The 55,125-nt window shown below is 64.0% G+C and carries 55 protein-coding genes, 1 tRNA gene and 4 pseudogenes (2 of these 60 cut by a window edge); 51 read left to right on the top strand and 9 right to left on the bottom strand.

What is annotated here, in order from left to right; genetic code table 11:
* Together ACSKB9_RS07145 and ACSKB9_RS07140 are read left to right on the top strand one after the other, a co-directional pair.
* Nucleotides 1-921, top strand: the 3' portion of a protein-coding gene (locus tag ACSKB9_RS07145) for a phosphotransferase family protein (protein ID WP_253639617.1). Its footprint begins 138 nt before the window's first position; only the last 921 of its 1,059 coding nucleotides appear in the window; its start codon lies off the left edge, out of view; it ends in the stop codon at nt 919-921.
* A 268-nt stretch (nt 922-1,189) separates the two neighbouring features.
* Nucleotides 1,190-2,104: a DMT family transporter gene (locus tag ACSKB9_RS07140; protein ID WP_141342957.1), complete on the top strand. Its 915-nt coding sequence runs from the start codon at nt 1,190-1,192 to the stop codon at nt 2,102-2,104.
* Nucleotides 2,105-2,249: 145 nt separating this feature from the next.
* On the opposite strand, the pseudogene argE reads toward ACSKB9_RS07140, so the two are convergent.
* Nucleotides 2,250-3,420: pseudogene (gene argE / locus ACSKB9_RS07135) on the bottom strand (acetylornithine deacetylase).
* Between the two features lie 789 nt (nt 3,421-4,209).
* A complete protein-coding gene (locus ACSKB9_RS07130; protein WP_304495821.1) occupies nt 4,210-4,995 on the bottom strand; it encodes an SDR family NAD(P)-dependent oxidoreductase in 786 nt (261 codons plus the stop codon).
* Between the two features lie 152 nt (nt 4,996-5,147).
* Here ACSKB9_RS07130 and ACSKB9_RS07125 point away from each other — a divergent pair, with 152 nt between their 5' ends.
* Together ACSKB9_RS07125 and ACSKB9_RS07120 are read left to right on the top strand one after the other, a co-directional pair.
* Nucleotides 5,148-5,855 (top strand): histidine phosphatase family protein, encoded by a 708-nt coding sequence (locus ACSKB9_RS07125; RefSeq protein ID WP_438072212.1) that lies wholly within the window; start codon nt 5,148-5,150, stop codon nt 5,853-5,855.
* A gap of 117 nt (nt 5,856-5,972) precedes the next feature.
* The gene (locus tag ACSKB9_RS07120) at nt 5,973-6,740 is read left to right on the top strand and encodes an SDR family NAD(P)-dependent oxidoreductase (protein WP_026192903.1); all 768 of its coding nucleotides are present in this window, start codon (nt 5,973-5,975) and stop codon (nt 6,738-6,740) included.
* A gap of 178 nt (nt 6,741-6,918) precedes the next feature.
* Here ACSKB9_RS07120 and ACSKB9_RS07115 read toward each other — a convergent pair whose 3' ends face one another.
* Nucleotides 6,919-8,142: a serine hydrolase domain-containing protein gene (locus ACSKB9_RS07115; RefSeq protein WP_438072210.1), complete on the bottom strand. Its 1,224-nt coding sequence runs from the start codon at nt 8,140-8,142 to the stop codon at nt 6,919-6,921.
* Between the two features lie 180 nt (nt 8,143-8,322).
* Between ACSKB9_RS07115 and ACSKB9_RS07110 the strand changes: the two genes are divergently transcribed.
* Nucleotides 8,323-8,398 (top strand) — tRNA-Trp (locus ACSKB9_RS07110).
* 64 nt (nt 8,399-8,462) lie between these two features.
* On the opposite strand, the gene ACSKB9_RS07105 is transcribed toward ACSKB9_RS07110, so the two are convergent.
* The gene (locus ACSKB9_RS07105) at nt 8,463-9,668 is read right to left on the bottom strand and encodes an ABC transporter substrate-binding protein (protein WP_438072208.1); all 1,206 of its coding nucleotides are present in this window, start codon (nt 9,666-9,668) and stop codon (nt 8,463-8,465) included.
* Between the two features lie 184 nt (nt 9,669-9,852).
* Here ACSKB9_RS07105 and ACSKB9_RS07100 point away from each other — a divergent pair, with 184 nt between their 5' ends.
* Together ACSKB9_RS07100 and ACSKB9_RS07095 are read left to right on the top strand one after the other, a co-directional pair.
* Nucleotides 9,853-10,617, top strand: coding sequence for a FadR/GntR family transcriptional regulator (locus tag ACSKB9_RS07100; RefSeq protein ID WP_018272155.1), 765 nt, complete (start codon nt 9,853-9,855; stop codon nt 10,615-10,617).
* A 61-nt stretch (nt 10,618-10,678) separates the two neighbouring features.
* Nucleotides 10,679-12,292, top strand: a complete 1,614-nt coding sequence (locus ACSKB9_RS07095; protein WP_438072206.1) for an acyl-CoA synthetase — start codon at nt 10,679-10,681, stop codon at nt 12,290-12,292.
* A 5-nt stretch (nt 12,293-12,297) separates the two neighbouring features.
* Here ACSKB9_RS07095 and ACSKB9_RS07090 read toward each other — a convergent pair whose 3' ends face one another.
* Entirely contained in the window at nt 12,298-13,131 is an 834-nt protein-coding gene (locus ACSKB9_RS07090; RefSeq protein ID WP_438072205.1) for a DUF3313 domain-containing protein, read from the bottom strand.
* 204 nt (nt 13,132-13,335) lie between these two features.
* Between ACSKB9_RS07090 and ACSKB9_RS07085 the strand changes: the two genes are divergently transcribed.
* The 8 genes from ACSKB9_RS07085 (at nt 13,336) to ACSKB9_RS07050 (ending at nt 18,865) form a co-directional block, all read left to right on the top strand.
* Nucleotides 13,336-14,082, top strand: a complete 747-nt coding sequence (locus ACSKB9_RS07085) for a response regulator (RefSeq protein ID WP_438072203.1) — start codon at nt 13,336-13,338, stop codon at nt 14,080-14,082.
* Nucleotides 14,079-14,591, top strand: coding sequence for a hypothetical protein (locus ACSKB9_RS07080; RefSeq protein WP_438072202.1), 513 nt, complete (start codon nt 14,079-14,081; stop codon nt 14,589-14,591). The genes ACSKB9_RS07085 and ACSKB9_RS07080 overlap by 4 nt, the downstream gene beginning before the upstream one ends.
* Before the next feature lie 5 nt (nt 14,592-14,596).
* Nucleotides 14,597-15,415, top strand: a complete 819-nt coding sequence (locus ACSKB9_RS07075; protein ID WP_438072200.1) for an ATP-binding protein — start codon at nt 14,597-14,599, stop codon at nt 15,413-15,415.
* A gap of 335 nt (nt 15,416-15,750) precedes the next feature.
* The gene (gene secE, locus ACSKB9_RS07070) at nt 15,751-15,942 is read left to right on the top strand and encodes a preprotein translocase subunit SecE (protein WP_028335448.1); all 192 of its coding nucleotides are present in this window, start codon (nt 15,751-15,753) and stop codon (nt 15,940-15,942) included.
* A 20-nt stretch (nt 15,943-15,962) separates the two neighbouring features.
* Complete coding sequence (gene nusG / locus ACSKB9_RS07065) at nt 15,963-16,496, top strand: transcription termination/antitermination protein NusG (RefSeq protein ID WP_021081670.1); 534 nt, start codon at nt 15,963-15,965, stop codon at nt 16,494-16,496.
* A gap of 130 nt (nt 16,497-16,626) precedes the next feature.
* Nucleotides 16,627-17,055 carry a 50S ribosomal protein L11 gene (gene rplK, locus ACSKB9_RS07060; RefSeq protein ID WP_016840552.1) on the top strand — a complete coding sequence of 143 codons (429 nt, stop codon included), beginning with the start codon at nt 16,627-16,629 and terminating at the stop codon, nt 17,053-17,055.
* A gap of 6 nt (nt 17,056-17,061) precedes the next feature.
* Nucleotides 17,062-17,754: a 50S ribosomal protein L1 gene (gene rplA / locus ACSKB9_RS07055; RefSeq protein ID WP_018272150.1), complete on the top strand. Its 693-nt coding sequence runs from the start codon at nt 17,062-17,064 to the stop codon at nt 17,752-17,754.
* A 154-nt stretch (nt 17,755-17,908) separates the two neighbouring features.
* Entirely contained in the window at nt 17,909-18,865 is a 957-nt protein-coding gene (locus ACSKB9_RS07050) for a 2-hydroxyacid dehydrogenase (protein ID WP_438072198.1), read from the top strand.
* A gap of 8 nt (nt 18,866-18,873) precedes the next feature.
* Here ACSKB9_RS07050 and sigJ read toward each other — a convergent pair whose 3' ends face one another.
* Genes sigJ through ACSKB9_RS07035 form a run of 3 tightly spaced genes read right to left on the bottom strand, consistent with a single transcriptional unit; the run spans nt 18,874 to nt 20,684 of the window.
* Entirely contained in the window at nt 18,874-19,758 is an 885-nt protein-coding gene (sigJ, locus tag ACSKB9_RS07045) for an RNA polymerase sigma factor SigJ (RefSeq protein ID WP_438072196.1), read from the bottom strand.
* Nucleotides 19,736-20,281, bottom strand: a complete 546-nt coding sequence (locus tag ACSKB9_RS07040; RefSeq protein WP_438072195.1) for a hypothetical protein — start codon at nt 20,279-20,281, stop codon at nt 19,736-19,738. Before ACSKB9_RS07040 ends, sigJ begins: the two co-directional genes overlap by 23 nt.
* Complete coding sequence (locus ACSKB9_RS07035; RefSeq protein ID WP_438072193.1) at nt 20,274-20,684, bottom strand: hypothetical protein; 411 nt, start codon at nt 20,682-20,684, stop codon at nt 20,274-20,276. The genes ACSKB9_RS07040 and ACSKB9_RS07035 overlap by 8 nt, the downstream gene beginning before the upstream one ends.
* Nucleotides 20,685-21,269: 585 nt before the next feature.
* On the opposite strand from ACSKB9_RS07035, the pseudogene rplJ reads away from it, so the two are divergent.
* The 6 genes and pseudogenes from rplJ (at nt 21,270) to ACSKB9_RS07005 (ending at nt 35,630) form a co-directional block, all read left to right on the top strand.
* Nucleotides 21,270-21,789 (top strand): annotated as a pseudogene (gene rplJ, locus ACSKB9_RS07030) (50S ribosomal protein L10).
* 52 nt (nt 21,790-21,841) lie between these two features.
* On the top strand, nt 21,842-22,222 hold the full coding sequence (gene rplL / locus ACSKB9_RS07025; RefSeq protein ID WP_028335453.1) for a 50S ribosomal protein L7/L12: 381 nt from the start codon (nt 21,842-21,844) through the stop codon (nt 22,220-22,222).
* 440 nt (nt 22,223-22,662) lie between these two features.
* A pseudogene (gene rpoB / locus ACSKB9_RS07020) lies at nt 22,663-26,782 on the top strand (DNA-directed RNA polymerase subunit beta).
* A 127-nt stretch (nt 26,783-26,909) separates the two neighbouring features.
* Nucleotides 26,910-31,112 (top strand): DNA-directed RNA polymerase subunit beta', encoded by a 4,203-nt coding sequence (gene rpoC / locus ACSKB9_RS07015; RefSeq protein ID WP_057019552.1) that lies wholly within the window; start codon nt 26,910-26,912, stop codon nt 31,110-31,112.
* 180 nt (nt 31,113-31,292) lie between these two features.
* The gene (locus ACSKB9_RS07010) at nt 31,293-33,353 is read left to right on the top strand and encodes an FAD-dependent oxidoreductase (RefSeq protein ID WP_438072190.1); all 2,061 of its coding nucleotides are present in this window, start codon (nt 31,293-31,295) and stop codon (nt 33,351-33,353) included.
* Between the two features lie 219 nt (nt 33,354-33,572).
* Entirely contained in the window at nt 33,573-35,630 is a 2,058-nt protein-coding gene (locus ACSKB9_RS07005; RefSeq protein ID WP_438072188.1) for an ABC transporter ATP-binding protein, read from the top strand.
* Nucleotides 35,631-35,670: 40 nt separating this feature from the next.
* On the opposite strand, the gene ACSKB9_RS07000 is transcribed toward ACSKB9_RS07005, so the two are convergent.
* On the bottom strand, nt 35,671-36,882 hold the full coding sequence (locus ACSKB9_RS07000) for an FAD-dependent monooxygenase (RefSeq protein WP_438072186.1): 1,212 nt from the start codon (nt 36,880-36,882) through the stop codon (nt 35,671-35,673).
* A 699-nt stretch (nt 36,883-37,581) separates the two neighbouring features.
* On the opposite strand from ACSKB9_RS07000, the gene rpsL reads away from it, so the two are divergent.
* The 30 genes and pseudogenes from rpsL to ACSKB9_RS06850 form a co-directional block, all read left to right on the top strand.
* Nucleotides 37,582-37,953, top strand: coding sequence for a 30S ribosomal protein S12 (gene rpsL / locus ACSKB9_RS06995; RefSeq protein WP_006611834.1), 372 nt, complete (start codon nt 37,582-37,584; stop codon nt 37,951-37,953).
* A gap of 15 nt (nt 37,954-37,968) precedes the next feature.
* The gene (gene rpsG / locus ACSKB9_RS06990) at nt 37,969-38,439 is read left to right on the top strand and encodes a 30S ribosomal protein S7 (protein ID WP_021081660.1); all 471 of its coding nucleotides are present in this window, start codon (nt 37,969-37,971) and stop codon (nt 38,437-38,439) included.
* Between the two features lie 29 nt (nt 38,440-38,468).
* The gene (gene fusA / locus ACSKB9_RS06985; RefSeq protein ID WP_438072184.1) at nt 38,469-40,541 is read left to right on the top strand and encodes an elongation factor G; all 2,073 of its coding nucleotides are present in this window, start codon (nt 38,469-38,471) and stop codon (nt 40,539-40,541) included.
* Between the two features lie 39 nt (nt 40,542-40,580).
* Nucleotides 40,581-41,771, top strand: a complete 1,191-nt coding sequence (tuf, locus tag ACSKB9_RS06980) for an elongation factor Tu (protein ID WP_018272140.1) — start codon at nt 40,581-40,583, stop codon at nt 41,769-41,771.
* A gap of 86 nt (nt 41,772-41,857) precedes the next feature.
* The gene (gene rpsJ / locus ACSKB9_RS06975) at nt 41,858-42,166 is read left to right on the top strand and encodes a 30S ribosomal protein S10 (protein WP_002712302.1); all 309 of its coding nucleotides are present in this window, start codon (nt 41,858-41,860) and stop codon (nt 42,164-42,166) included.
* 54 nt (nt 42,167-42,220) lie between these two features.
* Nucleotides 42,221-42,940: a 50S ribosomal protein L3 gene (gene rplC, locus ACSKB9_RS06970; protein ID WP_057019547.1), complete on the top strand. Its 720-nt coding sequence runs from the start codon at nt 42,221-42,223 to the stop codon at nt 42,938-42,940.
* Nucleotide 42,941: 1 nt separating this feature from the next.
* Nucleotides 42,942-43,562, top strand: a complete 621-nt coding sequence (gene rplD / locus ACSKB9_RS06965; RefSeq protein WP_438072175.1) for a 50S ribosomal protein L4 — start codon at nt 42,942-42,944, stop codon at nt 43,560-43,562.
* Nucleotides 43,559-43,858, top strand: a complete 300-nt coding sequence (locus tag ACSKB9_RS06960) for a 50S ribosomal protein L23 (RefSeq protein ID WP_028339313.1) — start codon at nt 43,559-43,561, stop codon at nt 43,856-43,858. Before rplD ends, ACSKB9_RS06960 begins: the two co-directional genes overlap by 4 nt.
* Before the next feature lie 12 nt (nt 43,859-43,870).
* Nucleotides 43,871-44,704: a 50S ribosomal protein L2 gene (gene rplB, locus ACSKB9_RS06955; protein ID WP_021081655.1), complete on the top strand. Its 834-nt coding sequence runs from the start codon at nt 43,871-43,873 to the stop codon at nt 44,702-44,704.
* A 12-nt stretch (nt 44,705-44,716) separates the two neighbouring features.
* A complete protein-coding gene (gene rpsS, locus ACSKB9_RS06950) occupies nt 44,717-44,995 on the top strand; it encodes a 30S ribosomal protein S19 (protein WP_028335459.1) in 279 nt (92 codons plus the stop codon).
* 10 nt (nt 44,996-45,005) lie between these two features.
* Nucleotides 45,006-45,392, top strand: coding sequence for a 50S ribosomal protein L22 (rplV, locus tag ACSKB9_RS06945; protein ID WP_016843750.1), 387 nt, complete (start codon nt 45,006-45,008; stop codon nt 45,390-45,392).
* 20 nt (nt 45,393-45,412) lie between these two features.
* Nucleotides 45,413-46,114, top strand: coding sequence for a 30S ribosomal protein S3 (gene rpsC / locus ACSKB9_RS06940; protein WP_016843751.1), 702 nt, complete (start codon nt 45,413-45,415; stop codon nt 46,112-46,114).
* Between the two features lie 30 nt (nt 46,115-46,144).
* Nucleotides 46,145-46,558 (top strand): 50S ribosomal protein L16, encoded by a 414-nt coding sequence (rplP, locus tag ACSKB9_RS06935; RefSeq protein WP_016843752.1) that lies wholly within the window; start codon nt 46,145-46,147, stop codon nt 46,556-46,558.
* Between the two features lie 5 nt (nt 46,559-46,563).
* Nucleotides 46,564-46,770, top strand: coding sequence for a 50S ribosomal protein L29 (gene rpmC / locus ACSKB9_RS06930; RefSeq protein WP_016843753.1), 207 nt, complete (start codon nt 46,564-46,566; stop codon nt 46,768-46,770).
* A gap of 10 nt (nt 46,771-46,780) precedes the next feature.
* Nucleotides 46,781-47,029: a 30S ribosomal protein S17 gene (gene rpsQ, locus ACSKB9_RS06925; protein ID WP_438072172.1), complete on the top strand. Its 249-nt coding sequence runs from the start codon at nt 46,781-46,783 to the stop codon at nt 47,027-47,029.
* A gap of 75 nt (nt 47,030-47,104) precedes the next feature.
* Complete coding sequence (rplN, locus tag ACSKB9_RS06920) at nt 47,105-47,473, top strand: 50S ribosomal protein L14 (RefSeq protein ID WP_011473865.1); 369 nt, start codon at nt 47,105-47,107, stop codon at nt 47,471-47,473.
* Nucleotides 47,473-47,786, top strand: a pseudogene (gene rplX, locus ACSKB9_RS06915) (50S ribosomal protein L24). Before rplN ends, rplX begins: the two are co-directional and overlap by 1 nt.
* Nucleotides 47,779-48,336: a 50S ribosomal protein L5 gene (gene rplE, locus ACSKB9_RS06910; protein WP_016843756.1), complete on the top strand. Its 558-nt coding sequence runs from the start codon at nt 47,779-47,781 to the stop codon at nt 48,334-48,336. Before rplX ends, rplE begins: the two are co-directional and overlap by 8 nt.
* Nucleotides 48,337-48,382: 46 nt before the next feature.
* On the top strand, nt 48,383-48,688 hold the full coding sequence (rpsN, locus tag ACSKB9_RS06905; protein WP_016843757.1) for a 30S ribosomal protein S14: 306 nt from the start codon (nt 48,383-48,385) through the stop codon (nt 48,686-48,688).
* Between the two features lie 15 nt (nt 48,689-48,703).
* Nucleotides 48,704-49,102 carry a 30S ribosomal protein S8 gene (rpsH, locus tag ACSKB9_RS06900; protein WP_018272133.1) on the top strand — a complete coding sequence of 133 codons (399 nt, stop codon included), beginning with the start codon at nt 48,704-48,706 and terminating at the stop codon, nt 49,100-49,102.
* A 14-nt stretch (nt 49,103-49,116) separates the two neighbouring features.
* Complete coding sequence (rplF, locus tag ACSKB9_RS06895) at nt 49,117-49,650, top strand: 50S ribosomal protein L6 (RefSeq protein WP_024578581.1); 534 nt, start codon at nt 49,117-49,119, stop codon at nt 49,648-49,650.
* Between the two features lie 11 nt (nt 49,651-49,661).
* A complete protein-coding gene (rplR, locus tag ACSKB9_RS06890; RefSeq protein WP_016843760.1) occupies nt 49,662-50,021 on the top strand; it encodes a 50S ribosomal protein L18 in 360 nt (119 codons plus the stop codon).
* Between the two features lie 58 nt (nt 50,022-50,079).
* Complete coding sequence (rpsE, locus tag ACSKB9_RS06885; protein WP_016843761.1) at nt 50,080-50,655, top strand: 30S ribosomal protein S5; 576 nt, start codon at nt 50,080-50,082, stop codon at nt 50,653-50,655.
* A 39-nt stretch (nt 50,656-50,694) separates the two neighbouring features.
* Nucleotides 50,695-50,886 carry a 50S ribosomal protein L30 gene (rpmD, locus tag ACSKB9_RS06880; RefSeq protein WP_028335461.1) on the top strand — a complete coding sequence of 64 codons (192 nt, stop codon included), beginning with the start codon at nt 50,695-50,697 and terminating at the stop codon, nt 50,884-50,886.
* Between the two features lie 21 nt (nt 50,887-50,907).
* Nucleotides 50,908-51,393 (top strand): 50S ribosomal protein L15, encoded by a 486-nt coding sequence (gene rplO, locus ACSKB9_RS06875; protein ID WP_092082428.1) that lies wholly within the window; start codon nt 50,908-50,910, stop codon nt 51,391-51,393.
* Between the two features lie 156 nt (nt 51,394-51,549).
* On the top strand, nt 51,550-52,884 hold the full coding sequence (gene secY / locus ACSKB9_RS06870) for a preprotein translocase subunit SecY (RefSeq protein ID WP_438072166.1): 1,335 nt from the start codon (nt 51,550-51,552) through the stop codon (nt 52,882-52,884).
* Between the two features lie 71 nt (nt 52,885-52,955).
* On the top strand, nt 52,956-53,840 hold the full coding sequence (locus tag ACSKB9_RS06865) for an adenylate kinase (protein ID WP_438072164.1): 885 nt from the start codon (nt 52,956-52,958) through the stop codon (nt 53,838-53,840).
* A gap of 189 nt (nt 53,841-54,029) precedes the next feature.
* On the top strand, nt 54,030-54,398 hold the full coding sequence (gene rpsM, locus ACSKB9_RS06860) for a 30S ribosomal protein S13 (RefSeq protein ID WP_057019544.1): 369 nt from the start codon (nt 54,030-54,032) through the stop codon (nt 54,396-54,398).
* Between the two features lie 114 nt (nt 54,399-54,512).
* A complete protein-coding gene (gene rpsK, locus ACSKB9_RS06855; protein ID WP_006021048.1) occupies nt 54,513-54,902 on the top strand; it encodes a 30S ribosomal protein S11 in 390 nt (129 codons plus the stop codon).
* 119 nt (nt 54,903-55,021) lie between these two features.
* Nucleotides 55,022-55,125, top strand: partial view of a DNA-directed RNA polymerase subunit alpha gene (locus ACSKB9_RS06850; protein ID WP_035631062.1) — the beginning only. It continues 928 nt past the right edge of the window; only the first 104 of its 1,032 coding nucleotides appear in the window; its start codon is at nt 55,022-55,024; its stop codon lies off the right edge, out of view.

Here is a 55,125-nt window from a genome sequence, read left to right as displayed (position 1 = left end):
CAGTTCAAGGGTGGCCAGTCCAACCCGACCTACAAGCTCGAGACCCCCGGCCGCAACTATGTGATGCGGCGCAAGCCGTTCGGTAAATTGTTGCCGTCGGCGCATGCGGTCGATCGCGAGTTCCGCGTGATCGCGGCGCTTGGCAAGCAAAATTTCCCGGTCGCGAAAGCCTACGCCCTGTGCACCGACGACGCCGTGATCGGCTCGGCCTTCTACATCATGTCGATGGAGGAGGGGCGGGTGTTCTGGGATCCGACGCTGCCGAGCCAGGAGCCCGATGCGCGCCGCAAGATCTTCGCCAGCAAGATCGAGACGCTGGCCAAGCTTCATCTGTTCAATCCCGAGACGATCGGCCTCGGCGACTTCGGCAAGCCCGGCAATTATTTTGCGCGGCAGGTCGATCGCTGGACCAAGCAGTACCGCGCCTCCGAAACCCAGCACATTCCCGAATTCGAGAAGCTCGCCGAGTGGCTGCCGAAAACCGTTCCGGAGCAGAAGCGCGTCTCGATCGTCCATGGCGACTATCGCCTCGACAACATGATCTTCCACGCCACCGAGCCGCGGGTGCAGGCGGTGCTCGACTGGGAATTGTCGACGCTCGGCGATCCCATGGCCGACTTCACCTACCTCCTGATGCAGTGGACCATGCCGGGCCTCGTCAATGCCGACCTCAAGGCATTGAACATTCCGAGCCAGGACGAGGCGGCGCAGATCTATTGCGACGTGACCGGCATCCCGGTGCCGGACCTGAACTGGTATTTCTCCTACAATCTGTTCCGTCTTGCCGGCATCACGCAGGGCATCGCGGGCCGGGTTCGCGACGGCACCGCGGCGAATGCCAAGGCCCTCGAGTCGGCCAAGCGCACCGTGCCGCTGTCGCAGGCGTCATGGGAATACGCGCAGAAGGCCGGCGCAACCTGATCCAGGAAAGCGGCGCGATCCCGCAGGGTTCGCGCCGCCTTGCGTCCGCTTCACCTCGCCCCGCCTGCGGGGAGAGGTAGGATCGCATCGCCAGATGCGATCCGCGTGAGGGGAGTCTCCGCAAACACATTTGTCGTTGATGCGGCGCCGCCGCTGCAAGGTGCGGCATGTTTCCGCATTGTAGCCATCTGTGACTTGAGTTCGCGCTGCCGCTTTGGCAAGTCAGTCCGGTCAACGCCCGCCCTGGTCCTGATCGGACATCTTCATTTTGACCCTTTCCTCCAATCTTCGCGGCAGCCTGTTCATGGCTGCGGCCATGGCCAGCTTCACGGTCAACGACACCATCACCAAGGCGGTGTCGGCGGAGCTCAACATCGGCGAGATCCTGCTGGTGCGCGGCCTGGTCGCGATGGTGCTGGTCGCGGCGCTCGCCTGGTACCGCGACGCGCTGCGCAGTTTCAGCGTCCTGCTGATCTGGCCGGTCGGGCTGCGGGTTCTTGGCGAGATCGGCGGCACGCTGACCTATCTCTCGGCGATCGCGCAGATTCCGCTCGCCAACGCCTCGGCGATCTTCCAGGCGCTGCCGCTGGTGATCACGCTCGGCGCGGCGCTGGTGTTCGGCGAGCCGGTCGGCTGGCGGCGATGGCTCGCGATCGCCGCCGGCTTCATCGGCGTCCTCGTCATCGTTCGGCCCGGTGCGGAAGGCTTTAGCCAGGCTGCGCTCTTGGCGCTGGCGTCGGTCGGCTTCTGCGCGGTGCGCGATCTCGCCACCCGCCGTATCCCGAAAGAGCTGCCGACCGTGTTCATCACGCTGCTCACCACCGTGACCGTGACGACAGCGGGTGCTGTCGTCCTTGTCCCGCTCGGCGGCTGGCGGCCGCCGTCCGGCACCGCGCTCGGCCTGCTCATATTGGCCGCGGTCCTGATCCTGATCGGTTATCAGTGCATCATCGTGTCGCTGCGCACCGGCGACATCTCGGCGGTGGCGCCGTTCCGCTATACCGCGCTGCCGTGGGCGATGCTGACGGGCTATCTCGCCTTCGGCCACAAGCCCGACGGTCCAATGCTCGCGGGCGCCGCGATCATCGTGGCCTCCGGCCTCTATGCCTTCTACCGCGAGCGCAAGCGCGACAAGCTCCGTCCGGCCGCGACCGGACCGGGCCTGCCGCCGGATGGGCTGTGAGGCATCCGTGATCCGTAGGATGGGTGGAGCGCCTTGTCCGCCGTAGCTCGAAGAGCGAAGGCGGAAGCGATACCCATCATGGCGCCGCGGATACGAGGTGATGGGTTTCGCTTCGCTCTACCCATCCTACGCAATCATTTGCAAATCACTCCGCGCAATGCGCGATCAGCCGCGCGACGAATCTTCCGCAGGCCTCGAGCTGCGACATCTCGACGAATTCATCCGGCGTATGCGCCTGTGCGATCGAGCCGGGGCCGACCACGACGGACGGCACATCCGCCATGCTGACGAATAGGCTGGCCTCGGTGCCGAAGGCGACCTTGGCGTGGTCGTTGCGGCCGGCAAATTGCTTGGCGAGCGTGACGATGGCGGCGTCCGCCGCGGTGTCGAGTGCGGGGTAGTCGAGGATCTCCTCGAAGTCGATGCCGCAGTCCGGATGCCGCTTGCGCATGTCAGGCTCGATCTCGGCCTTGGCCCAGGCGGTGATCGCGTCCGTCACCTCTCTCGAACTCGGTGATGCCGATGCCGCGGCACTCGAATTCCACCACGCATTGGTCCGGCACGATGTTCAGCGCGGCGCCGCCATGCACGATGCTGGTGAGCAGGGTCGAGTGCGGGACATCGTAGAGGCTGTCTCGCTCGGCATCCGCCGCCAGCAGCACGGCGCGGCGGCGGATTTCGGCGATCAGGTCGGCGGCATATTCGATGGCGTTGACGCCGTCGGGCGCGATCGAGGAGTGGCGGGCGAGCCCGCGGAACGTGGCGCGCACGCCATGCTTGCCCTTGTGACCGATGATCACCTGCATCTGGGTCGGCTCGCCGACGAAACAGCCGAGCGGCTTGATCGGCTTGCGCGCGACCTCGCGCAGCATCGGACGCACGCCGACGCAACCGATCTCCTCGTCATAGGAGATGGCAAGATTGATCGGCGTCTTCAGATCGGCCGCGAGCATCTCGGGAACCATCGCGAGGCAGACGGCGACAAAGCCCTTCATGTCGGTGGTGCCGCGGCCGTACAGCCGGCCGTCGCGCTCGACGAGCTCGAACGGGTTGTGGCTCCAGTCCTGTCCCACAACCGGCACGACATCGGTATGCCCCGACAGCACCAGTCCGGCCTTGTCCTCGGGGCCGACCGTGACCCACAACGAGGACTTCTGCCCGGTTTCATCGACGATGCGCTGTCCCGTGAGGCCAAGCGAGGCGAGGTAGCGCTCGATGTAGTCGATCAGGGGCAGATTGCTGCGGTCGCTGACGGTGTCGAAGGCGACGAGGTCGGCCAAGAGCTTGCGGATGCGGTCGGGACGTTGATTTTGCATTGCCTGTTCGTTTGCGAGGGGATTGTGCGAGGAACTACGAGTGTGCGGGCGATCCTGCCAGCGAAGTATAACAGCTGGTGGGCCTGCCGAGGCCAAGCAATATTCGGACCGTTGCCAGCGGTTATTGGAGGTCCAGGCGTGTAGATGGGTAGAGCGAAGCGAAACCCATCTGATATATCCGCGCGGTGAGATGATGGGTTTCGTGAAGTTTATCATCGGGTCGCGCGGTTGCGCGGACCTGGAGCGGAACGAAAGGCAAGACTCGGGCAATTCATGTCGCGAGAATGCGAAACTGTTCCCATTCTCGGCTGTCATCGCCCGGCTCGGACCGGGCGATCCGGTACGCCGCGGCCTCTCGGCTCAAGCACAGACGTCTCTGGAGTACTGGATCACCCGCATGCGTATGCGCAGGTGATGACACCGCGCATTTGTCATCATGAATCGAGGACCATCCATTGCCGTCGTCCCGGCGAAGGCCGGGACCCATCACCACCAATGGTCATTGTTGCGCGACGTTGGAACGAGCGAGTCCCGCTCACAACCCCGGCTGCGGAGTATGGGTCCCTGCTTTCGCAGGGACGACGATTGTGGATGGAGGCCGCGCCACACATTCGCTGTCGTCCTGGCGAAAGCCAGGACCCATGACCACGAATGGTCTTTGTTGCACGTTGCTGGAACGACAGAGTTCCCTTTCACGACATCCGCCGCGGAGTATGGGTGCCGGCCTTCGCCGGGACGACGCTGGTGTATGCGGCGCCACCGCGGACGATGGCTTGGAGACTGCCCTCGCTAGATCGGCTTGCCCGTATACGGCATCGACGCGGTGAGGCCGCCGTCGACCGGGATGGCCTGGCCGTTGACGTATGACGCTTCATCGCTTGCCAGGAACAATCCCATCGCGGCGAGCTCGTGCGGCTGGCCGGCGCGCTTGAGCGGATTGAGCTGGCCGATCTTGTCCTGGGTGCCGCGCTCCTTGGCGCGATCGAACACCGGCTTGGTCATACCGGTTTCGATCAGGCCTGGGCACACCGCATTGATGCGCACGCCGGTGCCGGAAAGGGAGTAGGCGGTGGTCTGCACCAGGCTGATGACGCCGGCCTTGCTCGCGCCGTAGGGATGTCCGCTGGCACCCGACTTCAGACCCGCGACGGAAGCGGTGCAGACGATCGAGCCAAAGCCCTGCTTGGTCATATGCGGGATCGAATGCTTGATCGCGAGGAACGGGCCGATCAGATTGACGCGCAGCACTTCCTGCCAATGTTCGACGGTCTGGTCGGCGAGCGGGACGAGGCCGCCGCTGACGCCGGCATTGGCCCAGATCGCGTCGAGCTTGCCGTACTTCGAGACCGCCTTCTCGATGAAGGCCTTCACGTCGCTCTCCGAGCCGGCATCGGCGGTGACGGCCTCGACGGTGCCGCCGGCATCGCGCACCAGCTTGGCGGTCTCGTTCACGCCCTCGGTGCGATCGACCGCGATCAGCTTGGCGCCTTCCCTGGTGAACAGCAGTGAGGCGGCGCGGCCGATGCCGCTGCCAGCGCCGGTGATGATGACGGATTTGCCTTCGAGGCGGCCCATGAGTTTCTCCCTGTTCACGTGATTAGTTCGGGTGGTCCGTGGCGCCTCTGCCGCGCGACGGAATTCAAACAAAATTTCAAACGTCCGAAGCACTTGAGACGATGTGCGGCGTGACGTACAGCGAGACGGGACACTATTGAAGGGCTCATCCGATGTCCAATCCAGACAAGCCTGACGTGACGGTGACGCGATGGTGGTGGGTTCGCCACGCGCCGGTGCGCAGCGACGGCGGCAACATTTACGGACAGGAGGATATCGACTGCGACACCGGCGATCTCGAAGTGTTCGAGGCGGTCGCCAAGATGCTGCCGCGCGATGCGGTCTGGTATTCGAGCAATTTGAAGCGCACGCACAAGACCGCGGACGCGATCTGGGCTGCCGGGTTTCCAAAGCCGGAAAGCATGACGCAGGAACGCGACTTCGCCGAGCAGCATCTCGGCCAGTGGCAGGGTGTGAACCGCGCCGCGTTTCTCGCCAGTCGTCCGCCGGGTACGGCCTGGTTCGCCGACGTCAACGATCCCGCGCCCGGCGGCGAGAGCTACATGGATCTCTACACCCGCGTCTGCCGCACCATTGTGCGGATCACCGCCGCGGAAGCGGGCAGGAATATCATCGCCGTCGGCCACGGCGGCGTCATCAAGGCCGCGGTCGGGCTGGCGCTCGGCGGCCAGCCGGACAGGGGGCTATCGTTCGATATCGATAATGTCTCGGTGACGCGGCTCGATCACATCGCAAGCGCCGGTCTGTCGACCTGGCGGCTGCCGATGGTGAACCAGCAGCCGTGGATCGCCGATCCGCGCCACGCCGCGATGCATCAGCCGTCGGGGCCTGAAGTCAGGCCGGCGAGCAAGCTTGCGTGATCGTCATTCCGGGATGGTCCGAAGGACCAGACCCGGAATCTCGAGATTCCGGGTTCGACGCTGGTGCGTCGCTCCGGAATGACGCTAAGACGAACACTTAACATCAGGGAGAGAAACATGACCTTGTTCGACATGAAGGGGAAAGTCGCCGTCATCACCGGCTCGACGCGCGGCATCGGACGCGCGATCGCCGAGCGCATGGCCGAGCACGGCGCCAAGGTCGTGATCTCCTCGCGCAAGGCTGACGTCTGCGAGCAGGTGGCGAAGGAGATCAACGACAGCTACGGCAAGGGCACCGCGGTTGCGATCGCGGCCAACATCTCGTCGAAGGAAAACCTGCAGAACCTGGTCGACGAGAGCAACCGCGCCTTCGGCAAGATCGACGTGCTGGTCTGCAACGCGGCGTCGAACCCGTATTACGGTCCGCTCGCCGGCATCTCCGACGATCAGTTCCGCAAGATCCTCGACAACAACATCGTCGCCAACAACTGGCTGATCTCGATGGTGGTGCCGCAGATGATCGAGCGCAAGGACGGCTCGATCATCATCGTGTCCTCGATCGGCGGCCTGAAGGGCTCGACCATCCTCGGCGCCTACGCGATCTCGAAGGCTGCCGACATGCAGCTCGCGCGCAACCTCGCCTGTGAATACGGCAAGCACAATATCCGCGTGAACTGCATCGCGCCCGGCCTGATCAAGACCGACTTTGCGAAGGCGCTGTGGGACAATCCGGACAATCTGAAGGCCTCGACCGCGCGCTCGCCGCTGCTGCGGATCGGCGTGCCGGACGAGATCGCGGGCGCCGCCGTGATGATGGGCTCGCGGGCCGGCGACTTCATGACCGGCCAGACAATCGTGATCGACGGCGGCGCGACGATCAGCTGACGCCGGCGTTGGTGCGCAAAGCGTGCCACGCACTCAATCTGTATCTGTCATCACCCGCGAAAGCGGGTGATCCAGTATTCCAGAGGCAGTGATTATTGAGCCGATGGGCCGCGGCGTACTGGATCGCCCGGACAAGCCGGGCGATGACAGTCTTGGATGAGGAGGGAGGCGGCTCGCCTCACTCCACCGCGGCATACACCCCGTTGCGCACCAGCGAGCGGGTATATTCGCGCTGGCCCGGGCCCTGCATCATGAAGACCGCGATCAGGTCTTCGCTCGGATCGATCCAGAAGAACGTGCCGGCCATGCCGCTCCAGAAATACTGGCCGACCGAGCCGGAGAACGGCGCGATGCCCTGCTGCATGCGCACGGCGAAGCCGAGGCCGAAACTGTGGCCGGGCGACACCAGCGTGCCCTGGATTGTCACGCCGGCGCCGAGGTGATCGGAGGCCATGAATTCGAGCGTCTTGCGGCCGATGATCCTGGTGCCGTCGAGCGAGCCGCCGTTCAGCAGCATCTGCGCGAAGCGGGCATAGTCCATCGTGGTCGAAACCAGTCCGCCGCCGCCGGATTCCATCGCCGGCTTTTCCAGCATGTTGAACAGCTGCACCTTCTCGTTGGTCCAGGGATCGTTGGCAAAGGCCTCGGCGAGGCGGCCGGCATTGGCTTCCCCGGTGTGGAAGGCGGTCTCGGTCATCTGCAGCGGCGAGAGGATGTGCTCAGTGAGGTACGCGCCGAGCGTCTTGCCGCTGACGACCTCGATGATGCGGCCGAGGATGTCGGTGGAGCGGCTGTAGTTCCACTCGGCGCCGGGCTGGCAGACCAGCGGCATGCCGGCGAGCATGGTGGCGTGCTCGGCGTTGGTGATCTTGCGGCTGCGCAGCCGCGACTGCTGGTAGAGCTGCTGCACCGGGCCGTTGCCGGTGTGGTCATAAGTAAGCCCAGACGTGTGACGAAGCAGGTCCTGGATCGTCATCTGCCGCTGCACGGGTACCAGCTCGAGCTTGCCGTTGTTGTCGACGCCGACCTTCGTCTCGGCGAATTCGGGGATGAATTTCGCGACGGGGTCGTTGAGCAGGAAGTGGCCGTCCTCCAGCAGCTGCATGATGCCGACCGAGACGATCGGCTTGGTCATCGAGAAGATGCGGAAGATCGTGTCATGGGCCATTGGCGCCGAGGCGCTCGGGCTTTGCCGGCCGATCGCGTCGAACCAGCCGATCTGGCCGCGCCGCGCCACCAGCACCGTCACGCCGGGCACGGTTCCCTTGTCGACCTCGCGGCGGAAGGTGTCGGACATCGCCTGCAGCCGCGCGCTCGACAATCCGATCGATTCGGGCTTGGCGAGGGGAAGAGAGGGGGTGGTTGGGCTGGCGGCGTGCTTGGTGGCGGTTTGGGCGTTCATGGTCTCTCCCTGGTTGTTGATTCTTGCGGCGAGGTGCCGGCATGGGGTGATCTTGGGGTGATCGCCGAAGTCTGGCGCAGAAGTTTTGCAATGAACAGAAGCTTCACCGCTTCGCCCTTGCAAACCGGCCATGCCCTGTGCTTGAAACGGCGCGAACCGGCGGCGACGCGGGTTCCCTGCAGGAGTGTAGCTCAATTGGTAGAGCACCGGTCTCCAAAACCGGGGGTCGCAGGTTCGAGCCCTGCCACTCCTGCCAGCCTTTTCCCAATCATTTGAATGTCTTGGCCGAGGTCCCGGACCCCGGCCATGATCATGTTTGCCTACTTGATGAGCGGGCAGCCGCCGTCCTTCAGCGGCCGGAACGCCTGGTCGCCGGGCACTTCGGCGAGCACCTTGTAGTAATCCCACGGCGCCTTCAATTCCTCGGGCTTCTTGACCTCGAACAGGAACATCGAGTGCACCATGCGGCCGTCCTCGCGCACCACGCCGTTGTCGGTGAAGGCGTCGCGGACCGGGGTCGCGCGCATCTTGGCCAGCACCGGCTTGGTCTCCTTGGTGCCGGCGGCCTTCACCGCGTTGAGGTAGTGCAGGGTGGCGCTGTAGGTCGCGGCCTGGTTCATCGTCGGCATCCGCTTCATGCGCTCGAAGAAGCGCTTGCCGAAGGCGCGGGTGCGGTCGTTGAGGTCCCAGTAGTAGGCCTCGGTGATGATCAGGCCCTGCGCGAGCTTCAGCCCGAGGCTGTGGATGTCAGAGATGAACATCACGATGCCGGCGAGGTTCTGCCCGCCCGCGACGATGCCGAATTCGGAAGCCTGCTTGATGGTGTTGATGGTGTCGGCGCCGCCATTGGCCATGCCGATGATCTTGGCCTTCGAGGCCTGCGCCTGCAGCAGGAAGGACGAGAAGTCCGGCGTGTTGAGCGGATGCCGCGCGCTGCCGAGCACCTTGCCGCCGGCGGCGCGGACCACGTCGCCGGTGTCGCGCTCGATCGAATGGCCGAACAGATAGTCGGCGGTGATGAAGAACCAGGTATCGCCGCCGTTCTTCACGATCGCGCTGCCGACGGTGTGGGCGTTGGCGTAGGTGTCGTAGGTCCAGTGCAGCGTGTAGGGCGAGCAGGACTTGCCGGTGATGTCGGAGCTCGCCGCATCCGTCACGATCATGATCTTCTCGAACTGCTTCGACATCTCCATGCCGGCGAGCGCGGTCGCCGAGGTCGGCATGTCGATGATCATGTCGACATTCTCGGCCTCGTACCATTTGCGGGTGATGGTGGCGGCGACGTCGGCCTTGTTGAGGGCGTCGGCGGTGACGAGCTCGATCGGCTTGCCGAACATCGACCCGCCGAATTCCTCGATTGCCATCTTGGTGGCCTCGACATTGCCGGCGCCGCCGATGTCCGAATAGACCGACTGGAAATCCGTGAGCACACCGATCTTGAGTGGCGCCTGCTGGGCGAGCGCCGGCCCTGCCAGCACAGCCGCGATCAGGCCGGCGGCGGACAGACTCGTGACGATGGATTTCATGATGGTGTGCCTCCCCGAGGTGTTCTTATCAGTTTGTCCGACAAAGCTAGATTTGCCTGGTTCCGGTGTCAATTATGACCGCCTGGGTGCGACAATCAGGCCGGATATCGTTCGTTTGACGCCCCCAGGGCCTTCGCCTATCCTTTGTCCGACAAACGACAATCGGGGTCCGGGGGAGCTGAAGATGCCCACCACGCCGCTGTTCCGGCGCATCGATGTCGCGCCGGCCTATCAGAAGGTCGCCGACGCGATCGAACGCGAGATCATCAACGGCCGGATCAAGCCGGGCGAGCCGATCGGCACCGAGCAGCAGCTGGTTGCGCAGTTCGGCGTCAACCGCTCGACGGTGCGCGAAGGCATTCGCGTGCTCGAGGAGGGCGGGCTGATCCGCCGCGATTCCAGCCGCCGGCTGCAGGCCTGCCTGCCGCGCTACAACAAGCTCGCGACGCGACTGTCCCGCGCGCTGATCCTGCACGAGGTGACGTTCCGCGAATTGTTCGAGACCTCGATGACGCTGGAGGTCGCGAGCGTCGAGGGAGCGGTGGAGCGCGCGACCGAGGAGAACATCGCCGAGCTCGCCGGCAATCTCGAGCGCAGCGCCGCTGTCGTCGGCAATCCCGCTGCGCTTGCCGAGCTCGACGCAGAATTTCATGTGCTGATGGCCAAGGCTTCGCAGAACCGCGTGCTGCAGCTGGCGCGCGAGCCCGCCGCGCAACTGTTCTTTCCGACCACCGAGATGATCGTGGGCGGCGTGCCTGAGGGCGGCGCGCGGCTGGTCGAGGCGCACCATCATCTGCTCGACGCGATCAAGCGGCGCGACAAGGAGGCCGGCGTGCTGTGGACGCGGCGGCACCTGCAGGACTGGCGGCGCGGCTTCGAGAAGATCGCCTCGCTCGATCGCTCGGTCGAGCACACCTACATGGAACACGCTTACGCCGCCCGGCAATAGCGACGGCGCGGCCAAGACAAGACGAAGACAAGACGAAAACAAGCACATTCGGGAGGGACAAATGAGCGGAGACATCGAAGCAACCATCCAGCGCGCCCGCGAGCACAGCATCGGCGATCTGTTGCGCCGGTCGGCGAAGCGCTACCCCGGCAAGACCGCGCTGATCTGCGGCGCGGTGAGCTGGAGCTTTGCGGAGATGGATGCGATCTGCAATCGGCTTGGGCGCGGCTTGCTCGCGCTCGGCGTTGCCAAGGGCGATCGCGTCGCGGTGCTGTCGCGCAACTCGCACGGCTTCGCGGCGCTGCGCTTTGCCGTGGCCCGGATCGGCGCGATCCTGGTGCCGATCAACTTCATGCTCAATCCGGACGAGATCAATTTCATCCTCGCCAATTCCGGCGCCAGGCTGCTCGCGGTCGGTCCCGATTTCGTGGAGACGGCGCACGCTGCGGCTGCCAAGGGCTCGGCGGTCGAGACCCTGATCTGGCTGCCGGGCGAGGACCTGGCCACCGCGCCCGAAGGCATCACGACGTTCGACACCCTGTTGCACAGCGACGCGTCGGCGCCGGAGGTGTCGGTGGACAGCCGCGATCCCGCGCAGATCATCTACACCAGCGGCACCGAGTCGCTGCCGAAGGGCGCGATCCTCACCCATGAAGCCGTCATGTGGCAGTATGTCAGCTGCATCATCGACGGCGGCATGGCGACGGACGACACGGTGCTGCACGCGCTGCCGCTCTATCACTGCGCGCAGCTCGACGTTTTCCTGGGCCCCGCGATCTATCTCGGCGCCACCAGCCTCATTACCGGCAAGCCGGTGGCCGACAATGTCCTGGCGCTGATCGCGGCCCACAAGATCAATTCGTTCTTCGCGCCGCCGACGATCTGGATCGCGATGCTGCGCTCGGGCGCGTTCGACCGCACCGACCTGTCGACCCTGCGCAAGGGCTATTACGGCGCCTCGATCATGCCGGTCGAGGTGCTGCTCGAGTTGCAGCGCCGGCTGCCCGAGGTGAAGTTCTGGAATTTCTACGGCCAGACCGAGATCGCGCCGCTCGCGACCGTGCTGACGCCGGAGGACCAGCTGCTGAAGGCAGGCTCGGCCGGCAAGCCCGCGATCAATGTCGAGACGCGGGTGGTCAGGCCTGATATGACCGACGTCGGGGTGGGGGAGGTCGGCGAGATCGTGCATCGCTCGCCGCATCTGTTGTCAGGCTATTACAACGATCCGGTCAAGACTGCGGCCGCGTTCGCCGGCGGCTGGTTTCATTCCGGCGATCTCGCGACCATCGATGCCGGTGGCTACATCACCGTCGTCGATCGCGTGAAGGACATGATCAAGAGCGGCGGCGAGAATGTCGCGAGCCGCGAGGTCGAGGAGATGATCTATCGCCTGCCGGCGGTGTCGGAGGTCGCGGTGGTCGGGCTGCCGGATCCGCGCTGGATCGAGGCGGTGACCGCGATCGTTGTGGTCAAGGCCGGCCAGAGCCTCGATGCGGACGCCGTCATCAAGCACTGCGCGGCGTCGATGGCCCACTTCAAAGTGCCGAAGCAAGTCATCTTCGTCGATGCCTTGCCGAAGAACCCGAGCGGCAAGCTGCTCAAGCGCGAGCTGCGCCAGCGCTATGTCGGCGGCGCCACACTCGATCAGGCGGTGCAGAAGAGCTTTGCCGGATAGGCGAGCTATTGACCGGCTGTCGCCGGCGCCTTGTCCGACCATTCCGGCGGCAAACCAAGCTTGCCGGCGGCCATGCCGACCAGGCCGGGACTGCGGCCGAACGCCTCGCAGGCCGCGTATTTCGGCTTGCCGCCGAGCGTTGCGCCAATCTTGTCGAACGATGGCAGCTCCGGCGCCTTTCCGAATGGCGTCGCGCCGGTGACGACGAGCTTGCTGAAATCGTCGCTGAAGGAAGGGGCGAGATCGTAGGCGTCACCGGCGCTCGAGACCATCGGCGAGTTGGTGAAAGAATTCGCCCCGCGGGCCCAGATCATCGCCGCCTGCTGGCGGCTGGCCTGATCGCGCACCTCGGCTTCGACGGTCAGGCTGCCAAGCCCGACCGGCAACCGCGGCACCGGCACCGGCACGCCCGCGCCGAGCGCGCTCGGCAGGAAGCTGACCACCTTGGAAGTGCCCGCCGCGACCTCGTCGGTGGGCGCCGCCTGGGTGACAAGCGCGTGCAGGGACAGATCCGCAGGCTGATCGGGACCAACAACCTGCAGCCGCTCGCTCAGGCCGACGCACAGCGAACGATCGATCGCGTTGGCCACCAGGTGCCGCTGCTCCTGGGACAGCGTCGGCGACGCTGCCTGCGAGAAGGTCGTCGGGACGATCCGCACCGTCTTCGCAGCGAGGACCTCGTCCTTGTTGACGCGAACCAGCGATTTCGCCAGCACGCCGTCGGACGGCGTGAGATTGTCGTAGGATGCCAGTGACCCGCCCCGCGTCATCGGTGCGCTGGCACAGCCCGACAACAACGCCACCACAACCGCAGCGCCCGGCAGAAATTCGATTCTCATGTACCCCTCGAACGACCGCTCACCCCACGAACGATCGCACGTCACGATAGGGCAGGGCCGCCCGGGTCGGGATTAAGAGATATTAAGTCAGATGTAGCTCGCGAAACCGCGCGACCTATTTGAGCCACATTTGGCCGTGCAGGCTTAACAAAACGCTATATTTGCGCACTGCGCATCCGGGGCCGAGGCCTCTAAAATGCCGTGATGCAAATCCTGGAATACGACCTCGTGGCTTTCCCCGTCACCAACGCACGCATCCTCTGCGTCGAGGACGATGCCGATATCGCGCGCATGCTGGCCGAAGTGCTTGAGGACAACGGCTTCAGGCCGGTGCTGGTCGGCTCGGCCGTGGAGATGGATGCGCTGCTCAAGCGCGAGAGCTTTGATCTCGTCGTACTCGACGTGATGCTGCCGGGCGAGGATGGGCTGAGCATCTGCCGGCGCCTGCGCATGTCGTCTTCGATTCCGATCATCATGGTCACCGCGCGCGGCGAGGACATCGACCGCATCCTCGGCCTCGAGCTCGGTGCCGACGACTACGTCACCAAGCCATTCAATTCGCGCGAACTGGTCGCCCGCATCCGGGCGCTGCTGCGCCGCGTCGAGAGCGGCGCCACGTCGCGGTCACGGCCGCGTCCGCTGACCTTTGCCGGATGGCGCATCAACCCCACCACCCGTGAGCTGCATGACCCCGCGGGCGTCCGGATCACGCTGACCGGTGCCGAGTTCGATCTGCTGCTGGCGTTCTGCCGCAATCCTGGGCAGGTGCTGTCACGCGAGCAATTGATCGAGCAGGCCTTCGGCGGCCTGATCGCCTCAGTCGAGCGTAGCGTCGACGTTCATATCAGCCGCATCAGGCAGAAGATCGAACCGGATCCGAAGGACCGCTCGATTATCAAGACGGTGCGGCTCGGCGGCTACCTCTTCACGCCTGCGGTCGAGCAGATATGATGGGATGGGCGCAGCGGCTGATGCCGCGCAGCGTCGCTGCGCAACTCATGAGCCTCGTCGCGCTCTCGGAACTGATCGGCATCACGCTCGCGGCGGTGACCATCATTTTTCTGTTCGATTCTCCCTCGATCACCGACACGCAGAAGTTTCTTGCCGGGCGGGTCGCGGAGCTCACGCAGCTTGTGCGTTCCACGAAGACGCCGGCAGACGCGGATGAACTGCTGGCCGCAGCCAGGCGCGGCGGTCTCGACGTCAGGCGCGTCGCCTTGGGCGAACTGGTGCCTCGAACAGCCGCAGAGACGCGGTCGTTTTCCATGCGAGCGTTCCGGCAACTGGCTGCCGAGCCCGGAATTGAATTAATGGAGGATCTGCGCCATCCCGCAGGCTCGTCGTCACAGGTGATCGTGAGACTCGACGATGGCCACGCGCTGATGGCCGACGTTGCGTTCAAAGGCGGCCTTTGGTCTACTTTGCTCCGCCCGCTGGCCGGGGGACGATCATCGTGCTGATCTCGATGCTGCTGCTGTCGGTCTATGCGGTGCGTTGGGTGATCGCGCCGCTGGCCGACGTCGCGCGTGCCGCGACCTCGTTCGGCCGCTCGCCGCGGGCTCCCGAGGTGCTGCGCCGGCGCGGTCCGCTCGAGATCGCCCAGGTCGCCGACGCGCTGAACGACATGCGCACGCGTATCGCAGCGCTGCTCGACGACCGCACCCGCATGCTCGCCGCCATCAGTCATGACCTGCGGACGCCGCTGACCCGGCTCAGGCTGCGTACCGAGCGCGTCGGCGACGACACCCTGCGCCCGGCGATGCTGGGCGATATCGCCAAGATGACGCGCATGATCAACGAGACCCTGGAGTATCTGCGCGAGGATGCCCGCTCGGAGGCGGCGTCGTTCATCGACCTGCCGAGCTTCCTGCAGACCATCTGTTCGGACTTCGCCGACATGGGCCACGCGGTATCCTATGCTGGGACGGCGCGTCTGCCTTATGCCTGCCGGCCCCGCGCGCTGTCGCGCGCCGTCACCAATATCGTGGAGAATGCGGTCAAGCACGGCAGCAAGGTCGTGGTGACGCTTCGCCCCATGGAGGCCGGCCACATCGAGATCGAGGTGGCGGACGACGGTCCGGGCATCCCACCTGCGCTGCACGACAAGGTATTCGAGCCCTTCTTCAAGGCCGACAGCGCCCGGCAGGAGGGGGGCTTCGGGCTGGGGCTATCGATCGCGCAGGATATCGCCAAGCGCCATGGCGGCAGCATCGCGTTGAGGCTGCGGGAGCCGAGCGGACTGCTCGTATCGATGCTGCTGCCGCCAAAACCCGGCCTGGCCTAGAGGGGCGAGACCAACGACGCTGATCGCGCCAGGACGCCAGGGGATCGCAGGGCGCCGGCTAAGCCCTTGATTTGGAGAGACCAATGCCCGATCTGCCCGAACCGGGCGGAGCCGGACCCGACCCCGCCGACCTTGACGTTTGGCCGGTCTCGCAGTAGATACTCGCCACTCGCAGCCGGCCCGCTTTGATGGCGGATATCCGGCGCGGCCTAATTCCCCAAACATTCGAGCTCGTTTATCGGCTCAACCTTCCAAACGAGGGCTGGGTCCGCAAGGTCGGCTGTTCGGATTCCTTGAAACGTTGCAATCGTCCGGTAACGGACGCGGATCTCACGATGGCTTTCAGCCCGTTCAAATTCCTGCAGGAAGTGCGCTCGGAGACCGCCAAGGTCACCTGGCCGACGCGCCGCGAGACGACCATTACCACCATCATGGTGTTCGTGATGGTGGCGCTGGCCTCGGTCTTCTTCTTCGCCGCAGATCAGATCATCCGCTATCTGATTACCCTGATACTGGGCATCCACTGATGAGCATGGGAACTCAATTGATGGACAAGCGCTGGTACATCGTCCACGCCTATTCGAACTTCGAGAAGAAGGTTCAGGAATCGATCCGCGAGCAGGCCAAGCAGCGTGGGCTGGAAGAACTGTTCGAGCAGATTCTAGTGCCGACCGAGAAGGTCACCGAGGTGCGCCGCGGCCGCAAGATCGACGCCGAGCGCAAGTTCTTCCCGGGCTATGTGCTGGTGAAGATGAAGCTGACCGACGAGGCGTTCCATCTGATCAAGAACACCCCGAAGGTGACCGGCTTCCTCGGCGCGGAAAACAAGCCGATGCCGATCTCGGAAGCGGAGGCGATGCGGATCCTGCACCAGGTGCAGGAGGGCGTGGAGCGTCCGAAGGCGTCGGTGTCGTTCGAGATCGGCGAGAACGTGCGCGTGGCCGACGGCCCGTTCGCCTCGTTCTCCGGCGTGGTGGAAGAAATCGACGAGGCGCGCTCGCGCGTCAAGGTCGCGGTGTCGATCTTCGGCCGCGCGACGCCCGTGGAACTGGAATTCGGTCAGGTCGAAAAGGTGGTCTGACCGGACGGCGCGGGGTATATGCCTCGCGTCAAGTCGAGAGGCCGTGGGAGGGAGGAGGCGGTCGCCAGCCCCTTCAACCGAACCACGGAACCTGAAACCGCCGGCCCGTCCGGCACAACAGGAGTGATAAATGGCAAAGAAAGTGACCGGATACCTGAAGCTTCAGGTCCCGGCCGGTGCGGCGAATCCTTCGCCCCCGATCGGCCCCGCGCTTGGTCAGCGCGGCCTCAACATCATGGAGTTCTGCAAGGCGTTCAACGCGCAGACCCAGAAGGAAGAGAAGAACACCCCGATCCCGGTGATCATCACGATCTATGCGGACCGGTCCTTCACCTTCGAGATGAAGACCCCTCCGATGTCCTACTTCCTCAAGCAGGCCGCCAAGATCCAGTCCGGATCGAAGGCGCCGGGCCGTGACAAGGCCGGCCAGGTGACCAAGGCGCAGGTGCGCGAGATCGCCGAGAAGAAGATGAAGGACTTGAATTGCGACACCATCGAATCGGCCATGAAGATGGTCGAGGGCTCTGCCCGTTCGATGGGTCTGGAAGTTGCGGGGTAACGGGCCATGTCAATCGGAAAGCGTTTGAAGAAGGCCCGCGAGGGCGTCGATCGCGAGAAGCTCTATCCGCTCGCGGATGCCATCAAGATGGTCAAGGAGCGCGCCAAGTCGAAGTTCGACGAGACGATCGAGATCGCGATCAATCTCGGCGTCGACCCGCGCCACGCCGACCAGATGGTCCGCGGCGTCGTCAACCTGCCGAACGGAACCGGCCGGACGCTTCGCGTCGGCGTCTTCGCGCGCGGCGCCAAGGCTGAGGAAGCCAAGGCCGCCGGTGCCGACGTCGTCGGTGCCGAAGACCTGGTCGAGAAGGTGCAGGGCGGCGCGATCGATTTCGATCGTTGTATCGCCACGCCCGACATGATGCCCCTGGTCGGCCGCCTCGGTAAGGTGCTCGGTCCGCGCGGCATGATGCCGAACCCGAAGATCGGCACCGTGACCATGGACGTCACCAACGCCGTGAAGGGTGCCAAGGGCGGCTCGGTCGAGTTCCGCGTCGAGAAGGCCGGCATCGTGCAGGCTGGCATCGGCAAGGCCTCGTTCTCCGAGGACAAGCTGGTCGAGAACGTCAAGGCGCTCGCGGATGCGGTCTCCAAGGCGAAGCCGGCGGGCTCCAAGGGCACCTACATCCAGCGCGTGGCGGTTTCCTCCACCATGGGCCCGGGCGTGAAGGTCGAGCCGGGCACGATCCTCGGCTGAGATCCTTGGCCGTGACGAGATAAAGAGGGCGGGGCCGGGCAACCGGTTCCGCCCTTTGTTTTTGCCAAGGCGTTTTCAAGCGAAGTGGCTACCGGTTCGCGTAAAGAAAACGCGCCAAGACAAAATCTGAAGCCTCTCGCAAGAAAGAACAACAATGCCCGATAAGGTCCTGGTTTATTCACGCTTTCCCAAGGCCCAGCTGATCCGCTTCGGCGAGCGCTATGAGCTGCTGAACGCGGCGGGCAAGCGATTGGACGAAGCGTTTCCTGCGGCCGAGCTCGCCGATATCCGCGCCATGATCACCGCGGGCGGCACGGCGCTCGGCACGGAGGCCATGGACATGCTGCCGAAGCTCGGCGCGATCGTCTGCTACGGCACCGGCTATGACGGCGTCAATCTCGCCACGGCCGCCAGGCGCGGCATCGCGGTCGGCCACAGCCCGGGGGCCAATGCGGCCTCCGTCGCCGACACGGCAGTGACCTTGATGCTGGCGTCGGTGCGGCGGCTGCTGGTGGCTGACAAATACGTGCGGAGTGGAGACTGGGCCGGTGCAAAGCCGTCGCCGATGATGCGGCCGCAGGCCGGCATGCGCGGCCGCAAGGTCGGCGTCTACGGCATGGGCGAGATCGGCCGCAAGATCGCCGCCCGCGTCGCGGCCTTCGAGACCGAGGTCGGCTATTTCAGCCGCTCGAAGCACGAGGTGCCCTATCAATACTTTCCGACGCTAGAGGCGCTCGCCGATTGGTGCAGCGTGCTGCTGGTGGCCGTCCGCGCCGGCGCCGAGACCGAGCATGCGGTCAATGCCGACATCCTGCGCCGGCTCGGCAGCGACGGCTTCGTCGTCAACATCGCGCGCGGCTCGGTCGTCGATGAGACGGCGCTGGTCGCGGCGCTGACCGACGGCGTGATCGCCGGCGCCGGCCTCGACGTGTTCGCGAGGGAGCCGCATGCGCCCGATGCGCTGACCGCGTTGCCGAATGTGGTGCTGTCGCCGCATCTCGGCGGCCACACGCTGGAATCGCACGTCGCCATGCAGGATTGCGTGCTGGCCAATCTCGACGCGTTCTTCGCCGGCAAGCCGCTCGCCTATCCGGTGGCGACGGCGACCTGACCGGAGCTTCAGCTCCGGCGCGGCGCGTGACGCAGCTTGTCCGGGTTGCGGACGATGTAGATCGCCGCAATCCGGCCGGTCTCGCCGTCGATCGCCATGCTCAGCGTGTGGTCGACTTCGCCATCGAGGAAGATCAGCGCGCCCGCGCTGCCATTGACCATCATCGGTTCGACGCGAACCTCGCTGCCGGCGTTCTTGCCGGCGATGCCGGCGATGAAGCGGACGATCTTCTCTGCCCCCTTGATCGGCTTCAGCGCCGCCAGCTTGCGGCCGCCGCCGTCGGTGATCGCGATGGCATCCTCGCGCAGCAGGTTGGCGAGGGCGGAGACGTCGCCGCTGGCCGCGGCCTTGCAGAATGCCGTCAGCAGCCGTGCGTGGCCTTCGGGCGGCTCGACGGGAACAGGGCGGTTGTCGCGGACCGATCGGCGGGCGCGCGCGGCGAGCTGCCGGCAGGCCGCCTCGCTGCGCTCGAGGGTGCGGGCGACTTCCGCGAATGGCCGGTCGAACACGTCGTGCAGCAGGAACGCGGCGCGCTCGAGCGGCGTCAGCGCGTCGAGCGCCAGCATCAGCGCGAAGGAGAGATCGTCGGCGAGTTCCGTCGCCGCCTCGGCCGACAGCGCCTCGTCGAACACCGGCTCGGGCAACCAGGCGCCGACATAGAGCTCGCGCTGGGCGCGGGCGCTCTTCAGCCGGTCAAGACAAAGCCGGGTCACCACGGTGACGAGGAACGCCTCGGGATTGCGAACGTCGTCAGCCGCGGCGAAGCGCAGCCAGGCGTCCTGGACCACATCGTCGGCATCGCCGCGGCTGCCGAGCATGCGATAGGCAAGCCCGGTCAGCCGCGCCCGATACGGCGCGAGCGGGTCGCGCTCAGGCAGCCTGCTTGATGACATCGATCTGATGGCCGGCCACGGTCACGCGGCGACACTCCCTGGCATATCCCAGCGCCAGCTTCATCATGGGGAATATCCGGCCGATTTGTAGGGCCATGGCGAGGTCGATCACGCCTTTTTCGCCCCAGCGCGCGCGAACCGCGTCGCGGCAGGCGTCATCGTCGGCCGAGCGTTGCACGATGGCGTCGGCGAAGTGGAAGCCGAGCGCGGTGTCCGCGGTCATGGCGGCAACGTCACGTCGGAGCACGGCGGTGACCTGCTGTTCCGCCATTCCGGCTCCGATCGCCATGTCGACGACCAGTTGCGCACAGGGACCGCAATCTTCCGCCAGCGCGCCGGTGAGCTTGGCGGCATAGAAGGCCTCAACCGGCGCGACCGCGCGGTAGGCGGCGGCCTTCATCGCGCCGGCGAATTTGAAGAACGCGGCGGGCGATTCCTTCAGCATGATCTCGAGATAGGTGGTGTCGTAGCCGTAGCGCCTGGAATAGGCGCGCAGCATGCGGCGCGCGATGAAGCTACGCATGTCGTTCTCCTTGATTTGGCAGGGCGGAATAGAGGGCGAGCGCAGCGGGCAGGACGACCGCCACCAGATCGGATGCGGCATGGCGGTCGTGGCCGCCGGCGATCATCACGAGATGCAGCAGGCCGTGGCCGGCCAGGAACGCGGCGCTCGCGACCGCTGCCGGCCACCAGGCCGGCCACAAGGCTCGCGCCGCCAGGCCGAGCCCGGCCGCGATGAAGGCAATGCCGACGTCCTGGACAAAATGAGGGTTGAACGGACCGGTATCGGCGGCGCCGGGCACCAGCGACCACCAGAGGGAACCGGCCGACAGCATCACCAGCCCATTGGCGAGGTTGAAGAGGGCGAGAATTCCTGCAATCCATCGTTTCATGCGAGCCTCCAGCGCCCAGACGAGCGGCGGCATTGGAGCGTGACGCCGTCCGGGAAGAAATTTTTCGCTGGGCCGGGCAGGTCGCCGAACTGGTCTGAAATTTGCTCTTGGCAAGCAGGGCAGGACCGGCTACATAGCGCCTTCCGGGCGTGCTGGCACTTGCTGGCATGTCCGTGCTCGCAATCCGAAAACCTGAGATGATAGGAGATCATTCCTTTCCGCATGCCCGCAAGGATGCTCGAAAGGAAGGAGACCCATCGCCTTCAGAGGAATGAGAGCAGGGGCCTTCAGCGTGCTGAAGTGCCTCGATCCTGTCCAAGACTGCAGGCGCCCGCGAGAACTTAGTGTTTTCAACGGCTTAATCGCATGGCCTGCATAGACGGGTGAAGACCGGATTTTGCACTCCACGTCGCGATCAGTTCGCGGCCGGAGGCTGGTTTGGTTCGAACCTCGACAGCCCATGGCCGCAAGGCTCTGGGAGGGCAGGCTTCTAGATGTCGTCTTGCCCGGCATGTCCGAAGGGTCTTGCGCCCCAAGGATCAGGTTTAGGGCGGGACGATGGGTGCAACCCGGCGGTCCTGCCTTCGCGGAAAGGCCGCCAACCGGAAAGAGCTTGCTGTGGAACGAGCGGCAAAAAAAGAGTTGGTCGAACAACTTAACGAGGTCTTCAAGACCACGTCGGTTGCGATCGTTGCTCACTATTCCGGCCTCACCGTGGCCCAGATGCAGAAGCTGCGCATGCAGATGAAGCAGGCGGGCGCGTCGGTGAAGGTCTCGAAGAACCGTCTCGCCAAAATTGCTCTTGAAGGCACTGACGTCGCTGCCATCGGCTCCCTGCTGAAGGGGCCGACCGTGATCGCTACTTCGAACGATCCGGTTGCGGCGCCAAAGGTTGCCATCGAATTCGCCAAGGCGAACGAGAAGTTCGTCATCCTCGGCGGCTCGATGGGTAAAACCGTCCTGAATGTCGACAGCGTGAAGGCGCTTGCCTCACTGCCGTCGCTCGAACGAACTGCGCGGCAAGATCGTTGGCCTCCTCGTGGCGCCGGCGACCAAGCTTGCTCAGCTCTCCAACGCGCCCGCGGCCAAGCTCGCACGCGTCATTCAGGCTCATGCCTCAAAGGGCGAAGCGGCCTGACCCTTCGCTAATCTCAAACCTGGTTCGAACCAAACGTTTAAGGAACTGAACAATGGCTGACTTGCAGAAAATCGTCGACGACCTCTCGAGCCTCACCGTGCTCGAAGCGGCCGAACTGGCCAAGCTCCTCGAAGAAAAGTGGGGCGTGTCCGCCGCGGCCGCCGTTGCGGTTGCCGGCCCGGCTGCTGGTGGTGGCGGTGCCGCTGCTCCGGCTGAAGAGAAGACCGACTTCACCGTCGTGCTGGCTGGGGCCGGCGACAAGAAGATCGAAGTCATCAAGGAAGTCCGCGCCATCACCGGCCTGGGCCTGAAGGAAGCCAAGGACCTCGTCGAAGGCGCTCCGAAGCCCGTCAAGGAAGGCGTCAACAAGGAAGAAGCCGACAAGATCAAGGCCCAGCTCGAGAAGGCTGGCGCCAAGGTCGAGCTCAAGTAATGCGCGATCCGGGAGCGCCGCAGGGCGCTCCCGGGCCATGCAAACGGCGTGCGACAGGTTGTCGCGTGGCGCGCCGGACACAAAAAGTGTGGGGATCCGTGGACTTAACCCTCGAATCTCCTTTATTGCCATCCCATATCGGGTTGGCAGCGGAAAAACACGGTAGGCGGCGGGGACGGCAGGGTCCCTGGCGGAAGCCGTTGGGAGACAGTCAGATTTCGGGCTTTTTCAGTCCGTAAAGCGGAGCGTTTGGACGAGCGGGTGCAGTGATGCGCCCCGCGCGTTGTTTTGCGTTTTGGAGGTGGTCGGGGCCGGGACGGGGATTTAATTCCTGACTTTGCGCTTCGTTCCTTCGAGACGATTCGAAATTCAACCCGGGGCCGATGGCAGTCGCTCCCGGAAGGTTCGCCCCACAAAGGCGACGAAAATGAGAGGCCACGATGGCGCAGCAGACATTCACCGGTCGCAAACGCGTACGCAAGTTTTTCGGTCACATCAAGGAAGTCGCCGAGATGCCGAACCTCATCGAGGTTCAAAAGGCGTCCTATGACCAGTTCCTGATGGTCGACGAGCCGACCGGCGGTCGGCTCGACGAGGGCCTGCAGGCGGTGTTCCGCTCGGTGTTTCCGATCTCGGATTTCTCCGGTACCTCGATGCTCGAATTCGTCCGCTACGAGTTCGAACAGCCGAAATATGACGTCGACGAGTGCCGCCAGCGCGGCATGACCTTCGCTGCGCCGCTCAAGGTGACGCTGCGCCTCATCGTGTTCGATATCGACGAGGAAACCGGCGCCAAGTCGGTGAAGGACATCAAGGAGCAGGACGTCTACATGGGCGATATCCCGCTCATGACGATGAACGGCACCTTCGTCGTCAACGGCACCGAGCGCGTCATCGTCTCGCAGATGCACCGTTCGCCGGGCGTGTTCTTCGACCACGACAAGGGCAAGACCCATTCGTCCGGCAAGCTGCTGTTTGCCGCGCGCGTGATTCCGTATCGCGGTTCCTGGCTCGACATCGAGTTCGACGCCAAGGACATCGTGTTCGCGCGCATCGACCGCCGCCGCAAGCTGCCCGTGACCTCGCTGATGTACGCGCTCGGTCTCGACGGCGAGCAGATCCTGTCGACCTTCTACAAGAAGATCACCTACAAGCGGACCAAGGACGGATGGCGCGTGCCGTTCGATGCCAACCGCTTCCGCGGCTATTCGACCGTCAACGACCTGATCGACGCCGACACCGGCAAGGTGGTGCTCGAGGCCGGCAAGAAGCTGACCGTGCGCCAGGCGCGCCAGCTTCAGGAGAAGGGCCTGAAGGCGCTGCGCATGTCGGACGAGGAACTCGTCGGCAACTATCTCGCCGAGGATCTCGTCAACCCGAAGACCGGTGAGATCTACGCCGAAGCCGGCGAGGAGATCACCGAGAAGTCGCTCAAGGTGCTGAACGAGCAGGGTTACAAGGACCTGCCGCTGCTCGACATCGACCACGTCAATGTCGGCGCCTACATCCGCAACACGCTGTCTGCCGACAAGAACATGACGCGCGAGGACGCGCTGTTCGACATCTACCGCGTGATGCGTCCGGGCGAGCCGCCGACGCTGGATTCGGCGCAGGCGATGTTCCAGTCGCTGTTCTTCGACGCCGAGCGCTACGACCTTTCCGCGGTCGGCCGCGTCAAGATGAACATGCGCCTCGAGCTCGATGCGCCCGATACCCATCGCACGCTGCGCAAGGAAGACATCCTGGCGGTCATCAAGACGCTGGTCGACCTGCGCGACGGCAAGGGCGAGATCGACGACATCGACCACCTCGGCAACCGCCGGGTGCGCTCGGTCGGCGAGCTCATGGAGAACCAGTACCGGATCGGCCTGCTCCGCATGGAGCGCGCGATCAAGGAGCGCATGTCGAGCGTCGATATCGACACCGTGATGCCGCAGGACCTGATCAACGCCAAGCCCGCGGCTGCCGCGGTGCGCGAGTTCTTCGGCTCCTCGCAGCTGTCGCAGTTCATGGACCAGACCAACCCGCTGTCGGAGATCACCCACAAGCGGCGCCTGTCGGCGCTTGGCCCGGGCGGCCTGACCCGCGAGCGCGCCGGCTTCGAAGTCCGCGACGTGCATCCGACGCATTACGGCCGCATCTGCCCGATCGAAACGCCGGAAGGTCCGAACATCGGCCTGATCAACTCGCTGGCGACGTTCGCGCGCGTCAACAAGTACGGCTTCGTCGAGACGCCCTATCGCAAGATCAAGGACGGCCGGGTCACCGACGAGGTGATCTATCTGTCGGCGATGGAAGAGGGTCGCTACCGCGTCGCGCAGGCCAACGTGCCGCTCGATGCCAAGGGCCGCTTCACCGACGACCTCGTGGTCTGCCGTCACGCCGGCGAAGTGCTGCCGGTGACGCCGGACAAGGTCGACTACATGGACGTGTCGCCGAAGCAGCTGGTTTCGGTCGCCGCGGCGCTGATCCCGTTCCTCGAGAACGACGACGCCAACCGCGCGCTGATGGGCTCGAACATGCAGCGCCAGGCGGTGCCGCTGGTTCGCGCCGAGGCGCCGTTCGTCGGCACCGGCATGGAAGGCGTGGTCGCCCGTGACTCGGGCGCGGCGATTGCCGCGCGCCGCTCCGGCGTGATCGACCAGATCGACGCCACCCGCGTCGTGATCCGCGCCACCGAGGATCTCGATCCGACCAAGTCGGGCGTCGATATCTACCGGCTGATGAAGTACCAGCGCTCCAACCAGTCGACCTGCATCAACCAGCGTCCGCTGGTGAAGGTCGGCGACATCGTCAAGAAGGGCGACATCATCGCCGACGGTCCGTCGACCGATCTCGGCGAGCTCGCGCTCGGCCGCAACGTGCTGGTCGCGTTCATGCCGTGGAACGGCTACAACTTCGAAGACTCGATCCTGCTCTCCGAGCGGATCGTGAAGGACGACGTCTTCACCTCGATTCACATCGAAGAGTTCGAGGTGATGGCCCGCGACACCAAGCTCGGTCCTGAGGAAATTACCCGCGACATTCCGAACGTCTCGGAAGAAGCGCTGAAGAACCTCGACGAAGCCGGTATCGTCTATATCGGTGCGGAAGTCCGCGCCGGCGACATCCTGGTCGGCAAGATCACGCCGAAGGGCGAGAGCCCGATGACGCCGGAAGAGAAGCTGCTGCGCGCCATCTTCGGCGAGAAGGCCTCCGACGTCCGCGACACCTCGCTGCGCGTGCCTCCGGGCGTGCAGGGCACCATCGTGGAAGTCCGCGTGTTCAACCGCCACGGCGTCGACAAGGACGAGCGTGCGCTGGCGATCGAGCGCGAGGAGATCGAGCGTCTGGCCAAGGACCGCGACGACGAGCAGGCGATCCTGGACCGCAACGTCTACAACCGCCTCGCCGAGCTGCTGGAGAACCGCCAGGGCATCGCCGGCCCGAAGGGCTTCAAGAAGGATACCAAGATCACCCGCGCGGTGCTCGACGAGTATCCGAAGTCGCAGTGGTGGCTGTTCGCCTCGCCGAACGACAAGCTGATGGCCGAGATCGAGGCCATGCGGAAGCAGTACGACGAGTTCGAAGAAGGGCCTCGAGCAGCGCTTCCTCGACAAGGTCGAGAAGCTGCAGCGTGGCGACGAGCTGCCGCCCGGCGTGATGAAGATGGTCAAGGTCTTCGTCGCGGTGAAGCGCAAGATCCAGCCCGGCGACAAGATGGCCGGCCGTCACGGCAACAAGGGTGTGGTGTCGAAGATCGTGCCGATCGAGGACATGCCGTTCCTCGAGGACGGAACGCACGCCGACATCGTGCTCAATCCGCTCGGCGTGCCTTCGCGCATGAACGTCGGTCAGATCCTTGAGACCCATCTCGGTTGGGCCTGCGCCGGCCTCGGCAAGCGCATCGGGCAGACCATCGACGCCTATTATCACAAGCAGGATCTCAAGCCGCTGCGCGAGACCCTGAAGAAGATCTACGGCGAGGATGAAACTATCAAGTCGCTGAACGACAACGAGCTGGTCGAACTCGGCCGCAATCTGAGCCACGGCGTGCCGATCGCAACGCCGGTGTTCGACGGCGCCAAGGAAGCCGACATCGAGGAGATGCTGAAGCTCGCGGGCTTCGACGCCTCTGGCCAGTCGACCGTTTATGACGGCCGTACCGGTGATCAGTTCGATCGTAAGGTGACGATGGGCTACATCTACATGCTCAAGCTGCACCATCTCGTGGACGACAAGATCCACGCGCGTTCGATCGGTCCGTACTCGCTCGTCACCCAGCAGCCGCTGGGCGGCAAGGCGCAGTTCGGCGGCCAGCGCTTCGGCGAAATGGAGGTCTGGGCGCTGGAAGCCTACGGCGCCGCCTACACGCTGCAGGAGATGCTGACCGTGAAGTCGGACGACGTCGCCGGCCGTACCAAGGTGTACGAGGCGATCGTGCGCGGCGACGACACCTTCGAGGCCGGTATTCCGGAATCGTTCAACGTGCTGGTCAAGGAAATGCGCTCGCTCGGCCTCAACGTCGACCTGCACAATTCCAAGGTGGGACCGGCGTCGACGTCGGAAGCGGCCGAGTAACGCTGTGATCATGCCCGGCGCCAAACGCGCCGGGCCTTCGCACTCCGCTCGGACGTTGGGCGGGGCGCGCGCTGAATAAAAGTTTCGAATTTGCTGCCGGTGACGATCGGCACGCGAGGAGAAGACCATGAATCAAGAGATTATGAATCTTTTCAATCCGACGACCCCGGCCCAGGTCTTCGACCAGATCCGGATTTCGATCGCGTCTCCGGAGAAGATTCTGTCCTGGTCCTACGGCGAGATCAAGAAGCCGGAGACCATCAACTACCGCACCTTCAAGCCGGAGCGTGACGGCCTGTTCTGCGCGCGCATCTTCGGGCCGATCAAGGACTACGAGTGCTTGTGCGGCAAGTACAAGCGGATGAAGTACAAGGGCATCATCTGCGAGAAGTGCTCGGTCGAGGTGACGCTGTCGCGCGTCCGGCGCGAGCGCATGGGCCATATCGAGCTGGCGGCGCCGGTCGCCCACATCTGGTTCCTGAAGTCGCTGCCCTCGCGCATCGGCCTCCTGCTCGACATGACGCTGAAGGATCTCGAGCGGATCCTGTACTTCGAATACTACGTCGTGCTCGAGCCGGGTCTCACCGCGCTGAAGGACCGTCAGCTGCTGTCGGAAGACGAGTATCTGAAGGCGCAGGACGAGTACGGCCAGGATTCCTTCACCGCCATGATCGGCGCCGAGGCGATCCGCGAGCTGCTCAAGGGGCTCGAGCTCGAGAAGCTCGAGGCGACGCTGCGTGCCGACATGGCGGAGACCGACTCCGACATCAAGCACAAGAAGCTCGCCAAGCGTCTGAAGATCGTCGAGGCTTTCCGCGTTTCCGGCAACAAGCCGGAATGGATGATCATGACGGTCGTGCCGGTGATTCCGCCGGACCTGCGTCCGCTGGTGCCGCTCGACGGTGGCCGGTTTGCGACCTCGGACCTCAACGACCTGTACCGCCGCGTCATCAACCGCAACAACCGCCTGAAGCGGCTGATGGAGCTGCGTGCGCCCGACATCATCATCCGCAACGAAAAGCGCATGCTGCAGGAGGCCGTCGACGCACTGTTCGACAACGGCCGCCGCGGCCGCGTCATCACCGGCGCCAACAAGCGTCCGCTGAAGTCGCTCGCCGACATGCTGAAGGGCAAGCAGGGCCGGTTCCGCCAGAACCTGCTCGGCAAGCGCGTCGACTATTCCGGCCGTTCGGTGATCGTGGTCGGTCCCGAGCTGCGCCTGCATCAGTGCGGCCTGCCGAAGAAAATGGCGCTCGAGCTGTTCAAGCCGTTCATCTACTCGCGGCTCGACGCCAAGGGTCTGTCCACCACGGTGAAGCAGGCCAAGAAGCTGGTCGAGAAGGAGCGTCCGGAGGTCTGGGATATCCTCGACGAGGTGATCCGCGAGCATCCGGTGCTGCTCAACCGCGCGCCGACGCTGCATCGCCTGGGCATCCAGGCGTTCGAGCCGGTGCTGATCGAAGGCAAGGCGATCCAGCTGCATCCGCTGGTCTGCGCCGCCTTCAACGCCGACTTCGACGGCGACCAGATGGCCGTGCACGTTCCGCTGTCGCTCGAAGCGCAGCTGGAAGCGCGCGTCCTGATGATGTCGACCAACAACATCCTGCATCCGGCGAACGGCCAGCCGATCATCGTGCCGTCGCAGGACATCGTGCTCGGCCTCTACTACGTCTCGATCATGCGCGAAGGCCTGCCCGGCGAGGGCAAGATCTTCGGCGACATGGCCGAGCTCGAGCACGCCCTGCATTCGAAGGTCATCCACCTCCACACCAAGATCAAGTACCGGTGGGAAGGCCTCGACGAGGAAGGCAAGCACTCCAAGCGCTGGATCGAAACCACCGCGGGCCGCGTCATGCTCGGCAACCTGCTGCCGAAGAACCCGAAGATCTCGTACGACATCATCAACAAGCTGATGACCAAGCGCGAGATTTCCGGCGTGATCGATCAGGTCTACCGGCACTGCGGTCAGAAGGAGACGGTGATCTTCTGCGACCGCATCATGGCGCTCGGCTTCTACAACGCCTTCAAGGCGGGCATCTCGTTCGGCAAGGACGACATGGTCGTGCCGGCGTCGAAGTGGAAGATCGTGGATCAGACCCGTACGCTGGCGAAGGATTTCGAGCAGCAGTACAATGACGGCCTGATCACCCATGGCGAGAAGTACAACAAGGTCGTCGACGCATGGTCGAAGGCCGGTGAAGAAGTCGCCAAGGCGATGATGAAGGAGATCTCGTCCACCAAGAAGACGGCGGCGGGCGCGGATGCCGACATCAACTCGATCTACATGATGGCGCACTCCGGTGCGCGTGGTTCGCCGGCCCAGATGCGCCAGCTCGCCGGCATGCGCGGCCTGATGGCCAAGCCGTCGGGCGAGATCATCGAGACGCCGATCATTTCCAACTTCAAGGAAGGTCTGTCGGTGCTCGAGTACTTCAACTCGACCCACGGCGCCCGCAAGGGCCTCGCGGACACCGCGTTGAAGACCGCGAACTCGGGCTACCTGACCCGCCGTCTGGTCGACGTCGCGCAGGACTGCATCATCACGCAGACCGACTGCGGCACCACGCTCGGCATCAAGATGCGCGCCATCGTCGACGCCGGCACCGTGGTCGCCTCGCTCGGCTCGCGCATCCTGGGCCGCGTGGCCTGCGATGACGTGCGCGATCCCGCCACCAACGAGGTCGTCATCAAGCGTGACACCTTGATGGAGGAGAGCCACGTCGACGCGATCCAGCAGGCCGGCATCCAGGAAGTGAAGATCCGCTCGGCGCTGACCTGCGAGCTGATCAACGGCATCTGCGCCAAGTGCTACGGCCGCGACCTGGCCCGCGGCACCCCGGTCAACCACGGTGAGGCCGTCGGCGTCATCGCGGCACAATCGATCGGTGAGCCCGGCACGCAGCTGACGATGCGCACGTTCCACATCGGCGGCGCCGCGCAGCTCAACGAGCAGTCGTTCGTCGAATCGAACTTCGACGGCAAGATCGTGATCAAGAACAAGGCGATCGCCCGCAACAGCGAAGGCAGCCTGATCGCGATGGTGCGCAACATGGTCGTTGCGATCGTCGATGCCGACGGCACCGAGCGTGCGACCCACCGTATTCAGTACGGTTCGAAGATGCACGTCGACGAAGGCGATATGGTCAAGCGCGGCCAGCGCATCGCCGAGTGGGATCCCTATACCCGCCCGGTGCTGAGCGAGGTCGAGGGCACGATCGGTTTCGAGGATCTGGTCGAAGGCCAGTCGATCTCGGAAACGCTCGACGAATCGACCGGTATCGCCAAGCGCGTGGTCATCGACTGGCGCACGACGCGCGGCGGTTCGGACCTGCGTCCGGCCATCGTGGTCAAGGGCAAGGACGGCAAGGTGATGAAGCTCGCGCGTGGCGGCGATGCCCGCTACATGCTGTCGGTCGACGCCATTCTGTCGGTCGACACCGGCGGGAAGGTGATGCCGGGCGACATCCTGGCGCGTATCTCGACCGAGAGCGCCAAGACGCGTGACATCACCGGCGGTCTGCCGCGGGTGGCGGAACTGTTCGAGGCTCGCAAGCCGAAGGATGCGGCGATCATCGCGGAGACCGCGGGAACGATCCGCTTCGGCCGCGACTACAAGAACAAGCGCCGCATCTCGATCGAGCCGATGGACAAGACCGAGGAGCCGCGCGAGTACCTGATCCCGAAGGGCAAGCACATCCACCTTCAGGACGGCGACATCGTCGAAAAGGGCGATTTCATCGTCGAAGGCAATCCGGCGCCGCACGACATCCTGGCGATCAAGGGCATCGAGGAACTCGCTGCCTATCTGGTCAACGAAATCCAGGAGGTCTACCGGTTGCAGGGCGTGCTCATCAACGACAAGCACATCGAGGTGATTGTCCGTCAGATGCTGCAGAAGGTCGAGGTCACCGATCAGGGCGACACCGACATGATCTCGGGCGAGCAGGTCGACAAGATCGAGTTCGACGCGCTCAACACCAAGGCCAAGGAGGAGGGCAAGAAGCCCGCCACGGGTACGCCGGTTCTGCTCGGCATCACCAAGGCGAGCCTGCAGACCCGCTCCTTCTTCTCGGCGGCGTCGTTCCAGGAGACCACGCGCGTGCTCACCGAAGCTGCCGTCAACGGCAAGGTGGACCCGCTCGAGGGCCTCAAGGAGAACGTCATTGTCGGCCGCCTGATCCCGGCCGGCACCGGCGCCTCGATGGCGCGGATCCGCGAGGTCGCGGTCAAGCGCGACAAGCTGATCCTCGACGAGCGCGAGAAGCAGCAGGCGGCGATCGTGCCGACGGCTCCGGAAGCGGAGCCGCTGGCGCTGCCGCCCGCCGAATAGGCATCCGCAAGACTACGGGTATGGCGAGAAGGCCGGCGTTTAGCCGGCCTTTTTGCTGCTTTCTTTGCTTGCTGCGGTGCAGGGACGCAGTTTGTTCATCTTTCCTTCAGGCAAAAAAGTGCCTTTGCTAGGGTGACTTAGACCGGCTGTTTGGCTCGCGCCGGAGACGACGGAATCCATATGCTCGACTTGGCTATCGTAGGCGGCGGCCCCGGGGGGCTGATGAGCGCCTGGTATTTGAAGCGCAAACTCGGCGACCTCTGCCGCGTTACCATCTTCGAGGCGTCGAACCGCCTCGGCGGCAAGATCGTCACGCGCAAATTCGACACCGCGCCCGCGATGTATGAGGCCGGCGTCGCCGAGATCTATGATTACTCGATGACGGGGCCGGACCCGCTGCGCGAGCTGATCCAGCATTTCGGCCTGCAGACGATCCCGATGGACGCCGAGCAGGTGCAGCTCGACGGCGAGTTGCTTGCCGACGTTCCCGGCATGCGCCGCAAATACGGGGCGAAGACCGCGGCCGCGATCGAGGCGTTCCGCAAGCGCTGCAGCGACCTGGTGTCGCCGATCGAATATTACGAGGGCGTCGGCGCCCACGACAACGAACACCCGTGGGCCTACAAGACCGCCGAGCAGGTTCTCGACGAGGAGGTCGAGGACGCGACCGCCAAGCGCTTCTTCAAGGTGATGGCGCGTTCCGACATCGCGACCGAGAGCCACAACACCAACGGCCTCAACGCGCTGAAGAACTACGTGATGGACGTTGACGGCTATATCGGCCTGTACTCGATCCAGAACGGCAACGAGCAGCTGATCGATTGTCTGCGCTCGGAAGTCAGCGCCGACATCCAGCTCAACCATCGTGTGCTCAAGGTCGGCAAGACCGCTGGCGGCCGCTATCAGCTCGACATGATGAACGGCAAGGGGCCGGAGACGCGCGACTTCGATCTCGTGCTGGTCTGCCTGCCGCACTCCTGGCTCGCGACCATGCGCTGGGACGGCGAACAGCTGCGCAAGTCGATGGTCAAGCACGTCGCCTATTTCGACCGGCCCGCGCACTATCTGCGGGTCTCGATCCTGTTCGACGAGCCGTTCTGGGGCGAGAAGATCCCGGGCGCATGGTTCATGTCGGAAGCGTTCGGCGGCTGCTGCGTCTACAATGAGGGCGCGCGCCACGATGTCGGCCGGCACGGCGTGCTGAACTGGCTGATCGCAGGCTCGGATGCGCTGGCCTTCGCCAATCTCGGCGACCAGGAGCTGATCGATGCCGCGTTGAAGTCGCTGCCGGCCTCGCTCGGCGATGCGCGCGAGCATTTCCTGGAAGGCAAGATCCATCGCTGGCTGTCGTCGGTCAACGCGCTGCCGGGCGGCCTGCCGGTGCGCGACGTCATGACCAACCACCGGCCCGAGCCGAAGGAGCACCCCGGCATCGTGGTGGTCGGCGATTATCTATTCGATTCGACGCTGAACGGACTGCTCGATTCCTCCGATGCCGCGACCGACATCATCCTCACCGAGATGATGCGGCTGCGCCGTAGCCGCGCGCAGGACGAGAGCTCGCTGTCCGACAAGATCGACCGCAGCTATTTCGACAATTATCGCGGCGTCGGCCCCTACAGCGAGGTCTGGCGCAACTTCACCGACCCTGCCTATCTGACGGACCTGATCAAGACGGTCTGGGGCAGGGCGAAGGGCTACAAGCTGCTGATCGCCGGCTCCGCCAGCGGCGAACTGGTTGGCGCGCTGCGCGAACGTGGGATCGATGCCTGGGGCATCGAGAACAATCGCTACATCCACGGCAAGACGCCGAAGGCGCTCAAGAAGTACAACAAGCTCGGCTCGATCGCCGACATGCCGTTCAAGGCCAACGAGTTCGACTTCGTGTTCGAGACCTCACTGTGCCATCTCGGCGAGAAGCAGGTCATGCGCGCCGTGCGCGAGCTCAACCGCGTGGTCAAGACCGGCGTCGTGTTCGCGTCGGTGACGTCCGACATGGCGCCGGCGGTGATCGATCGCTACGACCTGCTGCGCGGGGTGAAGAAGCTCGGCACCTGGTGGGAGTGGTCGGAATTGTTCTTCGGCAACGGCTTCGATCTGTCGATGCACCGCCGCGACTGCACCGATGCGCTGTGGACATTGACGCTGGCCGCCAACAAGGGGCCGGGGCAGTGGTACGCAGACTCCGACAGCCTGCGCTATTCCTTCTTCGACAAGGTCGAAGCCGACCTCGACGACTAGCGGGACCGACCGGAAGCTTTTGCCGTCAGCCGACCGGCCTCGTGTCAACCAGCTGTCCAAACGGCGGCAATGCTTTGCTCCGCGAGAGCGTGCGGCGACGCGTCGGCCGTTCCAAACGCTTTGCCGAATTCGTCATGATCGCATAGAATTGCGGCCGCAGTGTCATCAGCTGCGGTTTCGATTTGCGGTCATGCCGGCCGTGGAGCATCGGTTGGTTTCATGGCGCCAAGACCTCCTGCATCAAGACCTCCTGCATCGGACGATCCGACGAGAGCGGCGGCCGACGATCCCGAGCTGAAGAAGAAGCCCGCGTCCGGTCCGCCCGCGGCGGCCGCCTCCACAAAGCCGGCTGCGGCGCCGGCTGACGACGAAGAGGACGACGACGCGGACGACGAGTTCGAGCTTGATGACGACGATGATGACGAGGACCTCGTCGTCTTCACCGCCAAGGAAGCCGCCGGCGCGCTCTCCACGATGTTTGGCTTCGTCAGGCCGATCCTGGCGGACTACAAGAAGCCGTTCGCCTGCGTCGCCTTCGGCGTGCTGGTCGAGACGTTGTTCAACGTCATCATGCCGCTCAGCCTGAAATTCCTGATCGACGACGCGCTCGGCGAGGAGGATTTCGGGGCCCTCTATAAGATCCTCGGCGTGCTCGCGGTGGCCGGCATCGTCACCTCGATCATCGCGGTCTGGTACGAGCGCTGGGATGCGCGGCTTGCCGCCGGCATCATCGCCGACGTGCGGACGCGGCTGTTCGACCATGTCCAGAACCTGCCGTCGGCCTATTTCGCGCGCACCAAGCGCGGCGAGATCCTGTCGCGCTTCTCGATCGATCTGTCGGCGTTCGAGGGCTCGGTCAAGACCTTCGCCAACAGCGCGGCGCTGCCGGGCCTCGAACTGGTCGCGGGCATCATCCTGATGCTGTTCCTGAACTGGCAGCTTGCCGTGGTCGCCTTGCTGGTGTTTCCGATCACCCTGATCGGGCCGCGCATCCTGACGCCGAAGGCGGTGCAGGCCAATTACGAGCAGAAGCAGAACGAGGCCGCGCTGCTCGGAACCGTGCAGGAGAACGTTGCCGCGCAGGCGGTGGTGAAGGCGTTCAATCTGCAGCGCCGGGCGCTCGGCTGGTTCACGATGCGCAACCGCGACGTCCGGGCCAAGGCCGCGTCAGCCATGTTCCTGTCGACCATGGTGGAGCGCACCGTCACCATCGCGGTGCTGCTGCTCCACCTCGTGGTGCTAGCGATCGGCGCCTATCTCGCCACCAAGGGGCAGATCACCGTCGGCACCTTCGTGACCTTCGAGAGTGCGTTCTGGGAGGTATCCTACAACATCGCCCATCTGATGCATTTCATCCCGGTGTCGATCCAGTCGGCGGCGGCGGTGCGGCACATCCAGGAACTGCTCGACGAGCCGACCCGCGGCGCCGACCGTCCCGGCGCGCCGGATCTGCCGCGCATCACCAACGACATCTCCTTCGATCGCGTCACCTTCCAGTATGAGGGGGCACAGACGCCGGTGCTCGACAATCTCAGCCTCAAGCTCAATGCCGGCAAGAGCATTGCGATCGTCGGTCCCAGCGGCTCGGGCAAGAGCACGCTGATCAACCTGATCCTGCGGCTCTACGTGCCGGACGAGGGCCGCGTCGCCGTCGACGGCGTCGATATCCGCCGGGTGACGCGCGAGTCGCTGCGGGCCAACATGGCGGTCGTGTTCCAGGAGAACATGCTGTTCAACATGTCGATCCGCGAGAACATCCGGCTCGGCAAGGAAGGCGCGACCGACGCGGAGGTCGAGGACGCTGCCCGCAAGGCCGAGATCCATCGCTACATCATGAGCCTGCCGCAGCGCTACGACACGCCGGTCGGCGAGCGCGGCGATACCCTGTCGGGCGGCCAGCGCCAGCGCATCGCGATCGCGCGCGCGATCATCCGCAACCCGTCCGTGCTGCTGCTCGACGAGGCGACCTCGGCGCTCGACCAGACCACGGAGGCTGCGATCAATCGCACGCTGCTCAAGGTCGCCGAGGGCCGCACCATGATCTGGTCGACGCATCGCCTGACTTCGGTGGTCGAGATGGACGAGATCATCGTGATCTCCGGCGGCAGGGCGATCGAACGCGGCTCGCACGAGGAGCTGCTGGCCCGCAATGGCGTCTATCGCAAGCTGTGGGACGACCAGGGACATCTGAATCACGACGAGGACGGCGACGACGCGGATGATGACGATGATGACGATGATGAAGATGAGGACGAAGACGAGGATGAGGAGGCGTGAGGCCCGCGTCGCGGGCGATGGTCGAGCGCCAGATTTTTCGTTACGCCCGGTCCGCGGCGTGCGGACGTTGCCGGAAGTGGTTGGCCGGCTGCGTCGTTGACGCCGCCGCCGCAGGGTTGTGCAGCCGGCGCAGCCAGCCGCGGCCGAGATAGCCGAAAAAGCGCGCCCAGCGCTGGGCCTGCCACGTGGGCCCGCTGCCGACCGACACCTCGCGGAAGCTGAATGCCTTGGCGTTCGACCAGGCGTCGCAGGCGGTCTTGACCGGATCGTCGTAGAACGCGGTGATCTTCTCCTCGCCCATGCCGTCGGTCGACAGCCAGGCCGGGATGTGGACGTTGCAGAGCTGAGCGACGTCGGTGAACACCTTGTCGGTACCGGTGCCAGTGACGGGGCAGGTGCTGGCGAAGGCATCACCGACCAGCACCACGCCGGCCTGCCGATAGCCGGTGCTGACAAAGATGTCGGCGGGCCTGATCTTGATATCGCCGGCGATGTCGAACTCGCCGGTGAGCCTGCGCAGTCGCGGCAGCGCGGCGTTCAGCGTCTCCACCGGATTGCGCCGCATCGCCCGCAGCCAGGGATCGTCGGCCTTGCGATAGGTGAAGAGGTTGGCGCGCATCCGGTTTCCGATCGGAAACAGCGTGATGTAGGGGATGCGATCGCTCGGCCGCTCCGAGAAGTAGGTCATGGCCGCGAACGGGAAGGCGGGGCGGCCGACGGGGACGAAATCGAAGCCGAGCGAGATCGAGTGGCAGAAGCTCGTGACCAGCCGCTCGATGCCGAGCATCCGGCGCAACCCGACGTTCAGGCCGTTGGCAAGCACCACAAGGCGCGCCGAGATCTCCTCGCCATTGGCAAGCACGAGCCGCTGCCGCTCGGAACTGGTCGCGACATTGATCACCTTGTCGCAGATGAATTCCGCCGGCCCGGCGATTTCGTTCCGAATCGCCGCAATCAGCGCGTCGTACATGATGCCGTATTGCCGGCTCGGCTGCCGGTCGAGCAACCGGCCGAATCGCGCGATCCAGTTCTCGCCGTCCAGCGTCGCCGAGCGGAGCACCGACTCGGCGAGGCCGGTCCTGGCGAATCGCTCGAGCTGGAGGTCGCCGCCGATCTTTTCGACACGGAAATCGAACGGGTAGACCCGGTGGGGGTCGATCAGGATCGTCGGTATCCTGGCACGGCCGAGCATGGCGGTTGCGGTCGAGCCCGCAAGACCGCCGCCGATGATCGCGATGTCGGTGTACCGCATGAGATTTCCGTGGCTGTGACCCCGATTTTTGCGCTGCGAATGGCAAATAAAGGCTTAGTTTCGAAGTTTGCCTTCGGGACTAACTTGGGAAGAGTTGTTTCTATTCATATTTTACCCGGATGTAATATGATTCCGCACGCGCCCGAAGATTCGGATGAAGTGCGCGGGAAGGTCGGTCGGCCGTCACATTTCGCCTTGCGCCGAACCTCGGTGAAATGCGAAATCCGCAAGTGCCAGAGGCGTTTCTTCGCTTGTCGTTTTGCTTGACTTCACTATCTCTCGATTATACAAGGCGCCCACTTAACGACAGGCGGTGAGCTACGCCAGCGTCGGAACGGAACACCCGAAGGTCCTTTTTGAGGAGCCGGACGGGCACCAACCTCGACGAATGCCGCTCAAACGCTGTCGATGATAGCTAGGCAATGCCAGGACGATATTAGTTCTCTTGAGCACGTCCTCTTGAGAGTGAATTCGGATGCATGACCTCGGTGGCGGACCGAACAGCGAACGCTGAACGGTTCGGGATCGCGGTCCTCTGTGGCGTCGATGCGCTTTCCGCTCAGCGATGGGTGGTTGGCGCGATTTCGCTTTGCACGGTTGTTTGTTCCGTGTCGAGCGGGCCGTGCGGGACGGCTAGTCCTGAGAAGAAATTTGCGGAGCCATTCAAGGTTTTCGCGCGAACTAAAGGGTGAAGGCTGCATGCCGACGATCAACCAGCTGATCGCAAATCCGCGTGAAGTGCAGAAGTCGCGTAAGAAGGTGCCGGCGCTGCAGCAGTCGCCGCAGAAGCGCGGCGTGTGCACGCGCGTCTACACCACGACCCCGAAGAAGCCGAACTCGGCGCTTCGTAAGGTCGCCAAGGTGCGCCTGACCAACGGCTTCGAGGTGATCGGCTACATCCCGGGTGAGGGCCATAACCTGCAGGAGCACTCGGTGGTCATGATCCGCGGCGGCCGCGTCAAGGACTTGCCCGGTGTGCGCTACCACATCCTCCGCGGCGTGCTGGATACCCAGGGCGTCAAGAACCGTAAGCAGCGTCGTTCGAAGTACGGCGCGAAGCGTCCGAAGTAAGCGGGAAACGATCAGATGTCGCGTCGCCATTCTGCCGAGAAGCGTGAAGTTCTTCCGGATCCGAAGTTCGGGAACATCATCATTACGAAGTTCATGAACTCGGTGATGTACGCCGGGAAGAAGTCGGTTGCCGAAAACATCGTCTACGGTGCGCTCGGCATGATCGAGGCCAAGACCAAGCAGCCCCCGCTCGGCGTGTTCGAGCAGGCGCTCGAGAACGTGATGCCGACCATCGAGGTTCGTTCCCGCCGTGTCGGCGGCGCGACCTACCAGGTTCCGGTCGAAGTCCGTTCGGTGCGCCGTCAGGCGCTCGGCATTCGCTGGCTGATCTCGGCCGCGCGCGAGCGCAACGAGAAGACCATGACGGAGCGTCTCTCGGCTGAGCTGCTCGATGCCTCGAACAATCGTGGCAACGCCGTCAAGAAGCGTGAAGACGTGCACCGGATGGCGGAAGCCAACCGCGCCTTCTCGCACTATCGCTGGTAAGGCGAATAACGGAATTTAAGGAACAGCCTATGCCCCGCGTTCATGCCATAGAGAACTACCGCAACTTCGGTATCATGGCGCATATCGATGCCGGTAAGACCACGACCACCGAGCGCATTCTCTATTACACCGGCAAGAGCCACAAGATCGGCGAAGTGCACGAAGGTGCCGCGACGATGGACTGGATGGAGCAGGAGCAGGAGCGTGGCATCACGATCACCTCGGCTGCGACCACCGCGTTCTGGAACGGCAAGCGTCTGAACATCATCGACACCCCCGGCCACGTCGACTTCACGATTGAAGTCGAGCGTTCGCTGCGCGTGCTCGACGGCGCCGTTTGCGTTCTCGACTCCAACCAGGGCGTCGAGCCGCAGACCGAGACCGTCTGGCGCCAGGGCGACAAGTACAAGGTGCCGCGCATCGTCTTCGCCAACAAGATGGACAAGACCGGCGCCGATTTTTTCAAGTGCCTGTCCGACATCGTCGACCGCCTCGGTGCCAAGCCGATCGCGATCCAGCTTCCGATCGGTGCCGAGAACAATTTCAAAGGCCTCGTCGACCTGGTCGTCATGAAGGGCATCGTCTGGAACGATGAATCCCTCGGCGCCAAGTTCGACTATGTCGACATCCCGGAAGACATGGTCGAGCAGGCCAAGGAATATCGCGAGAAGATGGTGGAAGCCGCCGTCGAGCTCGACGACGACGCTTTGGCTGCGTTCCTCGACGGCAAGGAGCCGGACGAGGCGACCCTGAAGCGCCTGATCCGCAAGGCTGTGCTGACCGGCGCCTTCTATCCGGTGCTGTGCGGCTCCGCGTTCAAGAACAAGGGCGTGCAGCCGCTGCTCGACGCCGTCGTCGACTACCTGCCGTCGCCGATCGACGTGCCCGCGATCAAGGGCATCGATGATGACGGCAACGAGGTCGTGCGCAAGGCGGACGACAAGGAGCCGCTGGCGCTGCTCGCGTTCAAGATCATGGACGACCCGTTCGTCGGCACCATCACCTTCTGCCGCATCTATTCCGGCGTCCTGCAGTCGGGCACCGGCGTGGTGAACTCGACCCGCGAGAAGAAAGAGCGTATCGGCCGCATGCTGCTGATGCATGCGAACAACCGCGAAGACATCAAGGAAGCCTATGCCGGCGACATCGTCGCGCTGGCCGGCCTGAAGGAAGCGCGCACCGGTGACACGCTGTGCGATCCCGACAAGCCGGTGATCCTCGAGAAGATGGAATTCCCGGAGCCGGTGATCGAGATCGCGATCGAGCCGAAGTCGAAGGCCGACCAGGAAAAGCTCGGCGTGGCGCTTGCCAAGCTCGCCGCGGAAGATCCGTCGTTCCGCGTGTCGACCGACCAGGAGTCCGGCCAGACCATTCTCAAGGGCATGGGCGAACTGCATCTCGACATCAAGGTCGACATTCTCAAGCGCACCTACAAGGTCGACGCCAACATCGGCGCGCCGCAGGTGGCGTTCCGCGAACGCGTGACCAAGAAGGCCGAAGTCAAGTACACCCACAAGAAGCAGACCGGCGGTACCGGTCAGTTCGCCGAAGTGTCGATCGTCGTCGAGCCGAACGAGCCCGGCAAGGGCTATGAGTTCGAGTCGAAGATCGTCGGCGGCGCGGTGCCGAAGGAATACATCCCCGGCGTCGAAAAGGGCCTCAACAGCGTGATGGGCTCCGGTGTCGTTGCCGGCTTCCCGGTGGTGGACGTCAAGGTGCAGCTGGTCGACGGCAAGTATCACGACGTCGACTCGTCGGCACTGGCGTTCGAAATCGCATCGCGGGCTGCGTTCCGCGAAGCGTTGACGAAGGGCAAGTCCGTTCTGCTCGAGCCGATCATGAAGGTCGAGGTGGTGACCCCGGAAGACTACACCGGTTCGGTCATCGGCGACCTGAATTCCCGGCGTGGCCAGATCCAGGGCCAAGACATGCGCGGCAACGCCAACGTCATCAACGCGATGGTGCCGCTCATGAACATGTTCGGTTACGTGAACAACCTGCGCTCGATGAGCCAGGGTCGCGCGACCTTCACCATGCAGTTCGATCACTACGCCGAAGCTCCGGCGAACGTGTCGGCTGAAGTCCAGAAGAAGTTTGCCTGATTGTCGTTGATGGCAGTCAACGATTGAACGGAGAGTCAAATGGCCAAAGCTAAATTCGAACGTAACAAGCCCCACTGCAACATCGGCACCATCGGTCACGTCGACCATGGCAAGACCTCGCTGACCGCAGCGATCACCAAGGTGCTCGCAGAAACCGGCGGCGCGACGTTCACCGCCTACGACCAGATCGACAAGGCGCCGGAAGAGAAGGCCCGCGGCATCACGATCTCGACCGCTCACGTCGAGTACGAGACGACCAACCGCCACTACGCCCACGTCGACTGCCCCGGCCACGCCGACTACGTGAAGAACATGATCACCGGTGCCGCCCAGATGGACGGCGCGATCCTGGTCGTGTCGGCTGCTGACGGCCCGATGCCGCAGACCCGCGAGCACATCCTGCTCGCCCGCCAGGTCGGCGTGCCCGCGCTCGTCGTGTTCCTCAACAAGTGCGACATGGTCGACGATCCGGAGCTGCTCGAGCTCGTCGAGCTCGAAGTCCGCGAGCTGCTCTCGAAGTACGAATTCCCGGGCGACAAGATCCCGATCATCAAGGGCTCGGCGCTCGCCGCCCTCGAAGACAAGGACAAGAAGCTCGGCCACGACGCCATCCTCGAGCTGATGCGCAACGTCGACGAGTACATCCCGCAGCCGGAGCGTCCGATCGACCAGCCGTTCCTGATGCCGGTTGAAGACGTGTTCTCGATCTCGGGCCGCGGCACCGTCGTCACCGGCCGTGTTGAGCGCGGCGTGATCAAGGTCGGCGAGGAAATCGAAATCGTCGGTATCCGCGACACCCAGAAGACCATCGTCACCGGCGTCGAAATGTTCCGCAAGCTGCTCGATCAGGGCCAGGCCGGCGACAACATCGGTGCGCTGCTCCGCGGCACCAAGCGCGAAGAAGTCGAGCGTGGCCAGGTGCTATGCAAGCCCGGTTCGGTCAAGCCGCACACCAAGTTCAAGGCTGAGGCTTACATCCTCACCAAGGAAGAGGGCGGTCGCCACACCCCGTTCTTCACCAACTACCGTCCGCAGTTCTACTTCCGCACCACCGACGTGACCGGTGTCGTGCACCTGCCGGAAGGCACCGAGATGGTGATGCCGGGCGACAACATCGCGATGGAAGTGCACCTGATCGTGCCGATCGCGATGGAAGAGAAGCTGCGCTTCGCGATCCGCGAAGGCGGCCGCACCGTCGGCGCCGGCGTCGTCGCCGCGATCATCGAGTAACTACGCGAATAGGGAATGGCGAGTAGCGAGTGGGTCACTCCATTCGCTATTCGCTACTCGCCACTCACTAAAGAAAGAATACGGCAATGAACGGCCAAAATATTCGCATCCGTCTCAAGGCGTTCGACCATCGAATCCTCGATACGTCGACCCGCGAGATCGTGAACACGGCGAAGCGCACCGGTGCGCAGGTTCGCGGACCGATTCCGCTGCCGACCCGCATCGAGAAGTTCACCGTCAACCGTTCGCCGCACGTTGACAAGAAGAGCCGCGAGCAATTCGAGATGCGCACCCACAAGCGCCTCCTCGACATTGTCGACCCGACCCCGCAGACCGTCGATGCGCTGATGAAGCTCGACCTGGCCGCCGGTGTCGACGTCGAGATCAAGCTCTAAGGTTTTGGATTTTTACGTCCGCCGCTTGCGGACAGAAAGACAGGAAGCACGCCGATGCGCTCCGGAGTGATCGCACAAAAGGTCGGGATGACGCGGGTCTTTACGGAGACCGGCGAGCATATCCCTGTGACCGTGCTGAAGTTGGGCAACTGCCAGGTGCTGGGCCACCGCACGACCGAGAAGAACGGCTATGTCGCTCTTCAGCTCGGCTCGGGCGCCCGCAAGACCGTGTACATGCCCAAGGCCGAACGTGGCCAGTTCGCGGTCTCCAAGGTCGAGCCGAAGCGCAAGGTCGCCGAGTTCCGCGTGTCCGAGGACGCGCTGATCCCGGTCGGCGCGGAAATCCAGGCGGACCATTTCGTGGTCGGCCAGTTCGTCGACGTGACCGGCACCTCGATCGGTAAGGGCTTCGCCGGCGGCATGAAGCGCTGGAATTTCGGCGGTCTGCGCGCCACCCACGGTGTGTCGATCTCGCACCGTTCGATCGGTTCGACCGGTGGCCGTCAGGACCCCGGCAAGACCTTCAAGAACAAGAAGATGCCCGGTCACATGGGCGTCGACCGCATCACCACGCTCAATCTGCGCGTGGTTTCGACCGACGTCGAGCGCGGCCTGATCCTCGTCGAAGGCGCCGTTCCCGGCTCCAAGGGCGGCTGGATCTCGGTGCGCGACGCGGTCAAGAAGCCGCTGCCGAAGGACGCCCCGAAGCCCGGCAAGTTCAAGGTTGCAGGTGGCGAAGCTGCCGAGGCTGTGGCCGAGAAGGAGGGCGTGTGAGATGGAATTGAAAGTCACGACCCTTGAAGGCAAGGACGCCGGATCCGTCGAGCTCTCGGACGCGATCTTCGGTCTCGAGCCGCGCGCCGACATCATCCAGCGCTGCGTGCAGTGGCAGCTGAACAAGCGTCAGGCCGGCACCCACAAGGCCAAGGGCCGCGCCGAGATCTGGCGCACCGGCAAGAAGATGTACAAGCAGAAGGGCACCGGCGGCGCCCGTCACGGCTCGGCCCGCGTGCCGCAGTTCCGCGGCGGTGGCCGTGCGTTCGGTCCGGTCGTTCGCTCCCATGCGACCGACCTTCCGAAGAAGGTGCGCGCGCTCGCGCTCAAGCATGCGCTCTCGGCCAAGGCCAAGGACGGCGGGCTGATCGTGATCGACAATGCGCAGCTCGAGGCCGCCAAGACCAAGGCGCTGCTCGGCCACTTCTCCGGCCTCGGACTGACCAACGCGCTGATCATCGACGGCGCCGAGCTGAACGCCGGTTTCGCGACCGCGGCCCGGAACATTCCGAACATCAACGTGCTGCCGATCCAGGGCATCAACGTCTACGACATTCTCCGCCGCCAGAAGCTGGTGCTGACCAAGGCTGCGGTTGATGCGCTGGAGGCGCGCTTCAAATGAAGAACATCGATCCGCGCCACTACGACGTCATCATCTCTCCCGTCGTGACGGAAAAGGCGACGCTCGCCTCCGAGCACAACAAGGTGATGTTCAAGGTCGCCGGCAAGGCGACCAAGCCGCAGATCAAGGAAGCGGTCGAGAAGCTGTTCGACGTCAAGGTGAAGAGCGTCAACACTCTCGTTCGCAAGGGCAAGACCAAGGTGTTCCGCGGCAATCTCGGCTCGCAGTCGGACACCAAGCGCGCGATCGTGACCCTGGAAGAGGGCCACCGCATCGACGTGACTACCGGACTATAAGGCGCAACGACGATGGCATTGAAAACCTACAATCCCACGACGCCGGGCCAGCGCCAGCTGGTCATGGTCGATCGTTCGGCGCTCTACAAGGGCAAGCCGGTGAAGACCCTGACCGAGGGCAAGCTCGGCAACGGCGGTCGCAACAACACCGGTCGCATCACCGTGCGTTTCCGCGGCGGCGGCCACAAGAAGGCCTACCGCACCGTCGACTTCCGCCGCGACAAGGTGGACATGCCGGCGGTCGTGGAGCGGCTCGAGTATGATCCGAACCGCACCGCGTTCATCGCGCTGATCAAGTATCAGGACGGTGAGCTGGCCTACATCCTGGCGCCGCAGCGCCTGGCGGCAGGCGACACCGTCGTCGCCGGCAACTATGTCGACGTCAAGCCGGGCAACGTCATGCCGCTCGGCAACATGCCGGTCGGCACGATCGTGCACAACATCGAGCTGAAGATCGGCAAGGGTGGTCAGCTGGCGCGCTCCGCCGGCACCTACGCCCAGATTGTCGGCCGCGACCAGGACTACGTGATCGTCCGCCTGAACTCGGGCGAGCAGCGTCTGGTGCACGGCCGTTGCCGCGGCACGATCGGCGCGGTCTCCAACCCGGATCACATGAACATCTCGATCGGCAAGGCCGGTCGTACCCGCTGGCTCGGCTGGCGTCCGCACAACCGCGGCGTCGTCATGAACCCGATCGATCACCCGCACGGCGGTGGTGAAGGTCGTACCTCGGGCGGTCGCCACCCGGTTACTCCGTGGGGCAAGCCGACCAAGGGCAAGAAGACCCGCACCAACAAGTCGACCAACAAATTCATTCTCCTCAGCCGCCACAAGCGGAAGAAGTAAGGAACGCCGGACATGGTTCGTTCAGTCTGGAAAGGCCCGTTCGTCGAGGGTTCTCTGCTCAAGAAGGCAGATGCCGCGCGCTCGTCCGGCCGTCACGACGTCATCAAGATCTGGAGCCGCCGCTCGACCATCCTGCCGCAGTTCGTCGGCCTGACGTTCGGCGTCTATAACGGCCACAAGCACGTGCCGGTGGCAATCAACGAGGAAATGGTGGGTCACAAGTTCGGCGAGTTCTCGCCGACCCGGACCTTCCACGGCCATTCGGGCGACAAGAAAGCCAAGAAGGCTTGAGGATTAACCGATGAGCAAACCAAAGCGCGAACGTAGCCTCGCGGACAATGAGGCCAAGGCCGTCGCCCGCATGCTGCGCGTCAGCCCGCAGAAGCTCAACCTGGTGGCGCAGCTGATCCGCGGCCGCAAGGCGTCCGCTGCGCTCGCCGACCTGCAGTTCTCGCGCAAGCGGATCGCGGTCGATGTCAAGAAGTGTCTGGAATCGGCGATCGCGAACGCCGAGAACAACCATGACCTCGAGGTTGACGATCTGGTCGTCGCCGAGGCGCATGTCGGCAATGGCATCGTGATGAAGCGTTTTGCTCCGCGCGGCCGTGGCCGTTCGGGCCGTGTGTTCAAACCGTTCTCGCACCTGACCATCGTGGTTCGTCAGGTCGAGGCCGAGGCAAGCGCCTAAGAAGGGCGCAGGAGAAGACGATGGGTCAAAAGATCAATCCAATCGGGCTGCGTCTCGGCATCAACCGGACCTGGGACTCCCGTTGGTTCGCCGGCAAGCAGGAATACGGCAAGCTGCTGCACGAGGACGTCAAGATCCGCGAGATCCTGCACAAGGAGCTCAAGCAGGCGGCCGTCGCCCGCATCGTGATCGAGCGTCCGCACAAGAAGTGCCGCGTGACGATCCATTCGGCCCGTCCGGGCGTCGTGATCGGCAAGAAGGGCGCCGACATCGACAAGCTGCGCAAGAAGGTTGCCGACATCACCTCGTCGGACGTCGTGATCAACATCGTCGAAATCCGCAAGCCTGAGCTCGACGCGACCCTGGTCGCTGAATCGATCGCCCAGCAGCTCGAGCGCCGCGTCGCGTTCCGCCGCGCCATGAAGCGCGCCGTGCAGTCGGCGATGCGTCTCGGTGCCGGTGGCATCCGCATCAACTGCTCGGGCCGTCTCGGCGGCGCCGAAATCGCGCGCATGGAGTGGTACCGCGAAGGTCGCGTGCCGCTGCACACGCTGCGCGCCGACGTCGACTACGGCGTTGCCACCGCGTTCACGACCTTCGGCACCTGCGGCGTCAAGGTCTGGATCTTCAAGGGCGAGATCCTCGAGCACGATCCGATGGCCCAGGACAAGAAGATGGCCGAAGGCGACAGCACGCCGCGTTCGCGCCGCGACGCCGCTTGAGGCAAAGCAGGAATTTGAGGGCTTAAAGCCATGATGCAACCTAAGAAAACGAAGTTCCGGAAGGCGCATAAGGGCCGTATCCACGGCGTTGCGACCTCTGGCGCGACGTTGGCGTTCGGCCAGTTCGGCCTGAAGGCGATGGAGCCTGAGCGCGTCACCGCCCGTCAGATCGAAGCCGCCCGCCGCGCGCTGACCCGTCACATGAAGCGCGCCGGCCGCGTCTGGATCCGCGTGTTCCCGGACGTGCCGGTGTCGAAGAAGCCCGCCGAAGTCCGCATGGGCTCCGGCAAGGGTGCCCCGGAATTGTGGGTGGTCCGGATCAAGCCGGGCCGCGTGATGTTCGAGATCGACGGCGTGCCGGTGCAGACCGCGAAGGAAGCGCTGTCGCTCGCCGCCGCCAAGCTGCCGATCAAGACGCGCTTCGTTGCGCGCATTGCGGAGTAATAGCCATGGCCGAGATGAAAGTTGAAGACATTCGCGCGATGAGCGACGACCAGCGGGAAGACGCGATCCTGAATCTGAAGAAGGAACGCTTCAACCTGCGTTTCCAGCGCGCCACCGGGCAGCTGGAGAACACCTCGCGGATGCGGGAAGCCCGCCGCGATATCGCTCGTATCAAGACCATCGCTGCCCAGCAGCGCGCGAAGAAGAAGTAAGGGGCCAGCTATGCCGAAACGTACTCTGCAGGGCGTGGTCGTCAGCGACAAGCAAGCCAAGACCATCGTGGTGTGCGTCGATCGCCGCTTCACCCACCCGATCTACAAGAAGACGATCCGCCGTTCCAAGAACTACCACGCGCACGACGAGAACAACCAGTTCAAGCCGGGCGACATGGTCTGGATCGAGGAATCGAAGCCGATCTCGAAGCTGAAGCGCTGGACCGTGGTCCGGGGCGAACACAAGAAAACGGCCTGATTACTTCGGCCTGGCCGAGGGAATTCAGGGAAATTTTGAGCGCGCTGAAGCGCAGAAAGAGGACGAGGTGCATCAATGATTCAGATGCAGACCAACCTCGACGTGGCCGATAATTCAGGCGCACGCCGTGTCATGTGCATCAAGGTTCTTGGAGGTTCCAAGCGCCGCTATGCCACCGTGGGCGACGTTATCGTTGTGTCGATCAAGGAAGCCATTCCGCGTGGCAAGGTGAAGAAGGGCGACGTGATGAAGGCCGTCGTGGTCCGGGTCCGCAAGGACATCCGCCGCGCCGACGGTTCGGTCATCCGCTTCGACCGCAACGCCGCCGTGCTGATCAACAATCAGTCCGAGCCGGTCGGCACCCGTATCTTCGGGCCGGTGCCGCGCGAGCTGCGCGCCAAGAACCACATGAAGATCATTTCGCTCGCGCCGGAGGTGCTGTGATGGCTGCCAAGATCCGCAAGGGCGACAAGGTGATGGTGCTCACCGGCCGCGACAAGGGTCGCACCGGCGAGGTGTTCGAGGTGCGTCCGGACAGAACAAGGCTCTCGTTCGCGGCATCAACATGGTGAAGCGTCACCAGAAGCAGACCCAGACCCAGGAAGGCGGCATCATCTCCAAGGAGATGCCGATCGACCTTTCGAACATTGCGTATGTCGGCAAGGACGGAAAGCCGACCCGCATCGGGTTCAAGATTCAGGCCGATGGCAAGAAGGTTCGTGTTGCCAAGAGCTCGGGAGCAGAGATCGATGGCTGATACAGCTTACACGCCGCGTCTGCGCGCGGAGTACGACAAGAAGATCCGCGGCATGATGACCGAGAAGTTCGGTTATGCCAACGTGATGCAGGTGCCGCGCCTCGACAAGGTCGTGCTCAACATGGGCGTGGGCGACTCCGTCAACGATCGCAAGAAGGCCGAGACCGCCGCCGCCGAGCTGACCCAGATCGCCGGCCAGAAGGCGATCGTGACCTATTCGCGGATCGCGATCGCGACCTTCAAGCTGCGTGAGAACCAGCCGATCGGCTGTAAGGTCACGCTGCGCAAGACCCATATGTACGAGTTCATCGACCGCCTGGTGAACGTGGCGCTGCCCCGCGTCCGCGACTTCCGCGGCCTGAACCCGAAGAGCTTCGACGGCCGTGGCAACTATTCGCTCGGCATCAAGGAGCACATCATTTTCCCCGAGATCGACTTCGACAAGGTCTCGGAAGCGCGTGGCATGGACATCACGGTCTGCACCACCGCCAAGACCGACGACGAGGCGCGTGCCTTGTTGACCGCTTTCAATTTCCCGTTCCGGCAGTGAGTAGCTGAGCCAAAGCCACTCAAACGCGGATACCCAGGAGCCAAGCATGGCAAAGAAGAGTTCAGTCGAGAAGAACAACCGGCGCAAGCGGATGGCGAAGAACGCCGGCCCGCGCCGCGAGAAGCTGAAGGCGATCATCGCCGACAAGACCAAGCCGATGGAAGAGCGCTTCGCGGCGACGCTGAAGCTCGCCGAGATGCCGCGCAACTCGTCGCCGACGCGCATCCGCAACCGTTGCGAGCTGACCGGGCGTCCGCGCTCGAACTATCGCAAGAACAAGCTCTCGCGCATCGCGCTGCGTGAACTCGGCTCCAAGGGCCTGGTTCCCGGCCTCGTGAAGTCGAGCTGGTAAGGGAGGGTCGGAACAATGTCTACGCACGATCCGATCAGCGATCTCATCACCCGCATCCGCAACGCGCAGATGCGCTCCAAGTCCAAGGTCTCGAGCCCCGGCTCGAAGATGCGCGCCAACGTGCTCGAGGTGCTGAAGTCCGAGGGGTACATCCGCGGCTACGCCAGCGTCGAGCATGCCTCGGGCCGCAGCGAGCTCGAGATCGAGCTGAAGTATTTCGACGGCGAGCCCGTCATCCGCGAGATCGAGCGGGTGTCGAAGCCGGGCCGCCGCGTTTACGCCTCGGTGAAGAACCTGCCGCGCGTGAACAACGGTCTCGGCATTTCGGTGTTGTCGACGCCGAAGGGAATCATGGCTGACCACCAGGCGCGCGACGCCAACGTGGGCGGCGAAGTTCTCTTCACGGTGTTCTGAGGAAGGATTTTACGATGTCACGTATCGGCAAAAGGCCGGTGGCGATCCCGTCGGGTGTGACGGCGACCGTCGAGGGCCAGACCGTCAAGGTGAAGGGGCCGAAGGGCCAGCTTCAGTTCGTCGTGCATGACGACGTCGAGGTGAAGTTCGAGAACGGTCAGGTCAAGGTCGCTCCGCGGGTCAAGACCAACCGCGCGCAGGCGATGTACGGCACCGCGCGCGCGCAGGTCGCCAACCTCGTCGAGGGCGTCACCAAGGGCTTCGAGAAGAAGCTCGAGATCACCGGCGTCGGCTACCGCGCCGCGATGCAGGGCAAGAACCTGCAGCTCGCGCTCGGCTACAGCCACGACGTGGTGTACGCGATCCCGGAAGGCATCACCATCGCGGTGCCGAAGCCGACCGAGATCACGATCACCGGCAACGATCCGCAGCGCGTCGGCCAGGTCGCCGCCGAGATCCGCGCCTACCGTCCGCCGGAGCCCTACAAGGGCAAGGGCGTGAAGTACGCCAACGAATTCATCTTCCGCAAGGAAGGCAAGAAGAAGTAACGGAGCCGGTCATGTCACTCAAGGTTACGAATGCCCGGCGCAAGCAGCGCGTGCGCCTTGCGCTTCGCCGCTCGGCAGGCGGCCGTCCGCGGCTGTCGGTGTTCCGCTCGTCCAAGCACATCTACGCCCAGGTCATCGACGACCAGAAGGGCGAGACGCTCGCTTCCGCCTCGTCGCTGGAGAAGACCATGCGCGACGCCGGCAAGACCGGCGCCGACATCGATGCGGCAAAGGCGGTCGGCAAGCTGCTCGCCGAGCGCGCGGCGCAGAAGGGCGTCAAGGAAGTCGTGTTCGATCGCGGCGCCTACATCTATCACGGGCGCGTCAAGGCGCTCGCGGATGCGGCGCGCGAAGGCGGATTGAGCTTCTAAACTTTACGAACGATGACGAGGAAAGAGGCGCAAGGCCTCCTAGAGATTGGAAAACACCATGGCAGGTGAACGCGAACGCGGCGGACGCGAACGGAGCAGGGAGCGCGAGGAGCGCGACAGCGAGTTCGTCGACAAGCTCGTCCACATCAATCGCGTGGCGAAGGTCGTCAAGGGCGGCAAGCGCTTCGGCTTTGCGGCGCTGGTCGTGATCGGCGACCAGAAGGGCCGGGTCGGGTTCGGCCACGGCAAGGCGCGCGAAGTTCCGGAAGCGATCCGCAAGGCGACCGAATCGGCGAAGCGCAACCTGACGCGCGTCGCGCTTCGCGAAGGCCGCACGCTGCATCACGACATCGCCGGCCGTCACGGCGCCGGCCGCGTCTACCTGCGTGCCGCTCCGGCCGGTACCGGCATCATCGCCGGCGGCCCGATGCGCGCGGTGTTCGAGACGCTCGGCATCCAGGACGTGGTGGCGAAGTCGATCGGCTCGTCGAATCCCTACAACATGGTTCGCGCGACGTTCGACGCGCTGAAGCATCAGGATTCGCCGCGCTCGGTGGCGGCACGCCGCAACATCAAGGTCTCCACCCTGCAGTCGCGCCGCGTCGGCGGCGACGCCGAAGTGGTGGCGGAATAACAACGCGCGCTTCTCGAAGCGCTATTCGGAGTTACTGTCATGGCCAAGGCCAGCAAGACCATCAAGGTCGAGCAGATCGGCAGCGCAATCCGCCGCCATCACTCGCAGCGTTCGACGCTGATCGGCCTCAAGCTCAACAAGATCGGCCGGGTTGCCGAGCTGCAGGATACCCCTGAAGTTCGCGGCATGATCAGCAAGGTTCAGCATCTCGTCCGCGTCGTCGGCGAGTAAGCAGAGATAAGGAGAAGGGCGATGAAGCTCAGCGATATCGCCGACAACGCCGGCTCGCGCAAGAAGCGCATGCGTGTCGGCCGTGGCATCGGTTCCGGCAAGGGCAAGACCTCGGGCCGCGGCGGCAAGGGCCAGACCGCGCGTTCGGGCGTCCGCATCAAAGGTTTCGAAGGCGGCCAGATGCCGATGCATCGCCGTCTGCCGAAGCGCGGCTTCAACAACATCTTCCGGCTCGACTTCGCCGAGATCAATCTCGACCGTCTGCAGGAAGCGATCGACAACAAGCTGGTCGATGCGAGCGCGACGGTGAACGCCGAATCGCTGGTCAAGGCCGGCGTGCTGCGCCGCGCCAAGGACGGCCTGCGGCTGCTCGGCCGCGGCGAGATCAAGACCAAGCTGACCATCGAGGTGCACGGCGCTTCCAAGTCGGCCATTGCCGCGGTCGAGAAGGCCGGCGGCTCGGTCAAGATCCTGGCCCCCGCCAAGGAAGAAGGCGAGGCGGCGTAACATCTGCGTCATTGCCCGCGACGCGCGGGCAATCCGCAGATCGAATGATGGACTTATCGAGGCCGAGCACCAGATAATGTCCGGTGTCTGCCGGCGCCCAGGGAATTGATCTCTTTGGGGGCGCCGGCGAATGGGGCTCCGGGAGAAAGCCGAAACATGGTCTCAGCAGCCGAACAACTTGCCGCCAACCTCAATTTCGGACAGCTGGCGAAAGCCGACGAGCTGAAGAAGCGCATCTGGTTCACCCTGGGTGCGCTGCTTGTTTATCGGCTCGGCACCTACATCCCGCTGCCCGGCATCGATCCCAACATCTGGGAGCAGGTGTTCCGCAGCCAGTCCGGCGGCATCCTCGGCATGTTCAACATGTTCGCCGGCGGCGGCATCCACCGCATGGCGATCTTCGCGCTGAACATCATGCCGTACATCTCGGCATCGATCATCGTGCAGCTTCTGACCACCGTGTCGCCGCAGCTCGAGGCGCTCAAGAAGGAAGGCGAGGCGGGCCGCAAGACGCTGAACCAGTACACCCGCTATCTGACGGTGATCCTGGCGCTGTTCCAGTCCTATGGCATCGCGATCGGCCTCGAAGGCGCCGGCAATGTCGTCAGCGACCCCGGCATGTTCTTCCGGATCTCGACCGCGATCACGCTGACCGGCGGCACCATGTTCCTGATGTGGCTCGGCGAGCAGATCACCTCGCGCGGCATCGGCAACGGTATTTCGCTGATCATCCTGGCCGGCATCGTCGCCGAATTGCCGTCGGCGCTCGCCAACATGCTGGAACTCGGCCGTCAGGGTGCGATGTCGACCGGCCTGATCCTGATCGTCATCGTGATGGCGGTCGCCGTGATCGCCTTCATCGTGTTCATGGAGCGCGCGCAGCGCCGGCTTTTGATCCAGTATCCGAAGCGTCAGGTCGGCAACAAGATGTTCGAGGGCCAGTCCTCGCATCTGCCGCTCAAGCTCAACACCTCGGGCGTGATTCCGCCGATCTTCGCCTCGTCGCTGCTGTTGCTGCCGACCACGGTCGCGAACTTCAACGCCGGCAAGGGGCCGGAATGGTTCCAGTGGATCACGACCCAGCTCAGCCACGGCCGGCCGCTGTTCCTGTTCATGTATCTCGCGCTGATCGTGTTCTTCGCGTTCTTCTACACCGCGATCGTGTTCAACCCGACCGAGACCGCGGACAATCTGAAGAAGCATGGCGGCTTCATCCCCGGCATCCGGCCCGGCGAGCGCACCGCCGAGTATATCGACTATGTGCTGTCGCGCGTCACGGTGCTCGGCGCGGTCTATCTCGCGATCGTCTGCCTGATTCCTGAAATTCTGATTTCCTACGCATCGGTCCCGTTCTACTTTGGCGGCACCTCGCTGTTGATCGTCGTCAGCGTGACGATGGATACGGTGTCGCAGGTGCAGGGCTATCTGCTCGCTCATCAGTATGAAGGGCTGATCAGGAAGTCGAAGCTCAGGGGGGGCCGCCGCCGCTGATCGCGGCGCGGCTTCGAACTCAAAACACAGGTGTGCGGACGTCGCCCACCTAGCCGGGGGGCGAAACAGAAATGAGATTGATCCTTTTGGGGCCGCCGGGCTCGGGCAAGGGAACCCAGGCGCAGCGGCTGGTGCACAAGCACGGCATCGTCCAGCTCTCGACCGGTGAGATGCTGCGCGCTGCGGTCGCCGCGGGCACGCCGATCGGCTTGCAGGCCAAGGAGATCATGGCCAATGGCGGCCTGGTTCCCGACGAGGTCGTGGTGGGAATCATCGCCGACCGCATCGAGGAGCCCGATGCCAAGAAGGGCTTCATTCTCGACGGCTTCCCGCGCACCGTGCCGCAGGCCGAGGCGCTCGACGATCTGCTCCGGAAAAAGCACCTCAAGCTCGACGCGGTGGTCGAGCTTCGCGTCAATGAGAGCGCGCTGCTCGCCCGCGTTGAGAAGCGTGCCGAGGAAACCCGCGCGCGCGGCGAGGAAGTCCGCCTCGACGACACGCCGGAAGTGCTGACCAAGCGCCTGGCGCAGTACCGTTCGCTGACGGAGCCGCTGATTCACTATTATTCGGAGCGGCGGAAGCTCCTGACGGTCGATGGCATGATGACCATCGAGCACGTCACCCGCGAGATCAACCGGATCCTGACCGCGCTCGGCGCGCTGGAACCGAAGGATCACGAGGATCACGCCCCGAAGGCGGCTAAAAAGGCCGCCAAGGCGGCCATGAAGGCCAGCAAGAAGCCGGCCCGGAAGGCAGCTGAACCAGCCAAAAAGGCCGCCAAATCGGCCCGGAAAGCTGCCAAGGCGTCCTCCAAGGCCAAAGCGGCCAAGAAAACCGTGAAGAAAGCCGCGAAGAAGGCGGTAAAGAAGGCCGCCCGCGCCGCGAAAGCCCGCAAGGGAGCAAAGACCGCCAAAAAGGCGGCAAAAAAGCTCACGAAAAAGCGAGCTAAACGCTAGGAGCGGTTGACGAAACCGACATAAATCCTTTAATAAGCCCCGCATCCAAGTTGGATAGTTTTATGACGATGCCGGGCCCCGAAGGACATGAGGGGAGGGCGTCGTGTTCGCGTTTGTGGACACAAGCCCGAGAGAGCAAGAACCCGAGAAGCCCGTATCCGTGATGGATCGGCGACAGGAGAGAAGTCCGTGGCCCGTATTGCCGGCGTCAACATTCCTACCAACAAGCGCGTCCTGATCGCGCTTCAGTATATCCATGGCATCGGCCAGAAGAACGCGGCCGACATCATCGAGAAGGTCAAGATCCCGCTGGACCGTCGCGTCAACCAGTTGACCGACCAGGAGGTCCTGCAGATACGTGAAGTGATCGACCGCGACTATCTGGTCGAGGGCGATCTCCGCCGCGAGGTCGGCATCAACATCAAGCGGCTGATGGACCTCGGCTGCTATCGCGGTCTGCGTCATCGCCGCGGTCTGCCGGTGCGCGGCCAGCGCACCCACACCAATGCGCGCACGCGCAAGGGGCCGGCCAAGGCGATCGCCGGCAAGAAGAAGTAAGTTTTGCGAATTGCAGGTGGGGAGTAGCGAATGGAAATTCGCTACTCGCCATTTGCGTTTTGAGGTGTAGCCGCTGGCACTACGGCGGCGTCGAGATCACAGGAAAGGTTTGAAATGGGCAAGGAAGCCACCCGCGTACGCCGCCGCGAACGCAAGAACATCGCCTCCGGCATCGCGCACGTGAATTCGTCGTTCAACAACACGACCATCACCATCACCGACGCGCAGGGCAACACCATTGCCTGGTCGTCGGCCGGCACCATGGGCTTCAAGGGCTCACGCAAGTCGACCCCCTATGCGGCGCAGGTCGCGGCCGAAGACGTCTCCAAGAAGGCGCAGGAACACGGCATGCGCACGCTGGAGGTTGAAGTGGCCGGCCCGGGTTCGGGCCGTGAGTCGGCGCTCCGTGCGCTGCAGGCTGCGGGCTTCACCGTCACCTCGATCCGCGACGTGACCACCATCCCGCACAATGGCTGCCGTCCGCGCAAGCGTCGGCGCGTTTGATCTGTAAGTCGCGGGCGGCATCTGGCCGCCCTGTGATGGTTTTTGGAATTGACCGCGCGGACTGATCCGCGATCTCCAACGCCGGGTTCGGCCATTCGATTTGGCCCTGTGACCGGCAAATGGGTGAAACAGTGACGATCCAGAAAAATTGGCAAGAACTCATTCGACCGAACAAGCTGCAGGTGACGCCGGGCTCGGACGCGAGCCGGTTCGCCACCGTGGT

Source organism: Bradyrhizobium sp. BR 1433 (assembly GCF_051547665.1).
GTDB classification, from domain to species: domain Bacteria; phylum Pseudomonadota; class Alphaproteobacteria; order Rhizobiales; family Xanthobacteraceae; genus Bradyrhizobium; species Bradyrhizobium australafricanum.
This window is presented reverse-complemented; position numbering and strand designations above follow the sequence as displayed.

What these genes read in the sequence shown, in the direction of transcription:
- ACSKB9_RS07050 (WP_438072198.1), top strand. Translation starts at nt 17,909, where the DNA reads ATGCCCGATAAGGTCCTGGTTTATTCACGCTTTCCCAAGGCCCAGCTG.
- rpsE (WP_016843761.1), top strand. Translation starts at nt 50,080, where the DNA reads ATGGCAGGTGAACGCGAACGCGGCGGACGCGAACGGAGCAGGGAGCGC.
- ACSKB9_RS07090 (WP_438072205.1), bottom strand. Translation starts at nt 13,131, where the DNA reads ATGAGAATCGAATTTCTGCCGGGCGCTGCGGTTGTGGTGGCGTTGTTG.
- ACSKB9_RS06865 (WP_438072164.1), top strand. Translation starts at nt 52,956, where the DNA reads ATGAGATTGATCCTTTTGGGGCCGCCGGGCTCGGGCAAGGGAACCCAG.
- secY (WP_438072166.1), top strand. Translation starts at nt 51,550, where the DNA reads ATGGTCTCAGCAGCCGAACAACTTGCCGCCAACCTCAATTTCGGACAG.
- rpsG (WP_021081660.1), top strand. Translation starts at nt 37,969, where the DNA reads ATGTCGCGTCGCCATTCTGCCGAGAAGCGTGAAGTTCTTCCGGATCCG.
- nusG (WP_021081670.1), top strand. Translation starts at nt 15,963, where the DNA reads ATGGACAAGCGCTGGTACATCGTCCACGCCTATTCGAACTTCGAGAAG.
- rpsL (WP_006611834.1), top strand. Translation starts at nt 37,582, where the DNA reads ATGCCGACGATCAACCAGCTGATCGCAAATCCGCGTGAAGTGCAGAAG.
- rplK (WP_016840552.1), top strand. Translation starts at nt 16,627, where the DNA reads ATGGCAAAGAAAGTGACCGGATACCTGAAGCTTCAGGTCCCGGCCGGT.
- rplO (WP_092082428.1), top strand. Translation starts at nt 50,908, where the DNA reads ATGAAGCTCAGCGATATCGCCGACAACGCCGGCTCGCGCAAGAAGCGC.
- rpmC (WP_016843753.1), top strand. Translation starts at nt 46,564, where the DNA reads ATGGCCGAGATGAAAGTTGAAGACATTCGCGCGATGAGCGACGACCAG.
- rplN (WP_011473865.1), top strand. Translation starts at nt 47,105, where the DNA reads ATGATTCAGATGCAGACCAACCTCGACGTGGCCGATAATTCAGGCGCA.
- rpsK (WP_006021048.1), top strand. Translation starts at nt 54,513, where the DNA reads ATGGGCAAGGAAGCCACCCGCGTACGCCGCCGCGAACGCAAGAACATC.
- ACSKB9_RS07100 (WP_018272155.1), top strand. Translation starts at nt 9,853, where the DNA reads ATGCCCACCACGCCGCTGTTCCGGCGCATCGATGTCGCGCCGGCCTAT.
- ACSKB9_RS07000 (WP_438072186.1), bottom strand. Translation starts at nt 36,882, where the DNA reads ATGCGGTACACCGACATCGCGATCATCGGCGGCGGTCTTGCGGGCTCG.
- ACSKB9_RS07085 (WP_438072203.1), top strand. Translation starts at nt 13,336, where the DNA reads ATGCAAATCCTGGAATACGACCTCGTGGCTTTCCCCGTCACCAACGCA.
- rpsS (WP_028335459.1), top strand. Translation starts at nt 44,717, where the DNA reads ATGGTTCGTTCAGTCTGGAAAGGCCCGTTCGTCGAGGGTTCTCTGCTC.
- ACSKB9_RS07040 (WP_438072195.1), bottom strand. Translation starts at nt 20,281, where the DNA reads ATGCGTAGCTTCATCGCGCGCCGCATGCTGCGCGCCTATTCCAGGCGC.
- rplC (WP_057019547.1), top strand. Translation starts at nt 42,221, where the DNA reads ATGCGCTCCGGAGTGATCGCACAAAAGGTCGGGATGACGCGGGTCTTT.
- tuf (WP_018272140.1), top strand. Translation starts at nt 40,581, where the DNA reads ATGGCCAAAGCTAAATTCGAACGTAACAAGCCCCACTGCAACATCGGC.
- ACSKB9_RS07105 (WP_438072208.1), bottom strand. Translation starts at nt 9,668, where the DNA reads ATGAAATCCATCGTCACGAGTCTGTCCGCCGCCGGCCTGATCGCGGCT.
- rpsH (WP_018272133.1), top strand. Translation starts at nt 48,704, where the DNA reads ATGTCTACGCACGATCCGATCAGCGATCTCATCACCCGCATCCGCAAC.
- ACSKB9_RS06960 (WP_028339313.1), top strand. Translation starts at nt 43,559, where the DNA reads ATGAAGAACATCGATCCGCGCCACTACGACGTCATCATCTCTCCCGTC.
- rplE (WP_016843756.1), top strand. Translation starts at nt 47,779, where the DNA reads ATGGCTGATACAGCTTACACGCCGCGTCTGCGCGCGGAGTACGACAAG.
- rplA (WP_018272150.1), top strand. Translation starts at nt 17,062, where the DNA reads ATGTCAATCGGAAAGCGTTTGAAGAAGGCCCGCGAGGGCGTCGATCGC.
- secE (WP_028335448.1), top strand. Translation starts at nt 15,751, where the DNA reads ATGGCTTTCAGCCCGTTCAAATTCCTGCAGGAAGTGCGCTCGGAGACC.
- rpoC (WP_057019552.1), top strand. Translation starts at nt 26,910, where the DNA reads ATGAATCAAGAGATTATGAATCTTTTCAATCCGACGACCCCGGCCCAG.
- rpsQ (WP_438072172.1), top strand. Translation starts at nt 46,781, where the DNA reads ATGCCGAAACGTACTCTGCAGGGCGTGGTCGTCAGCGACAAGCAAGCC.
- ACSKB9_RS07095 (WP_438072206.1), top strand. Translation starts at nt 10,679, where the DNA reads ATGAGCGGAGACATCGAAGCAACCATCCAGCGCGCCCGCGAGCACAGC.
- ACSKB9_RS07120 (WP_026192903.1), top strand. Translation starts at nt 5,973, where the DNA reads ATGACCTTGTTCGACATGAAGGGGAAAGTCGCCGTCATCACCGGCTCG.
- ACSKB9_RS07010 (WP_438072190.1), top strand. Translation starts at nt 31,293, where the DNA reads ATGCTCGACTTGGCTATCGTAGGCGGCGGCCCCGGGGGGCTGATGAGC.
- ACSKB9_RS07035 (WP_438072193.1), bottom strand. Translation starts at nt 20,684, where the DNA reads ATGCCGCCGCTCGTCTGGGCGCTGGAGGCTCGCATGAAACGATGGATT.
- ACSKB9_RS07125 (WP_438072212.1), top strand. Translation starts at nt 5,148, where the DNA reads ATGTCCAATCCAGACAAGCCTGACGTGACGGTGACGCGATGGTGGTGG.
- rplB (WP_021081655.1), top strand. Translation starts at nt 43,871, where the DNA reads ATGGCATTGAAAACCTACAATCCCACGACGCCGGGCCAGCGCCAGCTG.
- rplF (WP_024578581.1), top strand. Translation starts at nt 49,117, where the DNA reads ATGTCACGTATCGGCAAAAGGCCGGTGGCGATCCCGTCGGGTGTGACG.
- ACSKB9_RS07080 (WP_438072202.1), top strand. Translation starts at nt 14,079, where the DNA reads ATGATGGGATGGGCGCAGCGGCTGATGCCGCGCAGCGTCGCTGCGCAA.
- rplL (WP_028335453.1), top strand. Translation starts at nt 21,842, where the DNA reads ATGGCTGACTTGCAGAAAATCGTCGACGACCTCTCGAGCCTCACCGTG.
- rpsC (WP_016843751.1), top strand. Translation starts at nt 45,413, where the DNA reads ATGGGTCAAAAGATCAATCCAATCGGGCTGCGTCTCGGCATCAACCGG.
- rplP (WP_016843752.1), top strand. Translation starts at nt 46,145, where the DNA reads ATGATGCAACCTAAGAAAACGAAGTTCCGGAAGGCGCATAAGGGCCGT.
- ACSKB9_RS07130 (WP_304495821.1), bottom strand. Translation starts at nt 4,995, where the DNA reads ATGGGCCGCCTCGAAGGCAAATCCGTCATCATCACCGGCGCTGGCAGC.
- rplR (WP_016843760.1), top strand. Translation starts at nt 49,662, where the DNA reads ATGTCACTCAAGGTTACGAATGCCCGGCGCAAGCAGCGCGTGCGCCTT.
- rplV (WP_016843750.1), top strand. Translation starts at nt 45,006, where the DNA reads ATGAGCAAACCAAAGCGCGAACGTAGCCTCGCGGACAATGAGGCCAAG.
- ACSKB9_RS07075 (WP_438072200.1), top strand. Translation starts at nt 14,597, where the DNA reads ATGCTGCTGCTGTCGGTCTATGCGGTGCGTTGGGTGATCGCGCCGCTG.
- rpsJ (WP_002712302.1), top strand. Translation starts at nt 41,858, where the DNA reads ATGAACGGCCAAAATATTCGCATCCGTCTCAAGGCGTTCGACCATCGA.
- ACSKB9_RS07115 (WP_438072210.1), bottom strand. Translation starts at nt 8,142, where the DNA reads ATGAACGCCCAAACCGCCACCAAGCACGCCGCCAGCCCAACCACCCCC.
- rplD (WP_438072175.1), top strand. Translation starts at nt 42,942, where the DNA reads ATGGAATTGAAAGTCACGACCCTTGAAGGCAAGGACGCCGGATCCGTC.
- fusA (WP_438072184.1), top strand. Translation starts at nt 38,469, where the DNA reads ATGCCCCGCGTTCATGCCATAGAGAACTACCGCAACTTCGGTATCATG.
- sigJ (WP_438072196.1), bottom strand. Translation starts at nt 19,758, where the DNA reads ATGTCATCAAGCAGGCTGCCTGAGCGCGACCCGCTCGCGCCGTATCGG.
- rpmD (WP_028335461.1), top strand. Translation starts at nt 50,695, where the DNA reads ATGGCCAAGGCCAGCAAGACCATCAAGGTCGAGCAGATCGGCAGCGCA.
- ACSKB9_RS07005 (WP_438072188.1), top strand. Translation starts at nt 33,573, where the DNA reads ATGGCGCCAAGACCTCCTGCATCAAGACCTCCTGCATCGGACGATCCG.
- rpsN (WP_016843757.1), top strand. Translation starts at nt 48,383, where the DNA reads ATGGCAAAGAAGAGTTCAGTCGAGAAGAACAACCGGCGCAAGCGGATG.